Origin of the sequence: Catellatospora coxensis, from assembly GCF_016862635.1 — a bacterium.
Lineage (GTDB): Bacteria > Actinomycetota > Actinomycetes > Mycobacteriales > Micromonosporaceae > Catellatospora > Catellatospora coxensis.
In genome coordinates, this window is the sequence record NZ_BONI01000057.1 from 1 (window position 1) to 57,671 (window position 57,671).

The following is a 57,671-nucleotide window of genomic DNA, read 5'->3' on the forward strand; positions in this document are numbered from 1 at the left end:
CCCGCCCCGCGGCGGGTCGGCTTCGCCGACCGGCTGTACAGCGACCCAGGTCAGCGCTTGCGGGCCATGCCCGCCCAGTAGAAGGCCGCGTTCGGGTCGGCGGGCTCCGTCTCGGGGTGCCAGGCCATCACCGGCACGACACCCGGCTCGACCAGGTCCCAGCCCTCGAAGAACCGGGCCACGTCCACCTTCGTACGCGGGATGACCGTCATGCCGCCGCGCTCGGCCGAGGAGCGGATGACCTCCATGGCCTGCTCGTCGAACTCCCGGCCGGGGTGGGTGATGACGAGGTAGCTGCCCGAGGGCAGCGCGTCCATCAGCTCGCGGGTGTGACCCCACGGGTCCTCGGCGTCCTTGAGCAGCATCAGCACCGCGACCATCATCAGCGCCACCGGCTTGCTCAGGTCCAGGGTCTGCAGCAGCGCCGGATCCGACAGGATCTCCTGCGGCTTGCGCAGGTCGGCGTGGATGTACTCGCTGCGGCCCTCTTCCGAGCTGACCAGCAGCGCCCGCGCGTGGGCCAGCACGATCGGGTCGTTGTCCACGTAGACCACCCGGGTCTCCGGTGCGATGGCCTGCGCGTCCTCGTGCAGGTTGGGCCGGGTCGGGATGCCGGTGCCGATGTCGAGGAACTGCCGGATGCCCGCGTCGGCGACCAGGTACTTCACCGCACGGCCGAGGAACTTCCGGTTCTCCTTGGCCATCGTCTTGATGGTGGGGATCGCCTGGATGAACGCGTCACCCATCGCCCGGTCGGCGGCGAAGTTGTCCTTGCCGCCCAGCCACCAGTCGTACATCCGCGCCGAGTGCGGTGTGCTCGTGTCGACGCCCGGAGGCGCGACCTCCTCGCCACCCGCACCCGGACCGCCGCCCTGCGACACTGACGCCTCCATTGACCGTCGTGGTGATGCAGCGGAAAGCATAGACCCGCGCTGTCCGGTCAGGCCACACCCAGCGCCACGGAAGTGCTACGCACAGATCATCACACTGCTCCACCCAGCACGGCCGGTTGCGCCGCGGCCACCCTCGGGCGGGTGATCAGGGCCGGCACCTCGGCGGTCAGCGTCGCGGCCGGGCCGTCCCGGTGGTCGAGAACGGACTGCAGGATCTCCCCCGCCCGTACCGCGGTCGCCGACAGCAGCGAGGACGTGAGGCCGTGCGAGTGCTCAGTGCCGCCCTGCAGGTAGACGCCGCAGGCCAGATCGGACCCGGTGGACAGCCGGTAGTCGCGCCCGGCGACCAGCCGGCCGTCGCCGTCGCGGCGCAGGTGCCCGGCGAGGTCGCCGAGCAGGCCCGACGGATCGGCCTGGCGGTAGCCGGTGGCGCACACCAGGATGTCCGCGTCCAGCTCCGTCCGCTCCCCGGTCAGCAGCGAGGACACCTCGACCTGGACCCGGTCGCCGCCGTCGCGCACGCCGGTCAGCCGGCTCGCGTTGAGGATGCGCAGCCGCTCCTGGCCGAGCACCTTCTCCTGGTAGACGCGACGGTACAGGTCGTTGATGAGGTCGAGGTCGACGACCGAGTAGTTGGTGCTGCGGTGGTAGTCCAGCAGCAGCCGCTTGGTCTGCGGCGGGGCGGTGAAGAAGTCGTCGACCGCGCCCGGGTCGAAGATGCGGTTGGCGAACGGGCTGTCGTCGGCGGGGCTGTAGCCGTACCGGGAGAAGACCGCGCAGACCTCGGCCCCGGGGAATCGCTCGTGCAGGAACGCGGTCGCCTCGGCCGCGCTCTGCCCCGCGCCGACCACCACGAACCGCTTCGCGCCGGACCAGTGCCCGACCTGGTGCAGCAGGTCCTGGGTGTGCCAGACCCGCGCCGACGGGGTGACCCCGTCGGGCAGCTGCGGGGACAGGCCGGTCGCGAAGACCACGTTGCGGGCGCGCAGCGCCGTCGCGGTACGCGGTCCCTGGGCCACCACCATGAGGTGGTCGGCGCGGCCGCGCTCGTACACCGGGTGCACGTCGACGACCTCGTGGCCGTAGCGGACCATGCCGCTGACCTGCGCCGCCGCCCATTCCAGGTAGTCGTGGAACTCCACGCGCAGCGGGTACAGGCTCTTGTGGTTGATGAAGTCGATGAGCCGGCCCCGGCTGTGCAGGTAGCACAGGAAGCTGAACCGGCTCGCCGGGTTGCGCAGGGTGACCAGGTCCTTCATGAACGAGACCTGCATCGTGGCGTCGTCGAGCAGCATGCCGCGGTGCCAACCGAAGGCGGCCTGCCGCTCCAGGAAGACCGCGCTGACCGGAGCCGGGCTCTCCGCGGCGGCGACGGCCAGGGCCAGGTTGGACGGACCGAATCCCACGCCCACGATGTCATGGACGACGTCCCCGCCAAACGATTGTTCTGTCATTGCGGTCCCGTTCCTAAGCATCGCCGGCGAGCTTCCTCGCCAGCACTTAGGTTAGGCTAACCTACGCCATTCGGCTTGCCAATACGGGGCCGCTTTCAGCGTAGGTCGTGAATGGAATTCTCATCCATGCCGATGAATTAGGCAAGGCATACCTCACGGAGTCAGGCGTAGAGGTGCTCCGGGACCAGGCCCAGCAGGCGGCCCGACAGGGACAGGTCGAACGGCACGGCGCGGCCCGGGAACTCCGCCCGCCGCGGCACCCCCGGGTGGAACCGGTCGAGCAGTTCCTCGGTCGGCAGCGCGGCCAGGGTGATCGGGGCGGCCACGTAGATCTCGTGCGCGCCGGACAGCGGCCTGGTCAGCGCCAGCCAGTTCGCCGTCGCCGCGTCGCGGTCCTCCAGGTAGGCCCACAGCGAGCGGGCGCCCTGCACCGGGTCGGCGCGGTAATGCGAGGCGAACGTGGGCAGGCGCTCGGTCAGGCCGCCGAGCAGCGGGAAGCGCAGCGTCACCACGGTCATGCCGTAGCGGCGGGCCATCATCTGGCCGATCTGCTCGTCGACCTGCTTGCTCAGCGCGTACGGGTCCGCCGCCAGCAGCGGGTGCGCCTCGTCGACGGGCAGGTACAGCGGCGCGATCGGCTCCGGCGACCAGGCGAAACCCAGCGCGGACTGGCTGCCCGCCAGCACCGCCCGGGTCACTCCCGCCTGCGCGGCCTGCTCCAGCACGACGAACGTGCTGCGGGTGTTCCCGCAGAACACCTCCTCGGCCGTGCCGAGCGTCGGCGCGGGGATCGCGGCGCAGTGCACCACCGCGTCCACCCCCGACAGCGCCTCGCGCACCACCGCCGCCTCGCCCGTGTCGCCCACCACGACCCGCGCTGCCGGGAGGTCACCGGCGTCGTGCAGGTCAAGCGCCGTCGCGGCGACGCCTTCCCGGGCGAGCAGGTCGAGCGTGGCCCGCCCGAGCCGTCCCGCGGCCCCGGTCACCAACACGCGCTTCACCGGCCGACCCCACAACGAATCATCACCACACCGTTCTACCTCGCCCCCGCCCCCACCTCGCCCCCACCTCCCGTAAATGGATCTAGAAGAGTTGTGGTCGCCCTGACGACCACAACTCTTCTAGATCGGAAGGCCTGCGCGTCGACGCGGGGCGGGGTTGGTGGGGGCGTGGCATGCTTGGCAGTCCGACCTTTGAAGGAGTACGCGTGTCGACTGGCGAGGCCGTCCAGGCCGCCCCGGCACGGCGGTCCCTGCGACCGCTGCTGTTCGGCCTGACCGTGACCACCGTGCTGGGGCTGCTGTTCGGCGTGCCCTGGTGGACGCTGCTGCTGGCCGGCGCCCACTGGCCGACCCCGGTGGTCGCCGCGGGCACCGCCCTGTTCGCCGTCGCCGCGCTGGCGTTCCCGGTGCTGATGTTCCAGGGCCACGCCCGGGGCAACGACTGGGCGTCGCGGATCGCCGACACGACGCTCGGCGTGATCTGGGTGCTGTTCGTGTGGTCCGTGCTCGGCAACGTGCTGCGCGGCGCGCTGGCGCTCGGCGGCGTCGCCGACCCGCTGCGCTCCCGGATCACGGCCGCCGCGGTCGCGGTGATCGCGCTGGTCCTGGTCGTCTGGGGGTACGCCGAGGCGATGCGGGTGCCCCGCGTCCGCCGGGTCGAGGTGGTCCTGCCCCGGCTCGGCAAGGGGCTCGACGGCCTGAAGGTCGTCCTGCTGACCGACACGCACTACGGCCCGATCGAGCGCTCCCGCTGGTCAGCCGGGGTGACCAGGGCGGTCAACGCGCTGGACCCGGACATCGTCTGCCACACCGGCGACATCGCCGACGGCACCGTCGCGCAGCGCACCGCGCAGGCCGCGCCGCTCGGCGACATCCGCGCCAAGCTGGCCCGCACCTACGTGACCGGCAACCACGAGTACTACGGCGAGGCCGAGGGCTGGCTCGCGCACATGCAGCACCTGGGCTGGGAGTGCCTGCACAACCGGCACCTGGTCGTCGAGCGGGGCGGTGACCGGCTCGTCGTGGCGGGCGTCGACGACATCACCGCGTCGCACTCGCGCACCGGCCACTCGATGGACCACGCGGCCGCGCTGGCCGGGGCCGACCCGGACCTGCCGGTGCTGCTGCTGGCCCACCAGCCCAAGCAGATCACCGCGGCCGTCGCGCACGGCGTCGACCTGCAGATCTCCGGCCACACCCACGGCGGCCAGATCTGGCCCTTCCACTACCTGGTGCGCCTGGACCAGCCCGCGGTGCAGGGCCTGTCCCGCCACGGCGAGCGCACCCAGCTCTACACCAGCCGCGGCACCGGCTTCTGGGGCCCGCCCCTGCGCGTCTTCGCCCCGAGCGAGATCACCGAACTCACCCTCCGCACCGCCTGACCGTCACTCCTGCCCTTCGGCTTCGCGGCGGGCTTTGGCGCGGCGTTTGCCCTCGTGCATGGCCTGGACGCGGGCGATGGGGATGGTGTGGCCCTCTGCGATGAGGTCGGCGGGCAGGGCCTGCGGGGCGGGCATCGCGTCGGCCCAGGGGTCGGACTTGGCGACCAGGTCGGGCACTGTGCGGATGGTGAAGTCGGCGGGGGTGACGTTCTCCAGGTCCGTCCAGGCCACTGGGCAGGACACCGGCAGGCCGGGGCGGATGCGGGGGCTGTATACGGCGACGACGGTCGCGCCGCCGGAGCGGGTGGCGTCGAGGAAGACCTTGCCGTGGCGGTCCTCGCGGATGAACGCGGTGGTGGCGAGTTTCGGGTCGAGCCGTTCGGCACGCGCGGCCACGGCCCGGGTCGCGGCGGCGACCTCCTCCGGGTCGGCCTTGCCGTCGAGGGGCACGAACACGTGCACGCCCTTGCTGCCGCTGGTCTTGACCGCGCCGTCGAGCCCGCAGTCGGCCAGCGCCTGGCGCACCAGCAGCGCGCCCTGCACCGCCTTGCCGAAGGTGTCGTCGCCCTCCGGCGGGTCGAGGTCGAGGATCAGGTGCGTCGGCGACAGCGGCGACCCCACCAGCGCCAGGGCCGCGTGATACTCCACGGCCCGCTGGTTGGCGAACCAGATCAGCGTGCGCCGGTCGTTGCCCAGGGCGTACGTCACCTCGCGGTGCGAGGCCTCGGCCCAGACCGCGGCTCGGGGCACCCAGTCCGGCGTGTACTTGGGCAGGTTCTTCTGCATGAACGCCGGCTGCCCGGGGCGGATCCGGATCACCGACAGCGCCCGGTCCCGCAACGCGGGGATGATCCGCTCGTGTACCGCGTCCAGGTAGTCCACCAGGTCGCGTTTGGTCGCGCCGGCCTCGTCGAACAGGGGCTGGTCGAGGTTGGTCAGCGCCACCCCGTCGCGGGTCTCACCGTCTTTGGGCATGTGATCACCATTACCCGGCGGCGAGCGCCCGTCAACGCGAGTACGGAAAACGGGGTGGGCGAATGTCGCCCACCCCGTCTCGGTCACGGTGTCACTGCGCGCGCTTGACCTCGGTCGCCGGGTCGCCGTCGACGGCCGCGGCCAGCTGCGGCACCAGGCCGTCGAGCAGGTACGGCAGGCTGAGCGGGGTGATGAACGAGGTGGCGCCGCCGAGCAGCTCGCCGTTCTCCAGGAACACCTCGCGGGCCTGGGCCTTCACGTCGAGCTTGGCGTACAGCGGGTCGGCGTGGAGCTTGGCCTTGTCGGCGTCGTGCTTGTCGACGAGCCAGATCAGCACGTCGGTGTCGAGCAGGTCGGTGCGCTCGCGGCTGATGCTCTTGCCGAACTCCTTGCCGGTGATCGCGTCGAGGCCCGCGGGCATCGTGAAGCCGAGGTCCTGCAGCAGGCGGCCGCGCGGGTCCTGCGCGCCGTACACGTAGTAGCCCTGCCACTCGGTGGCGACGAGCGCGGTGGCCCCGGCGAACTTCGGGTTGGCGGCCTTGGCGGCGGCGAACTTGGCCTCGACGTCGGCGACGACCTTCTCGGCCTGCTCCTTGCGGCCGACGGCGGCGCCGACGATGCGGGTCGCCTGCTGCCAGGAGACGCCGTAGTCGATGGTGTCCTTGGGCTGGGCCAGCGTCGGCGCGATCTTCGACAGGGTGGCGTAGTCCTCGGCGGTGAGGTTCGAGTACAGGCCCACGATCAGGTCGGGGCGCAGCGCGGCGACCTTCTCGAACTTGATGCCGTCGGTGTTGGTGAGCACCTCCGGCTTGGCCGCCGAGCCCAGCTCGTCGGTCGCCCACGGCCAGACCGCGCCCGGGTGCCCGCCGAACCACTCGGTGGTGGCGACGGGCACGACACCCAGCGACAGCAGCGCGTCCTGCTCGACGAGGCCGACCACGACGACCCGCTTGGGCTCTGCCTTGATCTCGGTGGTGCCGTACTTGTGCTCGATCGACACGGGGAACGCGGCGGAGGTCGCGCCCTGGCTGCCGGAGGTGCCGGACGGCTCCTGATCGGTGCCGCACGCGGCGAGGCCGAGGCCGAGGAGCACCGCGGTGGCGGTGGCCGTCAGCGCGCGGGCGGATGAGAGAAGCCGCACGGTTGTTCCTTTCTTTGCTGGTGGGACCGCCCCCTGGCGGTTCCCGCCGAGGAGCATAGGTTAGCCTCCCCTAATCTCCAACTCGGGGTTGAGCAGAAGGAGCGGTGATGACCCAGACGACCGGCGTGCTGCCCGCGCCGCCCGCGGCGGTCCGTACGCCGCGCGCGGGCCACGCCTGGCGGCGCGGCGGGCTGGTGCTCGGCGTGCTCGCGCTGGCCGGCGTGTTCGCGCTGAGCATCGCGGTCGGCAGCCGCACCATTGCGCTCGGCACCGTGTGGCAGGTGCTCTGGCACGACGACGGCTCTGCGCAGTCGGACATCGTGCACCAGCTGCGGATCCCCCGTACGCTGCTCGGCCTCGGGGTCGGAGCGGCGCTCGGGCTGGCCGGGGCGCTGATGCAGGCGCTGACCCGCAACCCGCTGGCCGAACCCGGCCTGCTCGGGGTGAACCTGGGCGCGTCCTCGGGCGTCGTCGTCGCCATCGCGTTCCTCGGCCTGACCTCGCCCAGCGCGTACGTGTGGTTCGCCTTCGGCGGGGCCGCGCTGACCGCGACGGCCGTGTTCGCCCTCGGCGGGTCCGGGCGCTTCCCCACCCCGGAACGGCAGGTGCTGGCCGGAGTGTCCATCACCGCCGTGCTCGGCGCGCTGGTCTGGGCGGTGCTGGTCACCAACCGCGGCACGTTCGACCGCTACCGGCACTGGGACGTCGGCTCGCTGGCCGATCGCGACGGTGACACCCTGCTCCGCGTCGCGCCGTTCCTGATCGCCGGGATCCTGCTCACGCTGAGCCTGGGCGGCCGGCTCAACGCCCTGAGCATGGGCGACGAGGCCGCCACCGCGCTGGGCGCGCACCCGGGCCGCATCCGCCTGCTCGGCGTCGCCGCGATCACGCTGCTGTGCGGCGCGGCGACCGCCGCCTGCGGCCCGATCTGGTTCCTCGGCCTGGCCGTGCCGTACATCGCGCGCCTGGTCACCGGCCCCGACCACCGCTGGATCCTCGCCTACGCCGTGGTGCTGGGCCCGATCCTGCTGCTCGGCGCGGACGTGCTCGGCCGGGTGCTGACCGCCCCGTCGGAGCTGCAGGTCGGCATCGTCACCGCGTTCCTGGGCGCGCCGGTCTTCATCGCCCTGTGCCGCCGCCGGAAGCTGGGGAGCCTGTGAACATGATCACCGAGCCGGACGCCGCAGCGCCGGGCCGCGCCCGCGCTCGGCAGATCGTATTGCGCAGCCCTGGTGGCGCGCTCTCGCTGCGGCTGCCCGCGCGGGCGCTGCTCGTCGGTGCTGTGCTGCTGCTGGCAGCCGCCGCGATCGCCGTCGTCAACCTGTCCAGTGGGGACTTCCCGATCCCGGTCGGGGATGTGCTGCGCAGCCTGGTCGGGCAGGGCGATCCGGGCACCGACTTCATCGTGCACGAGCTGCGGCTGCCCCGGGCGCTGGTGGCACTGCTGGTCGGCGCGGCGCTGGGCGCGAGCGGCGCGGTGTTCCAAGGCCTGACCCGCAACCCGCTGGGCAGCCCCGACTTCGTCGGCCTGACCGTCGGCGCGGCCACCGGCGCGCTCGTGGTGATCCTGCTGCTCGACGGCAGCGGCGGGCAGGTCGCCGCCGGCGCGATCGCCGGGTGCGTGCTCACCTCGATCGCGATCTACCTGCTCGCCTTCCGCGGCGGCACCCAGCCGTTCCGCCTGATCCTGATGGGCGTCGGCGTGTCCGCCCTGCTGGAGGCGGTCAACTCGTACCTGATCGTGAAGGGCCGGCTGGACGAGGCGCTGGCCGCGCAGGTGTGGCTCATCGGCAGCCTCAGCGGCCGCGGCTGGACCGAGGTCACCATCGTCGCGCTGACGCTCGCCGCGCTGCTGCCCGTGGTCCTCCACTACGGACGGCACCTGAACATGCTCGCGCTGGGCGACGACACCGCGACCCTGCACGGCGTACGCGTCGAGCGCAGCCGGGCCGTGCTCGCCCTGGCCAGTGTGGGGCTGGCCGCGGGCGCGACGGCCGCCGCGGGCCCGATCGCGTTCGTGGCGCTGGCCGCCCCGCAGCTCGCCGCGCGGCTGACCCGCTCCCCCGGGCCCGGCATCCTGCCCGCCGCGGCGATGGGCGCGGCGCTGTTGTCGGGCAGCGACTGGGCGGCGCAGCGCGTGCTGCCCGACAACGACATCCCCGCCGGCGTGGTCACCGCCGCGATCGGCGGGCTCTACCTGACCTGGCTGCTGGCCCGTGAGTGGCGGCGCGGCCGATGAGCACGAAGGAGCGAGCGATGCGGGCACGGCTGCGGGCCGAGAACCTGACTCTGGCGTACGACCGGCGCGTCGTGGCCCGGAATCTCGGCGTCGAGATCGCCGACGGGTCGTTCACGGTCATCGTCGGGCCGAACGCCTGCGGCAAGTCCACGCTGCTCAAGTCCCTGGCACGGGTGCTCAAGCCGCAGGCCGGCACGGTCTACCTCGACGGCGCGGCGATCGCCTCGCTGCCCTCGCGCCAGGTCGCCAAGCAGCTGGGCATGCTGCCGCAGTCACCGGTCGTGCCGGCCGGGATCGCGGTGGAGGACCTGGTCGCCCGGGGCCGCTTCGCCCACCAGCGGCTGCTGCGGCAGTGGTCGGCCGACGACGCGGCGGCGGTACGCGAGGCGATGGCCGTGACCGAGGTGTCCGAGCTGGCCGACCGGTTCGTCGACGAGCTGTCCGGCGGGCAGCGCCAGCGGGTGTGGCTGGCCGTCGCGCTGGCCCAGCAGACCCCGATCCTGCTGCTCGACGAGCCCACGACGTTCCTGGACCTGGCGCACCAGTTCGAGGTCCTCGACCTGTGCGCGGAGCTGCACGAGCAGGGCCGCACCGTGGTCGCCGTGCTGCACGACCTCAACCAGGCCTGCCGCTACGCCACCGACCTGGTCGTCATGCGCTGCGGCGAGATCGTCGCCCAGGGCGCGCCTGCGGCGGTGATGACGGCCGAGCTGGTCGAGCACGTCTTCGGCGTCGCCAGCCAGGTGATGACCGACCCGCAGACCGGCACGCCGATGGTCGTACCAGCGGATCGTCACCGGCGCCGCACCGCTCGCACCGCGCCCGTCCCCGCGCAGCCGGCCGCCCGCTGATCCGTCACGTTCGGTGACGGCCGAACAGCGGGCATCCCTGCGTGCGGCTACATCTTTTTTGATGTGGCCACATCAAAAAAGATGTAGCCGCACGCGGAGACACCTCTTATCCGGCGAGGGCGGGAACCGCGGTGCGGGTCAGCGAGCGCACGATCTCACCGGCCCGAACGGCCGTGTTGGACAGCAGCGTCGAGCTGATGCCGTGGGTGTGCTCGGTCGGGCCCTGCACGTAGATGGCGCAGCGCACGTCACCGCCGGTCGCGACGCGGTGGTCGCGCTCGGCCTGAAGCTGCCCGTCCGCGCGGCGCAGGCAGTGCTCGCCCAGCTCGCCGAGCAGCTGCAACGGGTCGTTGCTGCGGTAGCCGGTCGCCCAGACCACGGCGTCGGCCTCCAGCACGATGCGCTCGCCGGTCGGCAGGAACTCGACGGTCACCCGGACCCGGTCCGCCTCCTCGACGAGGTCCACCACCCGGGAGGCGTGCATGAAGCGCAGCCGCTCCCGGCCGAGCACCTTCTCCTGGTACATGCGGCGGTAGAGGCCCTGGATGACGTCCAGGTCGACGACCGAGTAGTTGGTGGAGCCGTGGTAGTCCATCAGCATCCGCTTGACCGGCTCGGGCGCGTCGTAGAAGTGGTCGACGGCGGCGGGATCGAAGATGCGGTTGGCGAACGGGCTGTCGTCGGCGGGGGTGTAGCCGTACTTGGCGAACACCGCGCACACCTCGGCCTGCGGGTACGTCCGGTGCAGGCGGCGCAGCAGGTCGCGGCTGTGCCAGACGCGTGGGCCGGGGCGGATGCCGTCGGGCATCCGGGCCTCCAGTCCGGTGGCCACGACCAGCCGAACCGCGGCTGCTTCTCCAGGAACACCGCGTCCACCGGCTGCGCCAGCTCGCGTAACGCGATGGCCAGGGCCAGGTTGGAAGGGCCGAATCCGATCCCTGCGAGATCGTGGAGATGTGCGTCCGAGGTGGACATATACCCCTTCCGTGTGCGGCTCCCGCTGATTACATTAGGGTTACCTTAGCAAGGTAAGCCTTGCCTTTCGCTTCGATCCAGAGGAGGGCACCCATGCGGGTCGCGATGTTCGGTTACCAGACCTGGGGGCACCGCACGCTCCAGGCGCTGCTGGAGGCACCCGACCTCGAGGTGGTCCTCGTCGTCACGCACCCGAAGAGCGAGCACGCGTACGAGCGCATCTGGAGCGACTCCGTCGCCGACCTCGCCACCGAGAACGGCGTGCCCGTCCTGATCCGCGAGCGCCCCGACGACGAGGAGCTGATGGCCGCGCTCAAGGAGGCCGACCTCGACGTCATCGTGGCCACCAACTGGCGCACCTGGATCCCGCCGCAGGTCTTCACCCTGCCCCGGCACGGCACCCTGAACATCCACGACTCGCTGCTGCCGAAGTACGCCGGCTTCTCACCGCTGATCTGGGCGCTGCTCAACGACGAGCCCGAGGTCGGCGTCACCGCGCACATGATGGACGACACCCTCGACGCGGGCGACATCGTGCTGCAGCGCGCCGTGCCGGTCGGTCCGCGCGACACCACCGCCGACCTGTTCCACAAGACGCTCGCCCTGTTCGGGCCGATCACCGTCGACGGGCTGCGCCTGATCGCCTCGGGCCGCACCGACTGGACCCCGCAGGACCGCGCGCAGGCCAGCTTCTTCCACAAGCGCGCCGACGAGGACCTGCGCATCGACTGGACCTGGACGGCCGAGGAACTCGACCGCCTGGTCCGCGCCCAGTGCGACCCGTACCCGAACGCCTACACCTACTACCGCGGGCAGCGGATCCGCGTGCTCAAGGCGTCCGTGTCACAGGCCGTCTACGGCGGCACCCCGGGCCGGGTCTTCTACCGCGAGGGCGACGGCGTCGCCGTCGTCGCGGGCGCGGACGCCCGCCGCGGCAGGAGCAAGGGCCTGGTCATCGAGCGGGTACGCCTCGACGACGGCACCGAGCTGCCCGCCACCGACCTGTTCCGCACCATGGGCGGCTACCTGGGACACTCCCCAGCATGACCGCACTGATGCCACAGCTCACCGGCGGGCGCGTGCTGCGCGAGGCCCTGCGCGGGCAGGCGGGCCGGATCACCGGCAGCGCGCTGCTCAGCACCGGCCACCAGGCCGGTGAGGCCATGGTGCCGGTGGTGATCGGCCTGGTCGTGGACCGCGCCGTCGGCACCGGCTCCTCGTCCGAGCTGCTGGTCTGGCTCGGCGTGCTCGGAGCGGTGTTCGTGACCCTGTCGTTCAGCTTCCGCTTCGGCGCGCGGCTGGGCGAACGCGCCGCCGAGCAGGCCGGGCACGTGCTGCGGGTACGCCTGACCGACCGGGTCCTCGACGCGCGCGGCGGCGCCGACACCGGCCGGCTGCCGGGCGCGCTGGCCAGCGTCGCCACCAGCGACGCCGGGCGGGTCGGCATGGTCGCGCTCGCGCTCCCCCTCGGCATCGCGGGCGTCCTCGGCCTCGTCGTCGGCGCGGTCGCGCTGCTGCGGGTGTCGCTGCCGCTCGGCCTGCTGGTGCTGCTCGGCACCCCGCTCATGATGGGCCTCGCCCACCTGCTGGGCCGTCCCCTGCAGCAGCGCAGCGAGGTCGAGCAGGACCGGATCGCGCACACCGCCGGGCTCGCCGCGGACATGGTCGGCGGCCTGCGCGTGCTCAAGGGCATCGGCGCGGAACGGGCCGCGGCCGAGCGCTACCGGCTCAGCAGCCGCGCCGCGCTCACCGCGACCGTGCACGCCGCCCGCGCCAAGAGCTGGCACGACGGCACGCTGCTCGCCGTCAACGGGCTGTTCCTCGCCGTCGTCGCGCTGGTCGGCGGGCGGCTGGCCGCCGACGGCACGATCAGCGTCGGCGCGCTGATCGCCGCGGTCGGCATGGCGCAGTACCTGATCGGGCCGCTGTCGATGCTGGTCTGGGTCAACGGGGAGCTGGCCCAGGGCCGGGGCAGCGCGGCCCGCATCGCCGAGGTCCTGTCCTCTCCCCCGGCCGTCGGCGGGGACGCCCCGCTGCCCGGCCCGGTGACCGGTCGGCTGGCCGTACGCGGGCTGACCCATGCCGGGCTGCGCGATCTCAACCTCGACGTCGACGCCGGGCAGCTCGTCGGCGTCGTCACCGCCGACCCCGCCCACGCCGAGGCCCTGGTCGACCTGCTCGGCCGCGAACGCGAACCCGACTCCGGCACCATCACCCTCGACGGCCACGACCTGTCCGCCCTCGACCCCGAGGCGGTACGCGCCGCGCTGCTCGTCGTCGCCCACGACGCCGACCTGTTCGAGGGCACCCTGCGCGACAACGTCGTCACCTCGGCCGCGCCCGGTGGCACCCCGGCGGACCGGCCGGACGGAGCCGTCGCCGCGGCCCTGCCACAGCAACGGGCCCACCGGGCCGCCGACACCGTCGCACCGCCCGGCACCGGCACAGCCGAACTGCTCACCGCCGCGCTGGCCGCGTCCGGCGCGGACGAGGTCGCCGCGACCCTGGCCGCCGGTGTCGACGGGGCACTCGCCGAGCGGGGCCGGTCCCTGTCCGGCGGGCAGCGCCAGCGCGTCGCCCTGGCCCGCGCGCTGGCCGCCGACGCCCCCGTGCTGGTCCTGCACGAGCCCACCACGGCCGTCGACGCGGTCACCGAGCTGCGCATCGTGCACGGCGTACGCCGCCTGCGCGCGGGCCGTACCACCGTCGTCATCACCACCAGCCCTGCGCTGCTGGCCGCCGCCGACACCGTCCACTTCGTCGCCGACGGCGCGCTCACCGCGTCCGGCACCCACGAGCAGCTCGTGCGCGAGCACACCGGCTACCGCGCGACGGTGCTCGCATGACCGGCCAGGAGGGGACCCCGATGACCGAGCAGCGCGAACTGCTGCCCACCGCCACCGGCCGGCAGACCGTCGCCGCGCTGCGTACGCTGCTGCGCCCCCGCCGGTGGCTGGCCGGGGCCGGGCTGCTCGTGCTGACCTCCGCGACCGCCGTCGGGCTGTTCGTCGCGCCGCTGCTCGGCCACGTCGTCGACCTCGTCACCACCGGCGCGCCCGCGTCCGCGATCACCACCCCGGTCGTCGCCCTGGCCGTGGTCGCCGTCGCGTCCGGCGCGGCCACCGCCTGGGGCCTGACCCTCATCGCCCGGCTCGGCGAGGGCGCCCTGGCCGAGCTGCGGGAACGTTTCCTCGACCGGGCGCTGCGGCTGCCGCTGGGCCAGGTCGAGCGGGCCGGGTCCGGCGACCTGACCTCCCGCGCCGGCAACGACCTCAACGCGGTCGCGTCCGTGGTCCGCTCCGGGCTGCCCGAGCTGGCCCGGTCCCTGCTGGCGATCTTCCTCACCCTGGCCGGGCTGGCCGTGCTCGACTGGCGCTTCATGGCCGCCGCGCTGCTGGCCGCGCCCGTGCAGCTCTACACCGTCTGGTGGTACGGCGGCCGCGCCCTGCCCCTGTACGCCCGCCAGCGCGTCGCCGTCGGCGCCCAGCAGCAGCAGCTCCTGGAGACCATCGGCGGCGCGCCGACGGTACGCGCGCTGCGCCGCCGCGAGCAGCACCTCGGCCTGGTCACCGGCCGCTCGCAGGAGGCCGTGGACCTGACCATGCGCGGCGTCAACCTGGTCACCCGCTTCTACGCCCGGCTCAACCTGGCCGAGTTCATCGGCCTGTCCGCGGTGCTGGCCACCGGTTTCCTGCTGGTGCGCTCCGGCGAGGTCAGCATCGGCGCAGCCACCGCGGCGGCGCTGTACTTCCACAACCTGTTCACGCCGGTCAACATCGCCCTCGGGCTGATCGACGACGTGCAGTCGGCGACCGCCGCGCTGGTCCGCATCGTCGGCGTCGCCGACCTGCCCGAGCCTGCCGCGCCGCCGGCTCCGCGTACGCCCGCCGACGCGTCGCTGCACGCCGACGCGGTCAGCCACGCCTACACCGCCGACCGTCCCGTGCTGCACGAGGTCACCATCGCGGTGCCCGCCGGGCAGCGGGTCGCGCTGGTCGGCGCGAGCGGCGCCGGCAAGAGCACCCTCGCCGGGCTGGTCGCGGGCGTGCACGAGCCGACGTCGGGCAGCATCCGGGTCGGCGGCGTCGGCATCGGCGACCTCGACCCGGCCGGCCGCCGCGCCGTCGCCCTGATCACGCAGGAGGTGTACGTCTTCGCGGGCACGCTCGCCGAGGACCTGCGCCTGGCCCGCCCCGACGCCACCGATGACGAGCTGACGGCCGCGCTGGAGCAGGTCGGGGCCGCCGAGTGGGCCGCCGCGCTGCCGGAGGGCCTGGCCACCGTGGTCGGCGAGGGCGGCCACCGGCTCACCGCCGCGCAGGCGCAGCAGCTCGCCCTGGCCCGCCTGGTGCTCGCCGACCCGGCCGTCGCCGTGCTGGACGAGGCCACCGCCGAGGCGGGCAGCGCCGGAGCCCGGGTCCTGGAGGCGTCGGTGGTCGCCGCGCTGCAGGGGCGTACCGGACTCCTGGTCGCGCACCGGCTCACCCAGGCGGCACTCGCCGACCGCGTCGTCGTGCTCGACGAAGGCCGCATCGTGGAGAGCGGCTCCCACGACGAACTACGCGAAACCCCCGACGGCCGCTACGCCGAACTCTGGCGCGCCTGGTCCGGCCGCCGCGACGCGGACCACGCCGCGTGAGCGCCGACACCATCCGGATCCACTTCGAACTCCGCCCGCTGGCTGAGGTGAAGCCGTGGGGCAGCCACGTGGCCAACCTGCACTGGTTCGGCCTGACCGACGGCTGGTACTGGATCGAGGCCGGTGGGCATCAGCTGCTCCGGTACCGGGACGAGGCCGTCGCCCGCTGGGAACTGGAGCGCCCGTACCCGGACTACTACGTCGTCCGGCTGTGGGAGGACCTGCTGATACTCCGCTGGGCACTGCACGAGCCGGTGCCCGACGACCTCATCGAACTCGTCGCCGGTTCGTGGCCGTCCCGGGAGTGGCCGGACGAGTGGAGCGACGCCGCCGACGCGGCGATCGATCTGGCGGGCGACCACAGCCTCTACCTCAGTTATCTGGTCGGCGCGCCGATCCTGACGTTCTGGCGGCACATCACCGACGGGCAGGACCTGGTCAGCGTCGACCAGCACATCCGGCCGGCCGGCGAGTGCCACTTCGACGGCCCGGAACGGCTGGTCGTCACCGTGCCGACAGCGGAGTTCTTCGCCGCGGTCGCGGACTTCGACCGCCGGCTGATCGCGGCGATGGATGAGCGCGTCACCGAACTGGAGAAGACCGGACCTCCCCCGGGCGTCGAACTCGACCTCGAACAGCTGCGCCTCGAACACGGGCGGCGTTCCGGGTGGCTCGCCCAGCGCCTGGCGGCACCCCGGTCCGTGGACTGGGCGAGAGTGCGCGCCGGCGTCGCCGAGATGACGACCTGGCCGTTGCGCACAGACGCCGAGACGGAACCGGGCGATTGACCCGGCCTCGGATCACGACGTCCACGGGTGGTCACCACCGTCGTCCGGCTCGGCAGCCGGCCCGGACCGGGCGGTGATCGCAGCCTGGATGCGGCGCTGGGTGCGCAGGGCCTTCTTCGCCGCGACGCTGACCCAGCCGTCGAAGACCGTCTGGCCCTTGTCCTGCGCCATCAGCCGTTCCAGCGTCGGCACGACGCTCTCGTCGCCGGTCGAGCCAAGCGCGACGGCCGCCCAGTACCGCAGGTCCGGGTCGTCGTCCTCGGCCGCGGCGAGCAGCCGGGGAAGGACGTTCGGCGTGAACTTCGACAGCGCGCTCGCGAGGTAGCCGATCCGGGTGTAGCCGCGGTGCTCGAACGCGTCCCACAGGACCGCGAGCGCCTCGTCGCCGCCGATCGCGGCCAGCGCGTCGGCGGCGCGCTCGCGCAGCCAATCGGGTTCGGACCACAGCGCCTCGGCCAGCGCGGGCACCGCGGACTCGTCGCCGATCCGGCCGAGCGCGCGTACCGCCTGCTCCTGGCCCATCCAGTCGCCGCGTTCCAGCAGCGCCAGCAGGCCCGGCACCGCCGCCGGCAGGCGCAGTTCCGCACAGCCCATCGCGGACCAGGCCTGGCAGTTGTAACGGGTATCGGCCAGCGCGGCGAGCAACGGCTCCGCCAGGGAGTCGTCGACGAACACGGCGGCGTGGTTCAGCGCACGGCAGTAGAGCGAGCGGTGGTAGTGCGGGTAGTCGCCGACGAGCGCGCGCAGCGCCTCCAGCGCGGATTCGTCGCCGCCTTCCTTCGCACGGTCGAGCAGCCGGGACAGGTGCTCCTCGCGCTGGTCGAGGTCGCCGTCCATGAGTGCGCGCTGATCAGGGTTCACCCGGCAACGGTAGTCCCCGCCGCCACGGCCGGCGCAGCCCGGTGCTGCCCCGGCGCGACGGGGTCCCCTGCCTCACCGGCCGGCAACCGCCACGTCGCGCCGAGCGGCAGGATGACCGCATGACCTTTCACATCTCGGTGCACCGCATCGCCGACCGCGAGCGCTTGAAGGAGCCGGCGCCAACGGATATCGGGGCGCTGCGCGCGTGGATGGCCGACCGCGCGGACCTGACGGTCTTCGACGAGTTCCTGGGCGCGAACTGGGCGATCGGCGACCACTGGTCCGATCATGCCGAGCGTCTCGGGCTGCCGATCCTGGCGTCGCTGTACGAGGTCGGGTGCACCCACGGGGTGCAGATCGAGGGGGCGGGCCTGGACACGCTGGAGCGCGAACTCGACCAGCTCGTCGCGGAGTGGCGACGCCTCGCTCCGCCTCCGGACGAGGACGGCGGGCAGGAGCCGCAGCCGCTGACCCAGCTGTTGGAACGCGCCGATCACATGCGTACGGCGATCCGGATCGCCAGGCAGGTCGACGGCTTCATCGACATCGGCTGAGCCGACCGTTCCCGGCCCACCCGGCCCTCGTTGCGCAGGATGTGGGCACAGCGTGGACGGCCGGTCGCCGGGTCCTGATCTCGGGCGCGAGCATCGCGGGTCCCTCCCTCGCCCATTGGCTGCACGAATACGGCATGACGGCGGTGGTGGTCGAGCGCCACGAGGGCATACGCCCCGGTGGCCAGACCGTCGATCTGCGCGGGGCGGGCCGCGCCGTCGCCCAGCGGATGGGCATCGAGGACGCGGCCCGGGCCGCCTGCACCGGGGAGGACGGGGTCGCCTTCGTCGATGCGCGCAACCGCGTCCGGGCCGCGTTCGCCGCCGACGTGTTCGGCGGGGAGGGCTTCGTAGCCGAGCTGGAGATCCTGCGCGGCGAGCTGGCCCGGCTGCTGCACGAGCGCACCCGCGAGCACACCGAGTACGTCTTCGGCGACCACGTCACCTCCCTCGACGACCGCGACGACGAGGTCCGGGTCTCCTTCGCGCACCGTCCCGATCAGTCCTTCGACCTGGTCATCGCGGCTGACGGCATCGGCTCCACGACGCGCGGGCTGGTGTTCGGCGATGAGGTGCGGGTGACCCCGCTCGGGCTCTACACGGCCTACCTCACCATCTCACGCGCCGGGTGGGACGGCTCGTGGGCGCGCTGGCACAACGCACCTGGCGGTCGGGTCGTCGCGCTGCGCCCCGACAACCTCGGCACGACGCGCGCACTGATGTCGTTCCTGTGCCCGCCGCGCGGCTTCGAGCGGCTCCCGGTCGCCGCGCAGAAGGAGCTGCTGCGCCACGTCTTCGCTGGCGTCGGCTGGGAGGCGCCGCGGGTGCTGGGCGAGCTGGACGCCGCCGAGGAGTTCTACTTCGAACTCGTGGGCCAGGTGCACGCTCCGCGCTGGAGCAGCGGCCGGGTCGCATTGCTGGGTGACGCCGGCTACTGCGCCTCGCCCATCAGCGGCATGGGCACCAGTCTGGCCCTGGTGGGGGCATACGTGCTGGCGGGTGAGCTGGCGACGCACGCTGGGCATCGCGCCGCGTTCCGATCCTACGAGCGGATCATGCGGCCGTATGTCACGCAGGCCCAGCACCTGCCGCCGTTCGTGCCGCACATCGCCCATCCGCGCAGCCGGGCCGGGATCGGTGTGTTCAACGCGCTGCTGGCCACGGCCGCGAAGCCCGCCGTGCAGCGCGTCGCCCGGCACGCGCTGTCCCCGCCGGCCGAAAAGATCGCCCTGCCGGACTACCCCCGATTCCGCGGTTCACCGCGTTGACAAGGCTCGGTGCCGGTCGAGAACGACCATGGACAGTGATACATGGCGATGACACCATGTGTCGATGCGTCGCATACCCCTCCTGTGCGTGCTCGCCATGCTCGGCACCACCGCGCTGGCCGCACCCGCCTCGGCGGCACCTGTCGCCCCGCTCAGCGACCCGGTCTACGACTACACCACCGCCATCCGCGAGACGGTGTACGTCGAGACGACCCTCGACAACGACGGCAACGGCACCCCCGACAAGGTCGTCGCGGACATCATCCGGCCCCGCGAAGCCGCCACCGCCGGGGTGAAGGTGCCGGTCATCATGGACGCCTCGCCCTACTACCAGTGCTGCGGGCGCGGCAACGAGTCCGAGAAGAAGGTGTACGCCGCCGACGGCACCGTGTCGAAGTTCCCGCTGTACTACGACAACTTCTTCGTGCCGCGCGGCTTCGCGTTCATCGCCGCCGACCTGGCCGGCACCAGCCGCTCCACCGGCTGCGAGGACGTCGGCGGCACCGAGGAGGTGCAGGGCGCCAAAGCGGTGATCGACTGGCTCAACGGCCGGGCCGTCGGGCGTACCGCCAGCGGAACCGTGGTCAACGCGACCACCTGGACCACCGGCAAGGTCGGCATGATCGGCAAGTCGTGGGACGGCACCGTCGCCAACGCGGTCGCCGCCACGGGCGTGCAGGGCCTGGAGACCATCGTGCCGATCGGCGCGATCTCCAGCTGGTACGACTACAACCGGGCCAACGGCATGGTCAACCCGAAGGTCAGCTCGGTGCCGAGCCTGCACAACACGGTCAACGGCCGCCCGTCGGGCACCTGCACCGCCGTGTCCAGCGCCCTGAGCAGCGGTGCTGTCAGCAACGGCAACTACAACTCGTTCTGGGCCGCCCGCAACTACGTCACCTCCGCGGCCTCGGTGCACGCCAGCGTCTTCGTCGTACACGGCATGAACGACCTCAACGTGCAGGGCGTGCACTTCGGACAGTGGTGGGACGCCCTCGCCGCCAACAACGTGCCCCGCAAGATCTGGCTGTCCCAGGAGGGCCACGTCGACCCGTTCGACTTCCGCCGCGCGGCCTGGGTGGACACCCTGCACCGCTGGTTCGACTACTGGCTCAAGGGCATCGACAACGGCATCATGAGCGAGCCGATGGCCGACGTGGAACGGGCCGCCGACGTGTGGCAGACCAGCACCGTGTGGCCGCCCGCGGGCACCGCCACGGCCAACTACGTGCTGCAGGGCACCGGCAACCCGGGCGTGCTGGCCTCCTCCGGCGCGGGCTCGGGCAGCCTGTCGCTGACCGACGCGCCGTCGCTCAGCGAAGCCAACGCGGTCAGCTCGCCGACGACCGCCCGGACCGGCCGCAAGGTGTACCAGACGCCGGTGCTGACCTCCGACCTGCGCATCTCCGGCACGCCGACGATCACGCTGCGGGTCCGCTCCAGCAAGGCGACCACCACCCTGACCGCGAAGCTCGTCACGTACGGCACCGCCACGCGGGTCAACTACCGCGCCTCCGGCGAGGGCATCAGCACGCTGACCACCGAATCCTGCTGGGGTTCCTCGTCGAGCACCGACGACGCCTGCTACCGGAACACGGCCAAGGTCGTGTCCAGCGCGGCATACCAGGTGCTGTCCCGGGGCTGGATGGACGGCCAGCACCGTGACTCGCTGACCAGCACCACGGCCATGAACACCAGCACCTACTACACGATCACCTGGAAGCTGCGCCCCATCGACCAGGTCATCCCCGCCGGCCACCGCCTCGGCCTGGTCCTGACCCTCACCGACCCCGAGTTCGTCATGGCCCACTCCACCGGCGCCACCGCCACCATCGACCTGACCGGCACCGTCCTCAAACTCCCCATCGCCCCCGCCGGCGCGTTCACCGCCCAGCCCCTCTCGCCCCAGCCCGCCGCCCCCGTCATCGTCGACGGCGCCTGGAGCCCCACCACCGGCACCCGCTTCCAGTAAGAACAAAGGAAGGGCACCTTCACAACGCTCCGCGTTGTAGAAGGTGCCCTTCCTAACCCGCAGACCGGGCCGTCCAGCGCAGGCCCAGCTCGCCGGTCAGGTCGACCTGGAGGTTGCCGCAGACCACGAAACCGTCGTGCGTGCCGTCCGACACCGACAGGTACACGTACCGGTGCCGATGGCGTTCGGGCACCTCCGGGAAGCCGTCGACCTCGGTGAGATCGCCCGTCGCGGTGACGAGCAGCGGCCGGTAGCGGGCACGCGTGCTCATGGCGATCACGTTCACGAACATGACGTCGACCGACTCGGCGAATTCGGACGCGCCATGACCCGGATCGGTACGGCCGTGGCTGCGCAGCACGAGCGTGCGGTGGGAAGCCGTGTACAGCACCGGCTGGAACGGGCGCTCGAACCGCAGCGGCAGCTCCGCGTTCAGCTTTCGCATGACATCTCTCCTCAGCCGGTGTCTCGTCGTCGTCGCAACGCGTCGTCGGGCTGAGACCGCCTAGAGAACCAGGTGCGATCGCAGATCCTGGGCGAGCCGGTCGAGCTGTTCCCCCGCCTCCACCACCAACACGATCCGCGCCTGCCAGCCCTCGTCACGCTTCGGTCGCAGCGTCACTCCCAGGGTGACGCGGCCTCTGCCGTCGTGGACGGCGTCGAGACGCAGGTCGTCGTCCAGCGAGCGCCAGGTGCGCGGGCCGCTCCAGCCCTGCCAGCCGTCGGCCAGCCCCTGCACGTACGCGACCAGGTCCCACTCTCCGCCGTCCGGCGGCACGGACAGCGCGGCCTCGGTCTCGGCACGCAGCCCGCTGTCGTGGATCTCGACGTGCACCCGCGCCACGTACCCGTCTCCCCACGGATCGACCGGGGCTCGCAGGGTCCATTGCGCGGGGCTCGGCGGAAAGTGCACGTCGATCGGCTCGGACACGGGCACAGGCTAACCGACCCGGCCGCGGCGGCCGAGCGGGCGATCGGGCGGTCAGGGGCCGCCGCAGACCGTGACTCCGGTGACGTTGACCGCCTTCCAGGCCGCCTGCACCGCCTTGTGCTCGATCGAGCAGCTGCCGTAGAGGTCGGCCGCCGCCCCGAGGGTGTACGCCCGCATGTTCGTGTAGGTCGTCGTGGACGTGGCGTACACGTTGAGCGCCCGGTACCAGATCTTCTCGGCCTTGGCCCGGCCGATGCCGACGACGTCGGCGACGTCCCCGCAGAGCGGGCTGTAGCCGTACGCGGTCGCGCCGGTGCCTTCGGCGAGGTTGAAGAAGAAGTGCTTGCCGACGCCGGCCGACACGTGCGGCGGGGCGCCGGGGGTGCCCGGTCCGAAGCAGCTGTGCGACGAGCCGTCCAGCGACGGGTCGAACAGGTTGCCGAACGGCTCGCCGGTGCCGAGGATGTCGGCCTCCTCGCCGATCAGGTAGTCGCCGGGGTCGCCGGGCGCGGCGGCGTAGAACTCCACCATGGCACCCCAGATGTCGCTGCTGGCCTCGTCGATGCCGCCGGACTCGCCGCTGTAGACGAGGCCGACCAGGGCGTCGGTGTACCCGTGGCCGAGTTCGTGGGCGAGGATGTCGATCGAGGTCAGCGGGTGGATGTTGCCGGCGCCGTCGCCGAAGGTGAGCTGCGTGCCGTCGTAGAAGGCGTTGGTGTAGTTGTTGCCGTAGTGCACCCGCGACGTGATGCCCGCCCCGGTCCCGGTGCGCCCGGAGCGGTTGTGCACGTACCTGAAGTAGTCGTAGGTCTTTGCCGAGGCGAAGTGGGCATCGGCGGCGGCGCTGGCCCGGTCGCTGGTGGTGTAGTTGCCCCACAGGTTGTCCGCGTCGACGAAGAGCACGCACGGCCCGGTCATGAGGTTGCGCATGTCGCAGGTCCGGTTGCCGCCGTGCGACGGGTCGATCATCTGGTACGCGGTGCCCGACAGCGTGGTGTCGATGCGCACCGGTCCGGCGTAGATCGCCCGGCCGGTGCCGAGCACGGTCTTGACCTCATCGTCGGCGGCGTAGACGGCGCCGGTCGCGGCGTCGGCGAGCACGTGCAGCCGCGACGGTGTCTGCCCGTCGGGCGCCCAGCCGCGTACCACGGTCTCCCAGGCCAGGCGGCCGCCTTCGGCGGCGTCGACGACGAGCTGCGGCGCGCCGACGGCGGTGACGGTCCCGTCGAAGGCGGCCTTGGCGGTCCGGGCCGCGGCGTCGGCGCTCACCCGCGGGGTGAGTGTCTGCGGCGCGACGGCGGCAAGCCCGTCGGTGCCGGTGGCGCGCCTGGCCCGGTCGAGGTGCACGACGACGTCGCCGCCACGCACGGGCAGCCCGTGCAGGGTGCGCCGCAGGCGCAGGTGTGTGCGCCCGTCGGAGTCGGTGACGGTGCGCGAGACGGTGTACGCCTCGCCGGCCGGTGACGTGCCGTCAGGCCGTGCGCCGAGCGCGGCCAGCGCGGCCGTGGTGGCGTCGGCGGCGCGGACGGGGTCGCCGGCCGCGCCCGCCGGGCTCGTGATCGCCGCGGCCGTGGCGACCGCCAGGGTCGCGGCGAGGGCCGTGGTGAGGGTGCGTCTCATGGAAATTCCTCCCCAGCAGACAGGACAGTGCCGGTGATGCACTGATGCCCTTGTATATCCGAGGTGTTCCGATGAGGACAGATAGATGTAAGACAATTGATTGTACGGACGGCCCCTAGCGCCGCACCCGTTCCCGGATGGCCAGCAGGCCCAGCGCGAGCAGCAGCGGCGCGATCAGTCGCAGCACCAGCTCGATCCAGTCGCCGGCCGGGGTGAGGGCCACGTCTGAGCCCCGGAGCAGCGTGGACGCGGCGCGCAGCGTGTACCGCAGCGAGTCGGCGTACCCGGTGGGGGTCTGGAAGCCCCAGCGGGACAGGGCGGCGCTCGCCGCGGCGACGACCACGCCGAGGGTCACGAAGGCCCGCCAGGCCCGCTGGCCGTAGCCGGACAGCAGCCAGTACAGGCACAGCAGCAGCCACTCGCCGAGGGTGCTGAACGCCGCCCGCCAGTCCCGGGTGATCAGCCCGGCGCGCACTGCCCGGCGCAGGCCGATGCGGCGCATCTCCATCTCGCCGTAGTAGAAGTCGGACGCGGCCCGCTGGTCCTTGCGGTCCTGCATCATGCTGCGCAATGCGTGGTAGTCGGCCTGCACGCTGTCGATCGAGGGAGCCTCGCTGATCGCGTCGCCGGGCAGCGCCCAGCGGGCGTGGCCGCGCACGCGGTGCTCGTCGGCGAGGGTGACGCGGTGGGTGACCCACAGGTCGCGGGGCGAGGTGCGCCAGCTGTGCCAGTCGTCGACGGTCAGCTTGTCCAGGTGGTGCGCGCCCGCGAAGGAGCATTCGGACAGGTCCACGTACGACAACCGGAGCTGGCTCAGGTCGGTGCCGAGCGTGCGCCCGAGCACGGGCCGGTCCTGCATCCGCCAGGCTTCGACGGTCGAGGCGGCGGCGGCGATCGCGGACGGTCCGCCGAGGTCGACTTCGAGCAGGTCGAGGCGGGTCGGGGCGGCGCAGGTGAGGCGTACGCCCCGGTGGAAGCCCGCCCGGTGCAGGTTGGCCCGGTCCACGTCGCCGAGTTCGATCAGCGCCCGGTGCTGGAACGTGGTGCGGCGCAGGTCGAGGTGCGGAGTGCGCAGGCCGCTGACCTCGACCGAGCCGGCGAGCGTGGCGCGGGCCAGCGACACCGTGCCGGCGCAGGTGACGCCGGTGATCTCGACGTCGCGGTCGAGGGTCGCGTCGCGCAGGCGCAGCATGCCCCCGACGGTGAGCCCGGTGATCGCGACGTAGCCCTGCATACCCGCGTCGTCGAGGATCACGTTCCCGCCGACGTCGACGTTCCTGATCCGCAGCGGCCCGCGGAAGGCGGCGCCGACGCACCGCAGGTCTCCGGTGATCGCCAGGTCGGCGAGCTGCACGTCGTCGAGCCGCAGGCCGCTGAGGTCGAGGTCGGCGAGCACCCGGCGGCCGCGCTCGTCGGCCGGGCGGCTTTCGAGGTGGTGCGCCAGGCACCGGTCGTCGACGACGGCTTCGTTCGAGCACTGCACGCAGTTCGCCACGGGCGCGACCCTAGCCCATGACCGCGAACCCGCCGACGGCCGTCTGTCCATTGCGGATGCTCCGCGGCGGCCGTTCAGCGGTTTTCGCCCTAGATCGTGGTTCATCCCTTTTGCCCGCTGTCACATACGCATGGAAAGCAAGTTGCGTCGTTTGCTGCGTCGTTATGCGGGTACTGTCGAACCGTGGCCATCATGTACGACGCGGCCCGCTCCGCCACCCGGCGACACCGCCAGGCACCGCCGGCCGTCGTGCCGCGTCCGCACGACGTGATCGTGCTCGGATACCTGGCCGTGGTGGCGGTGCTGGCCACGGCAGGGCACGACCGGCTCGCGCACTGGTGGGCGTACCTGCTCGCCTACGCGGCGATGGCGGCGGCCGTGCTCGCCCTGATCGCCGCCCACTCGCGCCGGCCGGACGTCCCGGCGCTGGCCGTGCTGCGGACGGTGTACCCGCTGGTCCTCGCGCCGCTGGCGTACACGCTGGTGGGGCCGACCGTGCTGGTCGTGCGCGGCGGCTACCGCGATGCCGGGATGAACGCCTTCGACGCCGCCGTATGGGGCGGCCACCCCTCGCTGTGGCTGGACGGCCTCGTCTCGCGGCCGCTCACCGAGCTGATGTACGCCGCCTACATGAGCTACTACCTGTACATCGTCGTACCACCGCTGCTGCTGATCCTCCGGCAGCGGCCGGCCGCGCTGGAGCGGCTGGTCACCACGGTCGGCGCCGCGGTGTACACCTGCTACCTCGGCTTCCTGATACTGCCGGTGCTGGGACCGCGTCACTCGCCGGCCGTGCAGTTCGATCCGCCCGAGCTGACCGGCTACGTCCTGGCACCGGCACAGCAATGGCTGATGGCGCACGCCGACCCGGTCGGCACCTGCTTCCCGTCGGCGCACGTCGCCGGGGCCTGGGCGGTCGTGCTGGCGGCCCGCCGGATCTGGGGACGGCCCGCGTTCCGCCGCCTGCTGCTGCCGACGGTCCTGCTCACCGTGTCCGTGGTGTACACGCGCTACCACTACGTTGCCGACGTCGCCGCCGGGCTGGTGGTGGCGCTGGCCGCGGACGCCCTGATGAGCAGGACCGGGCGGCGGGTCAGCGGCGGCTGGGCAGGCGCACCACGCTGACGAAGAAGTCGTCGATCTGCTTGACGACCGAGATGAAGCGCTCGAAGTCGACGGGCTTGGCGACGTACGCGTTGGCGTGCAGCTGGTAGCTGCGCAGCACGTCCTCCTCGGCCTGCGAGGTGGTCAGCACCACGACCGGGATCCGGCACAGCTCGGCGTCGTTCTTGATCTCGCGGAGCACCTCGCGGCCGTCGCGGCGCGGCAGGTTGAGGTCCAGCAGGATCAGGTCGGGGGTGTTGGCCTCGGCGAACTCACCCTCTTTGCGCAGGTAGGCCAGCGCCTCCACGCCGTCGCTGACGACGTGCAGGGTGTTGCGCATCTTGTACTCCTCGAACGCCTCGCGCGTCATGAGCACGTCGCCCGGGTCGTCCTCGACGAGCAGCACCTCGATGGGCCGGTCACCCTTGTCGTCGATCATGCGGTCAGCTCCTTGTGCTGGGTCGGCACGGCGGGCAGGGTCGCCGCGCCGGAGTTATCGCTGATCGGCAGCGAGAACGTGATGGCCGCACCGGCGGTCCGGGAGTCGTCCACCCAGATGCGGCCGTCGTGATACTCCACGATCTTTTTGGCGATGGCCAGTCCCATGCCGGTGCCCGGGTAGGCGTCCTTGGCGTGCAGCCGCTGGAAGATGATGAAGATCTTCTCGGCGAACTCGGCCTCGATGCCGATGCCGTTGTCGCTGACGGTGATGTCCCAGGAGTCGTCCGTGTGCACGGCGCTGACCTCGATGCGCACCGGCACGTCGGTCCGGCGGAACTTGAGGGAGTTGCCGACGAGGTTGGCCAGCAGCGTCTCCAGCAGCGCCTCCTCGCCCGCCACGGTCGGCAGGTCGTGCCAGGTGACCGCGTCCGCGCCGTACTTCTCCTCGACGTTGAGCTGCTCGGCGACGTCGCGCATCACGGCGTCGAGCGAGACCTGCTGGAAGCCGCTGGTGTTGCGGCCGATCCGGGAGAAGGCCAGCAGGTCGTTGATGAGCCGCTGCATGCGCTGCGCGCCGTCGACCGCGAACAGGATGTACTGGTCGGCGCGCTCGTCGAGCTGCCCGGCGTAGCGGCGCTGCAGCAGCTGGCAGAAGCTGGCCACCTTGCGCAGCGGCTCCTGCAGGTCGTGCGAGGCGACGTAGGCGAACTGCTCCAGGTCCCGGTTCGAGCGGGTCAGCTCGGACGCCTGCGCCTGCAGCTGCTGGTTGATCTCCTCGACGGCCTGCCTGGCCTCGCGGACCTCGCTCAGGTCGGCAGCGATCTGGCGGCGCATCGCGTCGACGTCGCGGCCCAGCCGCTCCAGCTCGGGCGAACCCGTCGCGACGATCTCCGTGTCGTACGCGCCGCCGGCCACGTGGCGCACCTGCTCGGCGAGGTCCGTCACGGGCACGGTGACCATCCGGTTGATCAGCACCACCAGGGCGGTGCCCATCACCACCACCACCAGGCCCGCCACGACGAGCAGCACGACCAGGCTCTCACTGGTGGACTGGACGTCGGCCACGGCGGCGTTGCGCAGGGTGACGATGTCCTCCTGCAGCCGTGCGACCTGCTCGCGCGCCTGGTCGAACTTCTCCCGCCCGCCGGCCTGGTTGAGCACCTGCTGCCCGGCTCCAGGGCCCTGGTCGCGGGTCGCCGTGATGCCCGGTTCCGCGACCGTGCTGCGCCAGGTGGCGGCCGTGGCACGGGCCCGCTCCAGCTGCGCCCGGGTCTCCGGCTGGTCGGCGAGCAGCGGGATCATCGTCTCGTAGAGGCGCTCCTCGGCCTCCCGCCCGGTCCGGTACGGGCCGAGGTCGGCGGCGTCGCCGCTGAGCGCGTAGCCGCGTACACCGGTCTCCTGGTCGACCAGCGCCATGCCCAGCTGCTCGCCCGACAGGCGCAGCACGCCGGTCTTGTTGAGCACCACGTCGAGCTGGTCCAGGTTTGCCGTGGCCAGCAGCGCGGCGCTGACGGCGAGCATGGCCAGCAGCGCGGCGGTGGTCGTGGCCAGCGCCGTCACCCGGGCGCGCAGCGACCAGGTCCGCGGGTGGGTGAACTGCACGCGCTTGATCACGGGTTCGGTTCCTTACTCAGCAGGACGATCGCGACGTCGTCGGCCAGCGGACCGCCGTTGAGCGTCTCGGCCGACTCGACCAGGCTCGCCGGCAGCCGTTCCATGGTGTCACCGCGGCCGATCCGGGTGGCGCACAGCCCGACCAGGCCCTCGTCACCGAGCCGGTCGGTGCTGTCGCCCAGCCGCCCCTCGACCAGCCCGTCGGTGTAGAGCAGCAGCGACCAGTCGTCGGGCAGCTCGACGTCGGCCCGCTGCCGGGGCGCGTCGCCCACGCCGAGCAGCAGCCCGTACGGCACGTCGACGGGCACGGCCCGGCCGCCCGACAGCAGCAGCGGCGGCGGGTGCCCGGCCAGCCAGCACGACATCCGGGCGGCGGCCAGGTCGATGCGCAGCACGGCCATCGTCGCGAAGGTGCTCGGATGGCTGCGCTCACTGCAGAGCACCTGCTCCATCGCGCTGAGCGTCTGCTCGGGGGCGACTCCGGCCAGGGTCAGCGCCCGCCAGGCGACCCGCAGCTCGACGCCCAGCGCCGCACCGTCGACGTCGTGGCCGCTCACGTCGCCGATCATCACGTGCACCAGCTCCGGGCTGGTCTGCACCACGTCGAAGAAGTCCCCGCCGAGCAGCGCCTCGTACCGGCCCGGCCGGTAGAACGTGTGCACGGCCAGCTGGTCCGTGGTCATCAGCGGCTGGGGCAGCAGGCCGCGTTCCAGCCGGGCCGACTCGGCCTGGCGCAATTCGACCTCACGCAGCCGGCGCGCGTTCTCCTCGGCGTACTTGCGCTCGACGGCGTACTGCACCGAGCGTTCCAGCAGCGCCCCGTCGACCTGGCCCTTGACCAGGTAGTCCTGCGCGCCCTCGGCGACCGCGCTGATGCCGATGTGGGTGTCCTGCTGGCCGGTGAGCACGCAGACCGCGGTGCCGGGCGCGGCGGCGAGCACCCGGCGCAGGCCGTCGATGCCCTGCGCGTCCGGCAGGCCCAGGTCCAGCAGGATGCAGTCGACCTCGCCCATCAGGTCCCGCGCGTCGCGCAGGGTGCGCGCGACGGTGAGCTGGATCGCCGCGTCCTGCTCGCGCAGCAGCTCCTCGACCAGGAACGCGTCGCCCTCGTCGTCCTCGATCAGCAGCACCCGCAACCGGGTCAGCCGGGCCGGTCCCCGCGGCTGGGTCGGCAGGGAGGCAGCGGCGAACATGGATTCCCTCAGGTCTCGGGCGGCAGGTCGGCGATGAATACGGTTTCCCCTATCGCACTGCAGATCATGCCTGCGCCGGGCGGCTCCGCACAACTCAGGGCAGCGGGGCCCGCGCCCCGGCGTCATGCCGTCCCAAGTGGGCGATCATCCTTGCGGCCGCCGGTCGGCGACGACCCGCCGAAAGGGCTTGTGCGGCTTGCGCGGCGGGCCCATCCTCAAGGTGATCGCGGGTGGCGCGCGAACCCCTTGACGGCATGGCTGCATTGCCCGATGATCGCCCGATCTTATGTGTTTTGCGGGGGCTCGGGCCTGCGCACCTGACCTGAGGCGGTGACCTGATGAGCTCGCGCTACCGCAACCCACTGGTCAACATTGCGTCCATGCTGATCTGCGGCCTGCTGGCCGGAGTCGTCGTCGCCGCCGGGGTCTTCCCGGCGGTGGCGCTGTCCGGCATGGCCGCCGTCGTGGGGGGCGACGCCTTCGGCAAGCTGCCCGACGAGCTGATCGTCAAACGCTCGCCCCAGCTCAGTTACCTCTACGCGGCCGACGGAAAGACCCTGCTGGCCACGATGTACGACGAGAACCGGCGCGACCTGCCGCTGGCCGACGTGCCGCTGATCGTGCGCCAGGCCGTGCTCGCCGCCGAGGACCAGAAGTTCTACGAGCACAACGGCGTAGACATCAAGGGCATCGCCCGCGCGTACATCGCCAACAAGAAGGCCGGCGACGTGCAGCAGGGCGCCTCGACGCTGACCATGCAGTTCGTCCGGCTGTCCATCTCGTACTCGGCCGACACCGCGCAGGAGGTCGTCGACGCGACCGAGGACACCGCCAAACGCAAGATCCGCGAGATGCGCTACGCCATGGCCATCGAGCAGCGCATGAGCAAGGACGACATCCTCGAGGGCTACCTCAACACCGCATACTTCGGCAACCGGGCGTACGGCATCTTCGCCGCCGCGCAGGTGTACTTCGGCAAGGAGCCGAAGACGCTGACCGCCGCCGAGTCCGCCTTCCTCGCCGCGCTGGTCAAGTTCCCCGGCGACTTCGACGTGATCAGCCTCAAGGGCCAGGCGCTCGCCGTCGCCCGGCGCGACTACGTGCTCGACGAGATGGTGGGGACCGGCGCGCTCACCGCGCAGCAGGGCGCGGTGGCCAAGGCCGAGCCACTGAAGGTCACCGGCAAGTTCACCCCGAACGGCTGCGTGCAGAGCACCAACATCAAGTGGGGCTTCTTCTGCGACTTCTTCCAGCGCTGGTGGAACCAGCAGCCGGTGTTCGGGGTCACCCCGTACGACCGCGAGCGCTCGCTGAAGTCGGGCGGCTTCCGCATCATCACCTCGCTGGACGTCACCGCGCAGTCCGCGATGGACCGCAGCATCGACCGCTCGGTGAACAAGAACCCGGACCTGCCCGGCGGCAAGTGGAAGTACAAGTCCGACGCGGTCCTGCTGGCCGCCGTCGAACCGGGCAGCGGCAAGGTGCGCGGGCTGGCCGCCAACCGCAACTTCCGGATCGACAGCAAGACCAAGCCGCAGAACGGCAAGGCGTCCAACCCGGCGCTGGCCCGCCGCGGCGTCCGGGGCAGCTACCCGAACACCACCAACCCGCTGCTGACCGGCGGCCCCGACATCGGCGGCTACCAGCCCGGCTCCGTCATGAAGATCTTCACCATGGTGGCGGCGCTGGAGAAGGGCTACCCGCTGTCCACGGTCATCAACACCCGCGCGCCGTACGTCTCCCGGACCCGGATCACCGGCAGCCCGAACTGCGGCGGCTACTGGTGCCCGACCAACTCGGGCGGGCGCAACTTCGGCCCGCAGAACATGTGGAACGGCTTCGGCAGCTCCATCAACACGTTCTTCGTGCCGCTGTTCGAGATGACCGGCGGCTCGCACGTCATCGACACCGCCAAGCGCATGGGCCTGACCTTCTACGACAACCCGCGCTCGACCCTCGACGACTTCTACTACTCCACGCAGGCCGCCGACGGCTGGGGGCCGTTCACGCTCGGCGCGTCCGACCACACGCCGCTGCAGATCGCCAACGCGTTCGCCACCCTGGCCGCCGACGGCGTCTACTGCGAGCCGATCCCCGTCGAGTCGATCACGACCAGCAAGGGCGAGAAGCTGGCCGTCGGCGACCGGCGCTGCAAGCAGAACATCCCGGTGGACGTGGCCCGCGCCGCGATCGACGCGGCCCGGTGCCCGGTCGGCGACCGGTCGCTGTACGGCAAGTGCCAGGGCGCCACCGCCCGCGACTCCCGCGAGATCATCGGCAAGCACATCGCCGGCAAGACGGGCACCACCGACAACTCCAAGTCGGTGACGCTCACCATCACCACCAAGCAGCTGGCGATCTCCGGCTTCCAGACCGACCCCGACTGGGCGCAGGTCAACCATGCCATGTCGCACCGCGTCATCAACCCGGCGGTGCAGTTCGCGCTGCGCGACGCGATGAAGGGCAAGGAGTCGATCCAGTTCCAACGGCCCAGCAACCTGCGGCTGGTCACCGGATCGCAGGTGGCCATCCCGGCGGTCAAGTGCCGCACGGTGCCGCAGGCCCGGTCGATCCTCAACGGCAAGGGCTTCAAGGTCGAGGTCGCGTCCAAGCAGGTCGACTCGGACTGCCCGAAGGGCACCGCGTCCGGCACGAACCCGTCGGGCCGGACCATCAAGAACGGCATCGTGGTGATCGAGGTCAGCAACGGCAGCAAGGCCAAGCCGAGCGCACCGCCCCAGGCGCCGACCAGTCCGCAGCCGAGCCCGCCACCCGGACCCGGACCGAATCCCCCTCCGCCCGCCGTGGTAGCCGCCCGCTACGGCTGACCTGCCGCGAAGGCCGGGCCGTCCGCCGGCAACGGATGGCCCGGCTGCCGTCAGCCGCGGATCGCCGCCAGCAGGTCGGCCGGCATCGCCGTGACCTCGTCCGCAGGCGGCGCGCTCACCGTGACCGGGGTGACGTAGCTGTACGTCGCCGCCATCACCATACCCGGCACGAGCTGCGACAGGTCGACCTCGAAGCTGGTCAGCCGGCCCTCACCGTCGGTGCTCGCGACGAAGGGCACTGCCCGCAGGTTCTCAGCGAGCGCACCGACCTTGCTCGGGTCATACGTCGGCGAGGTGGTCATGTCCACCGTGCCCTGGAACAGTCCAGGCCCGGCGAGCTGCACCTTGTTGACGGCGTTGACCAGGCCCAGCACCCCACCCGGGTTCTTCGGGTTCGCCATGTCGAACGTGGTGCCCGCGACGTCGGCAGCCGTCGTGTGCATCCACTTCGCCAGCCGCGGGTTGCCCTTCACCTTCAGCCAGACGTCGTCACCGATCATCAGCGCGTTCATCTCGGTGGTCTTGCCGCCGAACGGCAGCGAGGCCACGACGGTGGCCTGGCGACCGGTCATGTCCAGCCACCCGTTCGCCGCGACCTGGCCGCCCACCTCCATCGAGAACTGGACCGGCTGGGTCGTCAAGGCGAGTGACGCCTTCGCGAACTGCTCCTCGGCCGACGCCGGTGGCGCCGACGTCGCCGGGGCGGCGTCGCCGTCCGAGCCGCAGCCCGACAACCCGATCGCCACAGCCGCCAGCACGGCCATGGCACCAACTGCACGCCTTCTCACCTATACAGCTCCTCGCCCAAGATAGATCATCGCGGCGGGACTATACGTGGTCGCGGCGATCGCCGTCCGTCATCTATTCCGGACACCAGATCAAACGGACTCCGATGCGGGGAAGACCGCGCCGACCGCCGGGGTCGGGGTGAACGTCGACGGCATGCCGATGTAGCCGTTGATCGCGCCGATCGACGGATAACGCTCCGCCGCCTGCTCGTCGATGACGTAGTCGGGGATGCGGCGCAGGATCTCGTCCAGCATCACCACCGCCTCCACCTTCGCCAGGTGCGCGCCGACGCAGCGGTGCACCCCCGAACCGAACGCGACATGCCGGTTCGGCGTACGGTCCAGGCGCATCTCGGCCGGGCAGTCGAAGGCCGCCGGGTCGCGGTTGGCGGCGGCGAACGCAAGCATCACCCGCTCACCGGCCGCGATGCGCTGACCGCCGAGCACCGTGTCCCGGGTCGCCGTACGCGACATGAACTGCACCGGGGCCAGCACCCGCAGGAACTCGTCCACGGCCGTGGGCAGCAGCCCCGGGTCGGCGATCAGCCGGTCGCGGTCGGCGGGGTTGCGGTGCAGCCAGTGCAGGGCGTGCGAGACCAGGGCCGTGGTGGTGTCCACTCCCCCGGCGACGACCAGCCCCGCGGTGGCGATGACGTGGTCCAGCGGGAGCAGCTCGCCGTCGTCGCCGGTCGCGGTGGCCAGCACGCTGATCAGATCGCCGGTCGGCTCGGCCCGGCGGGCCACCACCAGCGCGCCGAGCACCGCCATCATCTCGCCGACGGCGGTCATCGCCTCCGTCCAGGACGCGCTGCCGGGCGGCGAGTACGTCAGCAGGTGGATCGGCCCGGCATACCGTTCCCAGTCCGTCAGCGGCACCCCGAGGATGCCGAGCGTGACGATCGCCGGCACGGGGTTGGTCAGCTCGGCGACCAGGTCGGCCTGCCCCTTCGCGGAGAACCGGTCCAGGCAGGCGGCGGTGACCTGGCGGATGAACGGCTCGCGGCGGCGGGACTGCTCCGGCGACAGCGGGCCGTTGAGCAGCCGGCGGTAGACGGTGTGCAGCGGCGGGTCCAGCTCCTGCGGCACGTTCAGGGCCGGGATCGGCGGGTTGCTCGTGCCGCGCATCGGCCCGCCCGGGTCGGTGTGGTCCTGGTACGAGGAGAACACCGCGTGGTCACGCAGGGCCTCCACCACGTGCTCGTACCCGGAGACGACCCAGGTCCCGCCGTGGGCGGCGGTGTGCGCGACCGGGCACGACGCGACGTTGCCGTCGGAGATCTCCTGCCAGCGGTCGCGGTAGTCCGCGCCGTGGTGGTCGAGCTCGATCGTCGGCCGTGCCGCCTGGTCGCGTACGGCGTCCGGGTGTGCCTGCATGGGCGTCCTCCTCAGTCAGCGTCCATCATGGACCGTGACCTCCGCCTCGCCCAGCGTGAAGTTTCAACCGCCCGGGTGGTGGTGCGCCGACCGGCCCGGCCCGATGATGACCGGGTGGTGGAACTTACCGTGCTGAGCACCGTGTTGGTGCTGTTCAAGGCTGCTTTCGCGGGCGAGGATCTGGACCGCAAGCTCGGCGCCGACGTCATCTCCACCGTGCTCGGCGGACTGCTGCGCACCGCCTCGCCCACCGACCCGGTGCTGCTCAAGGTGCTGGAACTGGCCGAGAAACTCGACGTCAGGGACTACAAGAAGGCCATGGCCGGCGGCCACCGCTACCTCACCGAGGCGCACCTGGGCCCCACCCTGCGCATCGATCGGCTCCACCTCGCCCGGACGCAGTTCGTCGACGCGGCCTCCGCGGCCGAGGCGATGGAGGTGCCGATCCTGGTCGCCAACGCGGAGTACGCCGTCGCCAAGTGCGACGCGCTGCTCGCCGCGCCCGTGGACGCCGCGTTGGCGCTCGACCGGGCGGCGGCGGCGCTGGAGGGGGCCATCGAATCCATCGACACCCCCGGGGCCGCCTACCGCTGGCTGAGGCTGAACGAGGCGAAGTTCGCCCAGGACAGCTCGGTGACCAACTGGCTGACCCGCGCCGCCGACCGGGACCTGATCCGGCAGCGCGACCTCGACGCGGCGGGCAAGACCGCCGACGACCTGCAACGGGACCTGCGGGAGCTGACCGACCTGTACAGCGAGGTGCAGACCGCGGCCCTGGCCGGCACGGACGGGGCCCGGCCGGTGCTGTGGGCGCAGCCGCCGGGCGGGAACGTCCGGGCCGGTCTCGACGCCAAGGCCGTCGCGACGCTCGGCGACGACGCGCCGGTCCGCGGCTTCGGCCTGACCCTGCGGGTCGAGCAGCGCCGGATCGGCCAGGCCCTCTCCGGCGGGCGCATCGTCGAGCTGGCGCTGAATCTCACCGTGCACGACGACCGGATCCTGCACTGCACCGGCGCGTACCTGCCCGCGGTGGGACCGCCCACCGAGCCGGCGGGTTCGCCGCTGCGGCTGCGGGGCCTGACCGCGCTGCTCGCCCCGCTCACCCCACCCGGGTCCGGCACGGTCGCCGTGCCCCGGGGCAGCCACCGGCGGGTGCTCACGGTGCCGCTCGGCGACATCGAGGACACTGTGAAGATCAGGATCTCGCGGCCGTCGTCCGGGGGACGGCAGGCGTCCACCGGGGCCTGCCTGTACATCCCGTTGCCGCGGTGACGGCGGCAGCCCCGTAGCGTCGCTCGATCGGGCGAATGGCGCGTTCCGTACCGCGGTGCCATCATCGCTTGATGGTCGTCGCTCGCCGTACGCTGCTGGGGGCCGGTCTGGCCGCGGTGGGCGCGGCCGTCACCGGATGCGGTGAGTCCGCGGCGAACCGCAGCCCCGCCTGGGTGGCGCCCGACGCCACGCCCGCCACCAGCGCACCGCCGACGCCGAGTCCCACCCCGTCGCCTTCGCCTAGTCCGCCCGGCCAGGCCGCGTACGCGGCCGACGTCACCAAGGCCCTGCGCCGCCACCTGCCGGACGGCGCGCAGACCCTGCGGCACGACGGCTTCCCGGGCGCGGTCGCGCTCGTGCTGGTCGACGGCAAGGCCACCGTGCACACCGCGGTCGGCGAGGCGCTGCGCTACGACGCCGGGCCCACGCTGCTGCCCGCCGCGCGCCGGGTGCCGATGCGCCCCGACTCGATCTTCGACCTGGCCTCGGTCACCAAGGTCTACACCGCGATCCTGCTGCTGCAGCAGGTCGACAAGGGCAGGGTCGCGCTGGACGCGCCGGTCGCCGAGTACCTGCCCGGGTTCACCGGCGCGGGCAAGGGCGCGGTCACCGTCGCCATGCTGCTCACGCACACCAGCGGCCTGCCCGTCGGCGCGAAGGTCACCGGCCTGCCCGACAACGCGGCCCGCTGGCAGGCGGTCCTGGCCGCGCCCCTGGTGTCCGGCGCGGTGCCCGGCCGGACGTTCCGCTACTCCAGCGTCGGCCTCATGGTCGCCGGGAAGATCGTCGAGAAGGTCACCGGGCAGCGCCTCGACCAGGCGCTCAAGTCCGGCCTCACCGGGCCGCTCGGGCTGCGCGACACCGGCTTCCTGCCGAACACCTGGCTGTCCGCCGGGGCGCGGCGCACCCGGCTGGTCGCGACCGACGCCCGGTCCTCGCGGGGCCTGCTGCGCGGCACCGTGCACGACGACGTCGCCAACCACCTGGGCGGGATCGCCGGGCACGCGGGCGTGTTCGCCAGCGCCGCCGACGTCGCCGCGATCGGGCAGCTGCTGCTCGACGGCGGCGTGTACCGGGGGAGGCGCGTCCTCGCCGAGGCGACCGTCCGGAAGATGCTGGCCGACGCCAACGCCGGCAAACCCGCCGTGGACCCCGAACGCCCCACCCGGACCTCAGCGCACGGCCTCGGCGTCGTGCTCGACCAGCGCTGGTTCATGGGCCGGCTGAGCAGCGCCCGCACGTTCGGCCACACCGGCTTCGCCGGGCCGTCGCTGCTGGTCGACCCCGGCCGCCGGCTCGTGCTGGCCCTGCTCACCAACCGGGCCCACCCGAACTGGAGCTGGGCCGACCCCGATCCGGCCCGCGTCGCCGTGGCCGACGTCCTCGCCCGGTCCCTCGCCTGACCAAGATCGCTCGACTTGCCCGGCACCTGTGCGAATGCGCACTCAAGATACGCACAGGTGCCGGGCAAGTCGGTGGATCAGGTACGCAGGTACGACGCGCCGTTCAGGTCGATGATCGTGCCCGAGGCCCACTCGGCCTGCGGCGAGGCCAGCCAGTGCACGGCCGCGGCGACCTCCTCCGGCTGCGCGACCCGGCCGAACGGGCTCTGCTGCCGGATCGCGTCGGCCCGGTCGGAGTTGAGGTGCTCGCTGACCATGTCCGTCTCGACGAATCCCGGCGCGACCGCGGCGACCGCGATGCCGTACGGGGCCAGCGCCACCGCCAGCGACTGCGTCAGCGAGTTCAGCCCGGCCTTGCTCGCGCCGTACGCGACCTGGCCGGGTTCGCCGCGGAACGCCCCGCGCGAGGAGACGTTGACGATGCGCCCGCCGCGTTCGCGCATGTGCCGGGCGGCGCACCAGATCGCGTTGGCCGCGCCGACCAGGTTCGTGTCGAGGGTGGCCCGCCACTGCTGCTGCCAGTCCGCATAGGAGGTTTCGAAGATCGGGTGCGGGGTGAACCCCCCGCGTTGTTGACGAGCACGTCCAGCCCGCCGAGCGCCGCCGCCGCCTCGTCGACCATGGTCTGGACCGCGGCGGGGTCGGCCAGGTCGGCCCGCACCACCACGTGTCCGCTGCCGGGCAGCGCGTCCCGCAGCCGCTCAGCGGCGGACACCGATTCGCGGCAGTGGATCGCGACCCGGTCGCCGCTGTCGGCGAACGCCTGCGCCACAGCCTTTCCGATGCCCCGAGAAGCTCCTGTCACCAGTACCGCGCGCCCAGTCATGGAGATCATCCTGCCAGGCCGCGCCGCGGTGTGCTGAAGTGGACCGGTGGACGCCAAGGAGATCTCCGCCCGGTTCGGCCTCGGTGCGGGCGCGAAGCTGTCGGACGGTCCGGTCGCGAACGGCCGCCAGGGAGCGATCTGGCGGCTGGAGACCTCGACTGGACGCTGGGCGGTGAAGACGCTGTTCCACCCGGCCGACGAGGACGAGGCGCACGCCGCGACGGTGTTCCACGAGGCGGCGTACGCGGCCGGGGTGCCGACCCCGCAGGTGCGCCGGACCGTGGCCGGCACCGTGTTCGCCCTCATCGGACAGACCCCGGTCCGGGTGTACGAGTGGGTGGACCTCAAGGGCACCGACACCGGCCTCGATCCGGAGCTGGTGGGCACGGTGGTGGCCGCCGTACACCGGGTTCCGGCGGCCGGGGCGGGGCCGGTCGATCCGTGGTATCGCGAACCGCTCGGCCCCGAACGGTGGGACGAGCTGGTGCGGGAGCTGGCCGCCGCCGGGGCCCCGTTCGCCGGGCGGCTGGCCGGGCTGCGCGACGAGCTGGTGGCGCTGGAGTCGTGGCTCGAACCTGCGGACGCGGTGCAGACGTGCCACCGCGACCTGTGGGCCGCCAACCTGCTGGGCACCGCCGACGGCGGCGTGTGTGTGATCGACTGGGAGAACAGCGGCCCGGCCGACCCGAGCCACGAGCTGGCCTGCGTCGTGTTCGAGTTCGGGCGCACCGACCCGGGCCGGGCCCGCGCGCTGGTCGACGCGTACCGGCAGGCGGGCGGCCCGGGGACGCTCGACCGGCGCGGGCACTTCTCGATGCTGATCGCGCAGCTCGGCCACATCACCGAGATCGCGGCCACGGACTGGCTGCACCCCGAGGCCCGGAACCGGCACCGCGCCGACTCGGCCGCCTGGATCAGCGAGGTCCTGGACGAGCCACACACCCGCGAGCTGCTCGCTGGGCTGCTCGCAGCAGTAGGATCAGGCAAGAGCACGGGAGTTTGGTTCTAACGTCTGCCCTGCTCACGGTGATTTGCTGGGGACGTCGATATCCCAGGGGTGCGAGAGTGCTCCGTGAAGAATCAGGCGGAACCATGCAGATCGCCATCGTCACCGGCGCCAGCTCCGGCATCGGGCAGAGCACGGCAGTCCAGCTCGCCAAGCGCGGCACGGGCGTCATCCTGACCTACCACGGCAACCCGTCCGGGGCGCGGAACACGGTCACGGCCGTCGAGAAGGAGGGCGGCACGGCCGTCGCGCTGCCGCTGGATGTGGGCGACAGCTCAGCCTTCCCCGCCTTCCACGCCTCGGTCGTCGCCGCACTGCGCGACACGTGGGGCCGGGACACGTTCGACTACCTGGTCAACAACGCGGGCTTCGGCCGGTTGGCGCTGTTCGAGGACACCAGCGAGGAGCTGTTCGACTGGTTCATGCGGGTGCTGCTCAAGGGACCGTACTTCCTCACCCAGACGCTGCTGCCCCGGCTGGCCGACGGCGGCGCGATCGTCAACGTGGCCAGCAACTCGGCGCTGCTGTCCGGAATGGAGCCCGGCTACTCGGCGTACGCGTCGATGAAGGGCGGCCTGCTCGTGCTGACCCGCTACCTGGCCAAGGAGCTGAGCGTACGCGGCATCCGGGTCAACGCCGTCTCGCCCGGCCCCACCCGCACCGCCATCGCCGACTGGGACCAGCACGCCGAGGCCGTCGCCGCGATCACCGCGCGGACCGCGCTGGGCCGGCTGGGCGAACCCGACGACATCGGCACGCTGATCGCCGCGCTGCTCGGCGACGAGGGCCGCTGGGTGACCGCGCAGAACATCGAGGTCGCCGGCGGCTACAACCTCTGACCGGCCCCGGTCGTGTCGCGCAGCCGGGCCGCGTCCTGGCTGGGCGGCGCGCCGAACTGGCGCCGGTACTCCCGGCTGAACTGCGACGCGCTGTCGTAGCCGACCCGGCTGCCGACACCGGTGACGTCGTTGGGGTGGGTGGCCAGCAGCAACCGGGCCTCCTGCAGCCGGATCTGCTTCTGGAACTGGATCGGGCTCATCGCGGTCACCGCCTGGAAATTGCGGTAGAACGCCGACACGCTCATCCCGGCCCGCTGCGCCACGTCCTCGACCCGGAACGCCTGCGCGTAGTGCTCGCGGATCCACCGGACCGCGCGGGCGATGTGGGTCAGGCTGCTGTCGGCCAGGCCGAGCTGGCGTACGACGCCGCCCTGCTCGCCGGTGATGAGCCGCCACAGGATCTCCCGCTTGATCAGCGGCGCGAGCACGGCGGCGTCGCGGGGCCGGTCGAGCAGGCGCACCAGCCGGACCACCGCGTCCACCAGCTCGTCCGGGGCGTCGCTGACGGCCAGCGCCGACGGAGCGCCCGTGCCGCCGGGCGGGACGTCGCCGGGGGCGGCCTGCAGCAGCAGCTCGGCCACCGTCGCCGGGTGCAGGACGAGGCCGAAGCCCAGCGCCGGCTGCTGCGGGCTGGCCTTGGTGAAGTGGCCGGTGACCGGCAGGTCCACCGAGGCGACGAGGTACTGCCCCGCGCGGTACTCGTACACCCGGTCGCCGAGCGCGATGCGTTTCGCGCCCTGCGCGATCAGGGCCAGGACGCTGCCGGTCATCGACGGCGACGGCTGTTCCCGCCGGTCGACCTTCGAGATCAGGACGCCGTCGATGGCGGTGCTCATGTCGGGCCGGGCGTGGCGGTCGAGCAGCCCGCGCAGCTCAGCGAGGTCCATCACCCGATTCAAGCACGCGGGTGGCCGCCCCGGCGGCGGCCACCCGGCACTCCGGTCAGGCCGCGGCTGCCTGCATGCGCTCGCGCAGGCTGCGCGGGCGCAGGTCGGTCCAGTTGGCCTCGACGTAGGCGAGGCACGCCTCGCGGGTGTCCTCGCCGAACACGGTGCGCCAGCCCGCCGGGACGGCCGCGAAGGCGGGCCACAGCGAGTGCTGGTCCTCGTCGTTGACGAGCACGAGGTAGCGGCCGTCGGCGTCTTCGAACGGGTTGGTCATGACTTCTCCTGAACATCGGTGCCGGCCGGGGCCGGCGGGACAGCGGTCGCCGGGACGAGCCCGGACAGGGTCAGCTCGGGGCGTGCCACCGCGGCGGTGAGCACTTCCACCAGGTCGGCGGCGATCCGCTGGGCGGTGGGCCGGTCGAAGCGGGCCGTGGCGTACTCCAGCTCCACGTGCACCGGGGCGTCCCCGGCGGGCTCGTAGAAGCTGACGGTCAGCTCGGCCCGTACCGTGCCGGTCGGGATCTGGTCGAAGCGCAGCACGCCGTCGCCGAGGCGGGCCTCCTCGTGGTGCACCACCATGACCCGCGGCCCGTCCAGCCCCGGCGTGACGGCGTCGAGCACCACGGCGAACGGCACGTCCTGGTGGTCGAGGGCGGCCAGGTCGGCGGCCCGGACCCGGTCGAGCAGCGTGCTGAACGCCGGGTCGCCGGAGGTGTCGGTGCGCATGACGACGGTGTTGTAGAAGCAGCCGGCCAGGTCGGTCAGCGCCTCCTCGGTGCGGCCCGCGACGAGGCTGCCGATCGGCAGGTCGGTGCCGCAGCCGTACCCGGTGAGCAGGGTCGCGAACGCGGCCTGCACCACCATGAACATGCTGGTGCCGGTGCGCCGGGCCAGCTCGTCGACGCCGCGGTGCAGGCCGGCGTCGAGCAGGAACTCGACCGTCTCGCCCCGCCGCGAGACGGCCCCGTCGCGGGCGCGGTCGGCGGGCAGGTCCAGGTCGGGCAGGTCCGCCAGGGTCCGGCTCCAGTACGCGAGCTGCCGCGCGTGCCGGCTCGCCGGGTCTTCCGGGTCGCCGAGCAGGGTGTACGCCCACCGCGTGTAGTCGGCGTAGCCGACCGGGAGCGGCTCCCACACGGGCGCGAGCCCGTTGCCCCGTGCCGCGTAGGCGGTGGCCAGGTCGCGCAGCAGCGGGACCACCGACCACTCGTCCACGCCCAGGTGGTGCGTGGTGAGCAGCAGCGTTCGCTGCGGCGTGCCGTGCTCGTCGGCGCCGATGACCAGGCGCGCCCGCAGCGGCGGCTGCTCGGCCAGGTCGATCGTCTCCCGGGCCAGCGCGTCGAGGCGCCGCGCCAGCGGCGTGCCGTCGTCGGCGACCGGTTCGAGCACCCGCTCCCCCAGCACGCTGCGCGGCGTGCCGTCGGTCCCGGCGACCGTGTGCAGCGGCTGATGCCGGGTGATCACGTCGCGCAGGGCCTCGTCCAGGGCGACGACGTCCAGGTCGGACGCGGGCACCGCGAACGCGATGTCCCAGCCGGGCCGGTCCACGGCCCGGTGCAGCCGCCACGGGTGCAGTTGCACCGGCGCGAGCCGGTCGGCCGGTTCACCGGTCGGACTCTGCCCGTCGTCATGCTGCGCCGCGACCCGAGCTGCCCGGTCAGCCGAGGCGGTGCGGACGAGCTGCGGGCGGTCGCCCGCGGCGGCACGGTCGAGGCGGTCGGCGAGTTCCGCGACGGTCGGGGCGTCGAAGACGTCGCGGATCGCGAGGTCCGCGCCGAGCGCGGTGCGGACCCGGCCGATCAGGCGCATCGAGGCCATGGAGTGGCCGCCCAGGTGGAAGAAGTTGTCGTGCACGCCGACCTCGGGCAGGCCGAGGACCTCCGCGAACAGCTCCGCGAGCTGGCGCTGCCGGGCGGTGGCGGGCTTGGCGTCGCCGGCCAGCGAGCCCCAGTCCGGCGCGGGCAGCGCCTTGCGGTCCACCTTGCCGTTCGGGTTGACCGGCAGCGGCCCGTCGAGCACGACGACCAGCGACGGCACCATGTACTCGGGCAGTACCGCGCCGATGTGCGCGCGCAGTGCCGCCGGGTCGGCGGGGCCGTCCGGGGACACGTACGCCACGAGCCTGGTCGTGTCGCCGGTGCGGTCGGCGACCACGGCGGCCTGGCGTACGGTCTCGTGCCCGGCGAGCACCGCCTCGATCTCGCCCGGTTCGATCCGGAAGCCGCGGATCTTCACCTGGTTGTCGGAGCGGCCCAGGAAGTCGATGTCGCCGTCGGCCTTCCAGCGGGCCCGGTCGCCGGTGCGGTACATGCGTGTCCCCGGCCCGGCGAACGGGTCGGCGACGAAGCGCTGCGCCGACAGGCCCGGCTTGCCGAGGTAGCCGCGGGCCAGGCCACGGCCGCCGACGTACAGCTCACCGACGACACCGACGGGCACCGGCCGCAGCCGCTCGTCGAGGATGTACGTCACCGTGTTCGGGTCGGGGCGGCCGATCGGCACGGGCGCGTCCCAGCCGGGCGTGGCCCGCCACAGGGTCGAGTTGACCGTGGCCTCGGTGAGGCCGTACGCGGCGAACAGCTTCAGGTGGCCGGCCCAGCGGTTGATCAGGCCGGCGGGCACGGTCTCGGTGCCGACGAGCACGCACAGGCCCTCGGGCAGGTCGGCGTCGGGCGGCAGGATGGACACCAGCGACGGCGGCAGGATCGCGTGGGTGACCCCGTGCGCGTACAGCAGCTCGGACAGCGCCGCGCCCGGCGTACGGGCCTCGTCGGGGGTGATGACCAGCGCGGCCCCCGTGCACAGCGCCATCGACACCTCGAACGCGAACACGTCGAAGCCGATCGAGGCGAACTGCAGCACCCGGCTGTCCGCGGTGACGCCCATGGGGTCGACGGCGGTCTCGACCAGGCTGCCGATGCCCTCGTGCGACACCGTCACGCCCTTGGGGCGGCCGGTCGAGCCGGAGGTGTAGATGACGTACGCCGCGTGGTCCAGGCCCGTCGGCGCGGGCAGCACCGGGCGCACCGGCGTCGCGTCGGTGACGTCGTCGAGCACCAGCACCGGCGCGGCCGTCTCCGGCAGCAGGCCCTTGGCCTTGCCCGTGGTCACCACGAGCACCGCCCCCGAGTCCTCGATCATGTACGCGAGGCGGTCGGCCGGGTGGTTGAGGTCCAGGGGCAGGAACGCGGCGCCCAGCCGGTTGACGGCGAGCACGGTCACGATGGTCTCCAGCGAGCGGGGCACGGCGACCCCGACCACGCTCTCGGGGCGTACGCCCTGATGGGCCAGGACCCGCGCGAGCCGCCCGGCGCACGCGGCGAGCTCCACGTAGGACACCTCGCGCTCCCCGTCGATGACGGCGACGGCCTCGGGAGCCCGCGCCACCCGCAGCGCGAACGCCTCGGGCAGGGTCAGCTCCGCCACCGGCCGCGCGGTCGCGTTGAACCCGCGCAGCACCTGGTCCAGCTCGCCCTCGACGAGCAGGTCCAGGTCGGCCAGCGGCCGGTCGGGCTCGGCGCAGACCGCGTCGGCCAGCCGCGCCAGCCGCCGCCCGAGCAGCTCGACCGTGGCCCGGTCGAACAGCGCGCTGCGGTACGTCAGCAGGCACTCCAGCTCGTCACCAGCGCTCTCGAGCACCTCGACGACCAGGTCGAACCGGGCCGTGGTGGTCTCCAGCGGCTCGTCGGAGCAGTCCAGGCCGGACAGTCCCGCCCAGTCCTCCGCGTGGTTGCGGTGCACGACCATGACCTGGAACAGCGGGTTGCGGCCAGGCGAGCGGGCCGGGTTGACCGCCTCCACGACCGCGTCGAACGGCACGTCGGCGTTCGCGAACGCGGCCAGGTCGGTCTCCCGCACCCGGGCCAGCAGCTCGGTGAAGGACGGCGACCCGGACAGGTCGGTGCGCAGCACCAGCGTGTTGACGAAGAACCCGACCAGGTCGTCCAGGCCCTCCTCGCCACGGCCCGCGATCGGCGCGCCGAGCGGGATGTCGTCGCCCGCGCCGAGCCGGTGCAGCAGCGTCGCGGCCAGCGCGTGCGCGGTCATGAACATGCTCGCCCCGGACGCCGACGCCAGCTCGCGCAGGCGGGCGCCGGTCGCGGCGGGCAGGGTCAGCGTGACCGAGCCGCCACGGGCATCCGGGGTCGCCGGGCGGGCCCGGTCGGTCGGCAGCGCCAGCTCCTCCGGTACGCCGGCCAGGGCCTTCGTCCAGTACGCGAGCTGCCGCGCGGCGAGACCGTCCGGGTCGGCCGGGTCGCCGAGCAGGTCGCGTTGCCAGAGCGTGTAGTCGGCGTACTGCACCGCCAGCGGCTGCCACGACGGGGCGTGCCCGGCCAGGCGTGCCTCGTAGGCCGCGGCCAGGTCGCGCAGGAACGGCCCGTCGGACCACTCGTCGGTCGCGACGTGGTGCAGCAGCAGCGCCAGCACGTGCTCGTCCGGCCCGGCCTCGATCAGCGTGCCACGCACAGGAAGCTCGCTCGCCAGGTCGAACGGACGCGCCAGCGCCTCATCGATCGCCTGCGCCACGGTCGGCGCGGCCTGCGCCCGATCACGCTCGGCGCTGCTCTTCAGCACCGCAGGCTGAGCGCCACCGGGCACCGCTGACCGCGCCGGGACGGTCCCGCCGTTGTCCGCGTCGGTGGCGGGCAGGCCTGGCCGCCACGCGAGGTCGGCCGCCGTGACGAGGTCGAGCACCGGGCGGGCCTGGTCGGCGGGCAGGATGTGCTGCGACGGGCGGCCTTCGACCGCTGTGAACACGGTGCGCAGGGACTCGTGTCGGGTCACCACGTCGTGCAGGGCGTCGTGCAGGGCGGCCCGGTCCAGTGGGCCGCGCAGGCGGACGACCAGCGGGAAGTTGTATGCCGCCGACGGTCCCGCGAGCTGCTCCAGCAGCCACAGCCGCTGCTGGGCCGCCGACAGCGGCAGCTCTCCCTCGCGGGGGCGGGCGACCAGCTCGGCCCGCTCGGTGGACGCCGCCGGGTCGATCCGGGCGGCGAGCTGCGCCACAGTCGGGGCCTCGAACAGGTCCCGGATGGACAGTTGCGCCCCGAGCGCGGTGCGGGCCCGGCTGACCAGGCGGATCGCCAGCAGCGAGTGGCCGCCCAGTTCGAAGAAGCTGTCGTCCACGCCGACCGCAGGCACGCCCAGCAGCTGCGCGAACAGGTCGCACAGCGTCTCCTCCGCCGGGGTCGCCGGGGGACGGCTCGCCGCGCCGGTGAGCACGGTCGCCTTGGGCAGGGCGCGTACGTCGAGCTTGCCGTTGACGGTCAGCGGCAGCCGGTCCACGGCCGTCAGCGCCGCGGGCACCATGTAGTCGGGCAGGGTGCGCTTGAGGTGCTCGCGCAGCGCGGGCAGGACCGCCTCGTCGGGGCCGGCCCAGCCGGGGCCGCGTACGACGTAGCCGGCCAGCCGCTTCGCCCCGTCGCCGGAACTGTCCACGATCACCGCCGCGTGCGCGACGGCCGGGTGGGTGCCCAGGGCCGACTCGATCTCGCCCAGCTCGACCCGGTACCCGCGGATCTTCACCTGGTCGTCGGTGCGGCCGAGGAAGTCGATGTTCCCGTCGGCCCGGCGGCGCACCAGGTCACCGGTGCGGTACATGCGCTCGCCGGGCGCGCCGAACGGGTCGGCGACGAACCGTTCCGCGGTCAGGTCCGGGCGCAGGTGGTAGCCCCGGGCCAGGCCGATGCCCGCGACGTAGAGCTCGCCCGGCGAGCCGGGCGGCACCTCGCGCAGCATCGCGTCGAGCACGTACGCGCGGGTGTTCCAGATCGGCGCGCCGACGGTCGGGGTGTCGCTGTCCAGGGTGCCGCCGCCGAGGGTGTTGATGGTGTACTCGGTCGGCCCGTACAGGTTGTAGCCCAGGGTGCCGGGGGTGTCGCGCAGCGCGGCCCAGACCGCGTCGGAGACGGCCTCCCCGCCGAGCAGCACCAGCGGCGGCCGATGCCGGCCCGGCCCCTCGGCCAGCAGCCCCTCCTCGATGAGGTGCTGGGCGTACGTCGGGGTCACGTTGACGACGTCGACGCCGTGCCGGTCGCAGTACGCGACCAGCGCGGGCGCGTCGCGGCGCAGCTGCTCGTCGCAGACGTGCACCTCGTGGCCCTCGACGAGCCAGAGCAGCTCCTCCCAGGACATGTCGAACGCGAACGACACGGTGTGCGCGACCTTGAGGCGGCGTCCACCGGCGGCCTCGATCACCGGGTTGAAGATGGCCTCCCGGTGGTTGAGCTGCATGTTCGTCAAGCCGCGGTATGCCGTGACGACGCCCTTCGGGCGGCCCGTCGAGCCCGACGTGAAGATCAGGTACGCGGGGTGGTCCAGCCGCCCCGCCACTCCCGGCGCGAACAGCGGCCGCTCCGCGTCGGCCAGGTCCCCGCCGCCGTACTCGGCCAGCTCGGCGCGGACGTCCGCGTCGTCCAGCAGCACCAGGTTCGTCAGGCCACCGGGCAGCCGGCCGGCCACCGCCGCCGTGCTGAGCACGCACATCGGCGCGGTGTCCTCGATCATGAAGCCGAGGCGCTCGGCGGGCAGGTCCAGCTCCAGCGGGAGGTACGCCGCACCCGTGCGCAGCACCGCGAACAGCGCCACCACCATGTCCACGGTGCGCGGCAGGGCCAGGCCCACCACCGTCTCCGGGCCCGCGCCCCGGGCCAGCAGCAGCCGCGCCATCCGGTTGATCCGCGCGTCGAACTCGGCGTACGTCAGCGTCAGCGCCCCGTCGACCAGCGCGGTCACGTCCGGCGTCCGGGCCGCCTGCTCGGCGAGCAGGTCGGCGACGGTCAGCTCGCCGATGTCGTGCCCGGTCCGGGCCCACTCGGCGGTCCGCGCGGCGCGCTCGCCGGGCAGCAGCAGATCCAGCTCCCGCACCGGCGCGTCCACGTCGGACACCAGCCGGTCCAGCACGGCCAGCAGCCGGTCCAGCACCGCCTGCGCGGTCGGCCCGTCCACGATGTCGGGCCGGTGGTCCAGCGCGACCCGGATCGCCCGCTGCGGCGTCACCACCAGCGTCAGCGGGTAGTGCGTGGCGTCGACGCCGTCCACGGCCTCGATGCCGTGCCGGGCCCGCAGGTCGGCGCTGCCGTCCTCGTCCACGAAGTTCTGCAGCACGTACAGGGTGTCGAACAGGGTCGCGTGCCCGCTGTCGCGCTGCACCTGCCCCAGCCCGACATGGTCGTACGGCATCAGCGCCAGGCGCTGCTCCTGCACCCGGCGCAGCAGGTCGCCGACCCGCTCGCCCGCCCGCGGCGCGATCCGCATCGCGACCGTGTTCAGGAACAGGCCGATCACGTCCTCGACCCCGTCGACCTCGCTGTGCCGTCCGGCGACCGTCATGCCGAACACCGCGTCCGGGCGGCCGGTCAGCGCGCCCAGGGTCAGACCCCAGGCCGTGGTCAGCACCGTGTTCAGGGTCAGTCCGTACTCGCGTGCCGCCCGGCGCACCCGGTCGCTGACATCCTCGGGCATGCGGGCCTCGACCCGCTGCGGCACGGCCGGGGCCGGGGTCCGGTCCGCCGGACCGATCAGCGTCGGCTCGGCCAGCCCCGCCAGCGCCCCGCGCCACGCGGCGGCGGCCTCCTGCTCGTCCTGCACGCCGAGCCAGGCCAGGTGATCGCGGTAGGAGCCCGGCACGGGCAGCCCGGTCGCGTCGCCGTCCCGCTCGTACAGGGTGAACAGCTGCTCGACGAACAGCTCCTCGGACCAGCCGTCCCACAGGATCAGGTGGTGCGTGACGACGAGGCGGTCGCGACCGCTCGGCATCCGGATCAGCAGCATCCGGCACAGCGGCGGCCGGGCCAGGTCGAACCGGGCGACCCGGTCGGCGGCCATCAGTTCCGCGGTACGCGCCGCGGCCTGCGCCTCGTCCAGCTCCGACAGGTCGGCCTCGGTCAGCGGCAGGTCCAGCCCGTCGGCGACGAACTGCGCCGGCCGGGACAGGCCCTCGCTGGTGAACCCGGCCCGCATCGCCGTGTTCCGCGCCAGCAGCACCCGCCCGGCCCGCCGCAACCGCGCCACGTCGACGCGGTAGCCGAGGTCGAACGCGTCCTGTCCGGTGTAGACGTCCAGCGTCGCGGTGTCGTAGCTGGCGTGGAAGAACAGCCCCTCCTGCAGCGGCGACAGCGGCCACACGTCCGACACCGGCCCGGGGCTCACCTCCGCCAGCCGCGCCAGCTCGTCCTCGGTCAACACCAGCAGCGGCCCGCATGCAATTTCGGGGAAACCGGCCCTTCGCGCCTCGGCAGTGCTGCTGTTTCCGGGAAACTGCAGATCGTCAGCGACCGGGGTTGCGGTGACGGCGTTGGCGAGGGTGGTCAGGGCTTCGTGCCAGAGGTCGGCGAGGTCGTCGAGGTCGGTGGTGGTGAGCTGGCCGGACGGCCAGGTCCAGGTGGTGGTCAGGGTGGTGCCGTGCGGGCCCTCGGCCGCGACGATGTCGAGTTGCAGCAGGTGGGTCGCGGGCAGGCCGCCGTTGACCGGGGTGATCGCGGCGGACTCCGGTGCGGGCGTCCACGCCGCCCCGGTCGCGGCGGGGAAGCGGCCGAAGTAGTTGAACAGCACCTGCGGCGTCGCGAGGCGGGCCAGCAGCGGCGCGGTCTGCGCGTTGAGGTGGCGCAGCATGCCATGGCCGATGCCGCCGTCGGGCACCGCCCGCACCCGCTCGCCGACGGCCGCGATCAGCGCGACCAGGTCGGTGTCCGCGACCGGCAGCCGGACGGGCTGCACGCTGGTGAACCAGCCGACGGTACGCGACAGGTCCAGCTCCGGTTCCAGCTGCTCACGGCCGTGGCGCTCCACATCCACGAGCAGTTCCCCGGCGGCCCGGCCGTGGCGCTCGTGCCAGCCGCGGACCGCGGTCGCCAGCGCGGCCAGCAGCCCGTCGGTGATCTCCCCGCCCAGCGCGGGCACCGCCGCCAGCACCGCCGCGGTCACGTCGACCGGCAGCGTGGTGATCCGGCTGGCGACCCCGGTGCCGGACTTCGCGGACCCGCCGACGGTGACACCGCCGGTGGGCGAGGCGGCGCCGGTCGCCGCGTGGGTGGGCAGGATCGCTCCCTGCAGCAGATCAGCGCCAGCGGCCGCGGTCTTCGCCCAGTGCTCCAGCTCGGACAGGCGTGGTGGCAGCTGCGACTGGGCCGTGACGGCCTGCGCGAACCTGCGCAGTGACGTGTCGACAGGCGGCAGCACCGGGACGGCACCGACGGTGGCCGCCTGCCAGGCGGCGGCGAGGTCCTCGAACAGGATGCGCCAGGACACGCCGTCGACGGCCAGGTGGTGCACGGCCAGCAGCAGGCGGCCCGGCCGGTCGCCGGCGTCGAACCAGACGGCACGCAGCACGCTGCCCGTGTCGGGGTCGAGCAGCGCGGTCGCCTCGCTGGCATGTTCGGCCAGCAGCCCCGGCATCGCGGCGTCGTCCACACCCGACACGTCCACCCGCACCAGCAGGTCGGCGGCGGCGAGTCCGCCGGTCGGCTCGGTGCGCAGGGTCCACAGCACCGACGCGATGCGCTGCAGGCGCAGGCGCAGGCCGTCGTGATGGTCGAGCACCGTCTGCAGCGTCGCGGCGATGGACCGCTCATCGGCCCCGGCGGGGGTGACCAGCAGCATCGGCATCGTGAAGCGGTCGATCGCCGCGCCGGTGTCGCGCAGCCAGTGCACGATCGGCAGCAGCGGCACGTCCCCGACCCCGTCGCCCGCGTTCCCCGCTGCCCCGGCCGCGACGACGGCCGACGCCGCGCCGGTCGATCCGGCACCGACCGGACCGGCCCCCGCCGCAGCCCCCGCGGGCATGGCTCCGTCCGGCACCGCCCCACCCGGCGCGTCGCCGACGGTCCATGTCCCCGCAGCAGCAGCGGACATCTCGGTGGGCGTCGACATCTTTTCTGATGTGGCCACATCGTTTTCGATGTGGCGCGACGGCGAAGCACCTTCGGCTGCGGCGAGGTCGGCCAGGCGGCGCGGGGTGCGGGCGGCGAGCACGTCACGCGGGCTGATCGGCAGCCCCGCGCGCCGGGCGCGGCTGGACACGCCGATGGACAGGATGCTGTCCCCGCCGAGGGCGAAGAAGTCGTCATCCGGCCCGACCGCCGCGACCCCGAGCACCACCCCGACGATCTCGCGCAGCACCGCCACCGGCCCGGTCACGGCCTCGCCCGTGATCGTCCGATTTGCCTGGCACTCGTGCGTATCTTGGCCGTGCTTTCGCCCACATGCCTGGCACGTCGGACGATCATCGCGGGGGGCGGGCAGGGCGGCGCGGTCGAGTTTGCCGCTGGAGGTGCGCGGGAGGGCGTCGAGGGCGACGAACACGGCCGGGACCAGGGCCGGGGGCAGCGCGGCCGTGGCCGCCTCGCGGAGCGCGGCCGGGTCGAGCACGTGGCCGGCGGCGGGGACCGCGTAGGCGACGAGCTGGACCGCGCCGGGGCCGTCGGTGCGGGCGATCACCGCCGCCTGTACGACGTCGGGGCGGCCGAGCAGCCACGACTCGACGTCGGCCGGGTCGATGCGGACACCCCGGATCTTGATCTCGTGGTCGGTGCGGGCCAGGTAGGTGAGCGTGCCGTCGGCGGCGCGGACGACGAGGTCGCCGGTGCGGTACATGCGCTCGCCGGGCGCGCCGGCCGGGTCGGCGACGAAGCGCGACGCGGTCAGCGCGGCGCGGCCGAGGTAGCCGCGGGCCAGCTGCGCGCCGGAGACGTACAGCTCACCGGGCACGCCGGCGGGCACCGGACGCAGGCAGTCGTCGAGCACGTGCAGGCCGGTGTCCGCGACGGGGCCGCCGATCGGCACGGCCGGGCCGTGCTGCCCGTCGTTGGGCCACCAGGTGACCTGCACGGCGGTCTCGGTCGGGCCGTAGAAGTTGTCCAGTCGGGTGCCGGTCGCCGACTCCCAGCGCCGGGCCAGGTCACCGGTCAGCGCCTCGCCGCCGCAGGAGACCCAGCGCAGGTCGCGGGCCCACGAGCGGTCCGCGAGCACGCCGTCGGCGAGCAGGAACGCCTCCACCATGGACGGCACGAACGTGGCGGCGCTGACCCGGTGCGCCCGCATGAGCGCGGCCAGTTCGGCCGGGTCGTGCTGCGCGCCGGGCTCCGGCAGCACCACGGCGGCGCCGGCGATCAGCGGCCAGAACAGTTCCCATACGGAGGTGTCGAACGTGGCCGGGGCGAGCTGCAGCATCCGGTCGGCTGCGCGCAGCCCGAAGGTGCGCTGCGACCAGTCCAGCTGGTTGCCGATCGCCCGGTGCGTGACCAGCACGCCCTTGGGCCGCCCGGTCGAGCCGGAGGTGTAGATGACGTACGCGGGGTGCTCGGGGTCCACGGCCGCGGGCGCGCCGACGGCCTCGTCGGTCCCGGCGAGCACGTAGGACAGCCCGGCCCGGCGGGGCAGGCGGGCGAGCAGGTCCGGGGTCGTGACGACGGTGGCGACCCCGGCGTCGGCGAGCACCGCGTCGAGGTTCGGCGACGCGGGGTCGACGGGCAGGTACGCGGCCCCGCTGTACAGCACGCCGAGCATGGCGGTGACCTGGCGGGCCGAGCGCGGCAGCGCGACCGCGACGACGTGTTCCGGCCCGGCGCCCCGGGCGGCCAGCCGCACCGCCAGCGCGGCGGCGCGGGCGGTCAGGGAGGCGTAGCTGAGCTGCTCGTCGGCCGCGATGACGGCGGTCGCGTCCGGGGTGCGGGCGGCCTGCGCGGCGACGAGCCAGGCCAGACCGTTTCCGCCCACGCCAGGCTCGCCGTGCACCGGGTCAGGACCGCGCTCGCCGTGCAGCGACGCAGAAACGCGAACGCCCTGCTGCGTCGCGGAGGCGGGAACGCCGTGCTGCGGATCGGCGGTGGATTCGCCGCGTAGCGGCGCGGGGGCGTCGCCGAGGTCGACCGCGCCCGCGGGCAGGTCCGGCGTGTCGAGCACGGCGTCGAGCAGCGCGGGCAGCCCGGCGCGCAGCCGGGCCAGGATCGCCGCGTCCAGCCGGGCCGGGTCGTGCTCGATGACCAGGGACAGCTCGTCGCCGGGGGTGGCGAGCAGGCTGACCGGGTAGTGGGTGGCCTCGCGGTAGGACACGCCCGCGACGCGGACCGTGCCGGAGCCGTCGCGCAGGTCGCCGCCGGCGGGCAGGTTCTCGACGCTGACGAGGCTGTCGAACAGCTCGCCGCCGCCCGCGAGCCGGGTGATCGCGGTCAGGCCGAGGTGCTGGTGGTCCAGCAGCCCGGTCTGCGCCCGCGCGAGCCGGGCCAGGATCTCCCGCACCGGCTCGTACGGCGCCCAGCTGACCCGGACCGGGACGGTGTTGATGAACAGGCCGATCATCGACTCGACCCCGGGGGTGTCACCGTCGCGGCCGGACACGGTGCTGCCGAACAGCACGTCCCGGCGGCCGGTCAGCCGGCCCAGGAGCAGGCCCCAGACGCCGTACAGCAGGGTGCTCGCGGTCATGCCGTAGGCCCGCGCGGCGGCGGACAGCCGTGCCCCGGTGCCGTCCGGCACGGCCACCGTCACCTGCTCGACGTCATCGGAGGCGTCGGCGGCCGGCGTCCCGAGCAGCGTCGGACCGTCCACGCCGGACAGCGCCGCACGCCACGCGTGCTCGGCCGCCGCGTGATCACGGGTCGCCAGGCGGCGCAGGTGCTCGCGGTACGGCGTCACGGCGGGCAGCCGGACCGCGACGTCGCCGGTGGCGTACAGCGCCGTCAGCTCGCGCAGCGCGACGGTGGCCGACCAGCCGTCGGTGACGATGTGGTGGTGCGTGAACACCAGCGTGTGCCGGTCGTCGCCGTGGTCGACGAGCAGGTGGCGCACCAGCGGCGCGACGGCCGGGTCGAACACGGCCGCCTTCTCGTCGGCGAGGATCTGCGCGTACAGCTCCGCCGACGATCCGGCGTCCATCCGGGACAGGTCCACCTGCCGCCACGGCGCGGTCGCCGTCGCGGAGACCGCCTGCACGAGCCGCCCGTCGGCCAGTTCGTGGAACGACGCGCGCAGCGGCGCGTGCCGGGCCACGATCGTGTCCACGGCCCGGCGGACCGCATCCGGGTCGACCGGCCCGTGCAGCTCCACGACCTGCTGCACCTGGTAGCTGCCGTCCCCGGTGTACGCGTGGAACAGCAGCCCCTCCTGCAGCGGCGACTGCGGCAGCACGTCGTCGAGCCCCGGCACCAGGGCCGCGAGCGCGTCCACGTCGGCCTGGCACAGCTCGACCAGCGGGAAGTCCGACGGGGTGTGCCCGCCCGCGCCCGGCGCGGCGGCGGCCTCGGCCAGCTCGCCGAGCGCGGCGAACCAGCCCTCGGCCAGCTCGCGCACCGCGTCCTCGCCGAGCAGGTCCGCCGGGAACGCCCAGGTCACCCCGAGCGCAGGCCCGTCCGGGCCCTCCTGCGCGAACGCGTTGACCTCCAGCGTGTACGGCGCGACCGGCATCGCCGCGTCGTAGCCGCCGGCCAGCATGCCGACGCCGGGCAGCGCGGTGAAGTCGCCCTGCTCGTCGACGCCGAAGCGGCCCAGGTAGTTGAAGCTGATCTGCGGCTGCGGCAGCGCGGCCAGCAGCGGCGCGGTCTCCGGGTTGACGTGGCGCAGCAGGCCGTACCCGACGCCGTGGTCGGGCAGGGCGCGCAGCCGCTCCTTGACGTGCTTGAGCGCCGCACCGAGGTCGTCCGGGTCGGGGCCGAGGTCGAGGCGCACCGGGAAGACGCTGGTGAACCAGCCGAGGGTGCGGGACAGGTCCGCACCGGGCACGATCTCCTCCTCACGCCCGTGACCTTCCAGCGCGACCAGCACGGGCGGGGTCGCCATGCCGCGGCTTTCCCGCCACCGGTTGACGGCCGTCGCGAGCGCGGTGAGCAGCACGTCGTTGACGCCGGCGTGCCAGGCGGCGGGCACCGTGGTCAGCAGCGGCGCGGTCGCCGCGGCGGGCAGGTGCAGCGTGAGGTGGCGCACCGAGGCCAGGTCGGCGACGGGGTCGAGGGCGCGGTGCGACAGGGCCGGGTCGTCGCCGGTGAGCAGGCCGGTCCACAGGTCCAGTTCGGCGAGCCGGTCGGGGTGCTCGGCGGCGGCCGCGAGCTGCTGCGCCCAGGAACTCAGCGGGGTGCCGACCGGTGCGAGACGGGGCAGCCGGCCCGCGGCGGCGTCGGCGTACGCGGCAGCGAGGTCGGGCAGCAGGATGCGCCAGGTCACCCCGTCCACGATCAGGTGGTGCAGCATGACGAGCAGGTACCCGGGACGGTCGGGTCCCGCGTCGAGCCACACGGCCTGGAACATGACGCCGCCGGTCGGATCGAGCCGCTGCCCGGCTTCGGCGGCGGCCTGGTCGATGCGTTCCGAAACGCCGGACTGCTCGCCGGGCGCAGTGGTCAGGTCGACGCGGTGGAGGTGTTCCGCTGCCGCGACGGCACCGGGCGCGGCGACGGTGAGCCGACCGGCACGGCCCGGGGCAGCGCGGTGCAGGCGGGAGCGCAGCACGTCGTGGCGGTCGGTGACGGCCTGCAGCGCGGCGGCCAGGGTGTCGCGGGTCGCGCCCGCCGGGACGCGTACGGCGAGCCACTGGCTGAACGCGTCGATGTCGCCGCCGCAGCCGTCCAGCCACGACATGATCGGGGTCAGCGGCAGGTCGCCGACCCCGGCCAGGGGGTCGTCCGCGCGGGCCGGGTCGGCGGCGACCGCGACCAGGGCCAGCCGGGCGACGGTGCGCTGCTCGAACACCTGCCGGGGCGTGACGGTCAGCCCGGCGCGGCGGGCCGCGATGACCAGCTGGATGGAGACGATGCTGTCGCCGCCGAGGGCGAAGAAGTCGTCGTCGACCCCGACCCCGGTCAGGCCGAGCACCTGGCCGTACAGGTCGCACAGCAGCTGCTCGCGGGCGTCGCGGGCGGCCTGCCCGCCGGTCAGCGCGGTGAAGTCGGGCGCGGGCAGCGCGGCCCGGTCCAGCTTGCCGCTCGTCGTCACGGGCAGCCGGTCCAGCACCACCACGGCCGCCGGCACCATGTGCTCGGGCAGGAAGGCCTGGGTGTGCGCCCGCACCTCGGCCGGCACGGCGACCTGCCCGTCGCGGGCGACCACGTACGCCACGAGCCTGGTGTCGCCGGGCCGGTCCTGCCGGACCACGGCCACGGCCTGCCCGACGCTCTCGTGCTGCAGCAGCACGGACTCGACCTCGCCCAGCTCGACCCGGTACCCGCGGATCTTCACCTGGTCGTCGGTGCGGCCGGTGAAGTCCAGCCGCCCGTCGGGCAGCCAGCGCACCAGGTCCCCGGTGCGGTAGAGGCGCTCGCCGGGCGCGCCGAACGGGTCGGCGACGAACCGGGTCGCGGTCAGGCCGGGCCGGTTGAGGTAGCCGCGGGCCAGGCCGGGGCCGCCGAGGTACAGCTCGCCGAGTTCGCCGACGGGCACCGGGCGCAGTTCCGCGTCGAGCACGTAGCAGCGGGTGCCCGGATCGGGCCCGCCGATCGGCACGCTGGCCAGCGGGTCCATGTCCGGATCGCAGAGGCCCAGCGTCGAGTTCACGGTCGCCTCGGTGGGGCCGTACGCGTTGAACATCTGCCGGCCGCGGGCGAAGCGCGCGACCAGCGCGGTCGAGATCCGTTCGGTGCCCGCCAGCAGCGTCGCGCCCTCGGGCAGGTCGCAGTCCTCGGGCAGGGCCGCCAGCAGCGCCGGGGGAAGGATCATGAAGGTGATGCCGTGGGCGCGGGCGTACTCGGTCAGCTCCGGCCCCGGCACCCGCCGCTCGGCGGGCACCACGACCAGCCGCGCCCCGGTGAGCAGCCCCAGGCACAGGTCGAAGAACGCCACGTCGAAGCTCGGCGACGCGAACTGCAGCACCCGGCCGTCCGGCCCGACGCCGAGCCGCTCGGTGGCCGTGGCCAGCAGCTTCACCACTCCGGCGTGCGACACGACGACACCCTTGGGCCGCCCCGTCGAGCCGGAGGTGTAGATCACGTATGCCGCGCCGAGCGGGCTCAACGGCCCGCCACGGTCGGCATCGGACGGCCCTGTCTCCGGCGACGTCGCCAGTTCGGCGCGGGTCTCGGCGGCGTCGAGCACCAGCACCGACACGGCCACCGGGTTGTCCGCGCGCGTGGCAGGCGCGCAGGTGGCCTCGGCCGGGTCGGTCCCCGTCAGCGAGGCGTCCGCCGGACCGGCCTGCCCAGGCAGCACATCGGCGAGGTCGGTCGTCGTGACGAGGCACACCGGGCGAGCATCGTCCACCATGTACGCGATGCGCTCGGCCGGGTAGTCGGGGTCGAGCGGCAGGTACGCCGCGCCGGTCTTGAGCACGGCCACCTGCGCGACGATCATCTCCGCGGAGCGGGGCAGGCACAGGCCGACCACCCGCTCCGGGCCCGCGCCACGGGTGATCAGCGCGTGCGCGAGCCGGTTCGCGGCCGCGTCGAGCTGGCCGTAGGTGAGGCTGGTCTGCTCGTACACCAGCGCGATCGCGTCACGCCGCGCCGCGACCTGGCCGGCGAACAGCTCCGGCCAGGTCGCGGGCGGTTGCCCGCAGGCGGTGTCGTTCCACGCCACGAGGATGCGGTGCAGCTCGGAGTCCGATACGGGCTGGGACACGGTCTCGGTCACGAGGAGACACCTTTCGGGGGGCGGTACGGGTGGCGCGGTGGTGGTGGCGGTGGGGCAGGCTCAGCCGAGCAGCGGGACGAGCTGGTCCAGGGCGTACGGGATGCTCAGCACGGTGCCGAAGGACAGGGCGGCGCCCAGCGGCGGCGTCTCGTAGGGCAGGAACACCGCCCGGTTCTCCTTGGCGACCTTGAGCGTGGTGTAGACCTTGTCGGCCTTCACGGTCGTCTCGGTGGACTTGTCCGCGGTGAGGAAGACGAGCTTGTCCACATCGATCAGGTCGAGCCGCTCGGAGCCGATCTCGGCGGCGTACTCACTGCCCGCGGCCTTGACGATGGCCTCCGGCACGGTGAAGCCGAGCTGGGTCAGCAGCACGACCTTCGGGTCGCTGGGGGCGAACACGGCGTACTTTCCCGGCTCGTACGGCTCGACGACCGCGACGGTCTTGCCCGCGAACTGCGGGTTCTTGGCCTTCAGCTCGGCCAGCCGCTGGTCGATGGCGGCGATGAGCTGTGCGG

38 protein-coding genes and 2 pseudogenes (1 of these 40 running past the window's edge) are annotated in these 57,671 nt (G+C 73.1%); 17 read left to right on the forward strand and 23 right to left on the reverse strand.

The features are described from left to right. Positions 1 to 50: 50 nt before the first annotated feature. The 3 genes from Cco03nite_RS28460 to Cco03nite_RS28470 form a co-directional block, all read right to left on the reverse strand. Complete coding sequence (locus Cco03nite_RS28460) at positions 51 to 893, reverse strand: SAM-dependent methyltransferase (protein ID WP_203695530.1); 843 nt, start codon at positions 891 to 893, stop codon at positions 51 to 53. Between the two features lie 89 nt (positions 894 to 982). Then, positions 983 to 2,347 carry a lysine N(6)-hydroxylase/L-ornithine N(5)-oxygenase family protein gene (locus tag Cco03nite_RS28465; RefSeq protein ID WP_203695532.1) on the reverse strand — a complete coding sequence of 455 codons (1,365 nt, stop codon included), beginning with the start codon at positions 2,345 to 2,347 and terminating at the stop codon, positions 983 to 985. A gap of 161 nt (positions 2,348 to 2,508) precedes the next feature. Next, positions 2,509 to 3,348 (reverse strand): NAD-dependent epimerase/dehydratase family protein, encoded by an 840-nt coding sequence (locus Cco03nite_RS28470; RefSeq protein WP_203695534.1) that lies wholly within the window; start codon positions 3,346 to 3,348, stop codon positions 2,509 to 2,511. Between the two features lie 206 nt (positions 3,349 to 3,554). Here Cco03nite_RS28470 and Cco03nite_RS28475 point away from each other — a divergent pair, with 206 nt between their 5' ends. Then, a complete protein-coding gene (locus Cco03nite_RS28475) occupies positions 3,555 to 4,730 on the forward strand; it encodes a metallophosphoesterase (protein ID WP_239167729.1) in 1,176 nt (391 codons plus the stop codon). A gap of 3 nt (positions 4,731 to 4,733) precedes the next feature. Here Cco03nite_RS28475 and Cco03nite_RS28480 read toward each other — a convergent pair whose 3' ends face one another. Together Cco03nite_RS28480 and Cco03nite_RS28485 are read right to left on the reverse strand one after the other, a co-directional pair. Then, positions 4,734 to 5,705, reverse strand: a complete 972-nt coding sequence (locus tag Cco03nite_RS28480) for a DNA polymerase domain-containing protein (RefSeq protein WP_203695538.1) — start codon at positions 5,703 to 5,705, stop codon at positions 4,734 to 4,736. Positions 5,706 to 5,796: 91 nt separating this feature from the next. Further along, a complete protein-coding gene (locus tag Cco03nite_RS28485; RefSeq protein ID WP_239167730.1) occupies positions 5,797 to 6,846 on the reverse strand; it encodes an ABC transporter substrate-binding protein in 1,050 nt (349 codons plus the stop codon). A 107-nt stretch (positions 6,847 to 6,953) separates the two neighbouring features. Between Cco03nite_RS28485 and Cco03nite_RS28490 the strand changes: the two genes are divergently transcribed. The 3 genes from Cco03nite_RS28490 to Cco03nite_RS28500 are packed head-to-tail and all read left to right on the forward strand — an operon-like array spanning position 6,954 to position 9,936. Then, a complete protein-coding gene (locus Cco03nite_RS28490) occupies positions 6,954 to 8,006 on the forward strand; it encodes a FecCD family ABC transporter permease (protein ID WP_203695542.1) in 1,053 nt (350 codons plus the stop codon). A 2-nt stretch (positions 8,007 to 8,008) separates the two neighbouring features. After that, positions 8,009 to 9,085 (forward strand): FecCD family ABC transporter permease, encoded by a 1,077-nt coding sequence (locus Cco03nite_RS28495; protein ID WP_203695544.1) that lies wholly within the window; start codon positions 8,009 to 8,011, stop codon positions 9,083 to 9,085. Between the two features lie 17 nt (positions 9,086 to 9,102). Continuing rightward, positions 9,103 to 9,936, forward strand: coding sequence for an ABC transporter ATP-binding protein (locus Cco03nite_RS28500; protein ID WP_203695546.1), 834 nt, complete (start codon positions 9,103 to 9,105; stop codon positions 9,934 to 9,936). A 106-nt stretch (positions 9,937 to 10,042) separates the two neighbouring features. Here the strand turns inward: Cco03nite_RS28500 and Cco03nite_RS28505 are convergent, their stop codons facing one another. Both Cco03nite_RS28505 and Cco03nite_RS42580 read right to left on the reverse strand, forming a co-directional pair. After that, positions 10,043 to 10,768: a SidA/IucD/PvdA family monooxygenase gene (locus tag Cco03nite_RS28505; RefSeq protein WP_239167731.1), complete on the reverse strand. Its 726-nt coding sequence runs from the start codon at positions 10,766 to 10,768 to the stop codon at positions 10,043 to 10,045. A 56-nt stretch (positions 10,769 to 10,824) separates the two neighbouring features. Then, a pseudogene (locus tag Cco03nite_RS42580) lies at positions 10,825 to 10,911 on the reverse strand (SidA/IucD/PvdA family monooxygenase); the annotation flags it as partial. A 93-nt stretch (positions 10,912 to 11,004) separates the two neighbouring features. Here Cco03nite_RS42580 and Cco03nite_RS28510 point away from each other — a divergent pair. Genes Cco03nite_RS28510 through Cco03nite_RS28525 form a run of 4 tightly spaced genes read left to right on the forward strand, consistent with a single transcriptional unit; the run spans position 11,005 to position 16,338 of the window. Then, positions 11,005 to 11,958, forward strand: coding sequence for a methionyl-tRNA formyltransferase (locus Cco03nite_RS28510; protein ID WP_203695548.1), 954 nt, complete (start codon positions 11,005 to 11,007; stop codon positions 11,956 to 11,958). Next, a complete protein-coding gene (locus Cco03nite_RS28515) occupies positions 11,955 to 13,757 on the forward strand; it encodes an ABC transporter ATP-binding protein (protein WP_239167732.1) in 1,803 nt (600 codons plus the stop codon). Before Cco03nite_RS28510 ends, Cco03nite_RS28515 begins: the two co-directional genes overlap by 4 nt. Next, positions 13,754 to 15,550: an ABC transporter ATP-binding protein gene (locus Cco03nite_RS28520; protein ID WP_239167733.1), complete on the forward strand. Its 1,797-nt coding sequence runs from the start codon at positions 13,754 to 13,756 to the stop codon at positions 15,548 to 15,550. The genes Cco03nite_RS28515 and Cco03nite_RS28520 overlap by 4 nt, the downstream gene beginning before the upstream one ends. Beyond that, entirely contained in the window at positions 15,547 to 16,338 is a 792-nt protein-coding gene (locus tag Cco03nite_RS28525) for a DUF5984 family protein (protein WP_203695550.1), read from the forward strand. The genes Cco03nite_RS28520 and Cco03nite_RS28525 overlap by 4 nt, the downstream gene beginning before the upstream one ends. Positions 16,339 to 16,350: 12 nt before the next feature. On the opposite strand, the gene Cco03nite_RS28530 is transcribed toward Cco03nite_RS28525, so the two are convergent. Further along, the gene (locus Cco03nite_RS28530) at positions 16,351 to 17,199 is read right to left on the reverse strand and encodes a HEAT repeat domain-containing protein (protein ID WP_203695552.1); all 849 of its coding nucleotides are present in this window, start codon (positions 17,197 to 17,199) and stop codon (positions 16,351 to 16,353) included. Positions 17,200 to 17,318: 119 nt separating this feature from the next. Between Cco03nite_RS28530 and Cco03nite_RS28535 the strand changes: the two genes are divergently transcribed. The 3 genes from Cco03nite_RS28535 (at position 17,319) to Cco03nite_RS28545 (ending at position 20,990) form a co-directional block, all read left to right on the forward strand. Next, positions 17,319 to 17,753: a hypothetical protein gene (locus Cco03nite_RS28535; protein ID WP_203695554.1), complete on the forward strand. Its 435-nt coding sequence runs from the start codon at positions 17,319 to 17,321 to the stop codon at positions 17,751 to 17,753. 41 nt (positions 17,754 to 17,794) lie between these two features. Continuing rightward, positions 17,795 to 19,018 carry an FAD-dependent monooxygenase gene (locus Cco03nite_RS28540; RefSeq protein ID WP_203695556.1) on the forward strand — a complete coding sequence of 408 codons (1,224 nt, stop codon included), beginning with the start codon at positions 17,795 to 17,797 and terminating at the stop codon, positions 19,016 to 19,018. A 64-nt stretch (positions 19,019 to 19,082) separates the two neighbouring features. Next, positions 19,083 to 20,990, forward strand: a complete 1,908-nt coding sequence (locus Cco03nite_RS28545) for a Xaa-Pro dipeptidyl-peptidase (RefSeq protein WP_203695557.1) — start codon at positions 19,083 to 19,085, stop codon at positions 20,988 to 20,990. Between the two features lie 52 nt (positions 20,991 to 21,042). On the opposite strand, the gene Cco03nite_RS28550 is transcribed toward Cco03nite_RS28545, so the two are convergent. The 4 genes from Cco03nite_RS28550 to Cco03nite_RS28565 all read right to left on the reverse strand — a co-directional run bounded on the left by Cco03nite_RS28550 (position 21,043) and on the right by Cco03nite_RS28565 (position 25,036). Continuing rightward, positions 21,043 to 21,435, reverse strand: coding sequence for a hypothetical protein (locus Cco03nite_RS28550; protein ID WP_203695559.1), 393 nt, complete (start codon positions 21,433 to 21,435; stop codon positions 21,043 to 21,045). A 60-nt stretch (positions 21,436 to 21,495) separates the two neighbouring features. Continuing rightward, positions 21,496 to 21,921 carry a DUF6228 family protein gene (locus tag Cco03nite_RS28555; RefSeq protein WP_203695561.1) on the reverse strand — a complete coding sequence of 142 codons (426 nt, stop codon included), beginning with the start codon at positions 21,919 to 21,921 and terminating at the stop codon, positions 21,496 to 21,498. Between the two features lie 51 nt (positions 21,922 to 21,972). Then, complete coding sequence (locus Cco03nite_RS28560; protein ID WP_203695563.1) at positions 21,973 to 23,541, reverse strand: M4 family metallopeptidase; 1,569 nt, start codon at positions 23,539 to 23,541, stop codon at positions 21,973 to 21,975. Between the two features lie 115 nt (positions 23,542 to 23,656). Beyond that, on the reverse strand, positions 23,657 to 25,036 hold the full coding sequence (locus Cco03nite_RS28565) for a hypothetical protein (protein ID WP_203695565.1): 1,380 nt from the start codon (positions 25,034 to 25,036) through the stop codon (positions 23,657 to 23,659). A 192-nt stretch (positions 25,037 to 25,228) separates the two neighbouring features. On the opposite strand from Cco03nite_RS28565, the gene Cco03nite_RS28570 reads away from it, so the two are divergent. Then, entirely contained in the window at positions 25,229 to 26,161 is a 933-nt protein-coding gene (locus Cco03nite_RS28570; protein WP_239167739.1) for a phosphatase PAP2 family protein, read from the forward strand. On the opposite strand, the gene Cco03nite_RS28575 is transcribed toward Cco03nite_RS28570, so the two are convergent. Genes Cco03nite_RS28575 through Cco03nite_RS28585 form a run of 3 tightly spaced genes read right to left on the reverse strand, consistent with a single transcriptional unit; the run spans position 26,130 to position 29,388 of the window. Beyond that, a complete protein-coding gene (locus Cco03nite_RS28575; RefSeq protein ID WP_203695568.1) occupies positions 26,130 to 26,579 on the reverse strand; it encodes a response regulator in 450 nt (149 codons plus the stop codon). The genes Cco03nite_RS28570 and Cco03nite_RS28575 overlap by 32 nt on opposite strands. Beyond that, the gene (locus Cco03nite_RS28580) at positions 26,576 to 28,195 is read right to left on the reverse strand and encodes a sensor histidine kinase (RefSeq protein ID WP_239167734.1); all 1,620 of its coding nucleotides are present in this window, start codon (positions 28,193 to 28,195) and stop codon (positions 26,576 to 26,578) included. Before Cco03nite_RS28580 ends, Cco03nite_RS28575 begins: the two co-directional genes overlap by 4 nt. Next, positions 28,192 to 29,388, reverse strand: a complete 1,197-nt coding sequence (locus Cco03nite_RS28585) for a PP2C family protein-serine/threonine phosphatase (RefSeq protein WP_203695570.1) — start codon at positions 29,386 to 29,388, stop codon at positions 28,192 to 28,194. The genes Cco03nite_RS28580 and Cco03nite_RS28585 overlap by 4 nt, the downstream gene beginning before the upstream one ends. A gap of 338 nt (positions 29,389 to 29,726) precedes the next feature. On the opposite strand from Cco03nite_RS28585, the gene Cco03nite_RS28590 reads away from it, so the two are divergent. Then, positions 29,727 to 32,216 carry a transglycosylase domain-containing protein gene (locus tag Cco03nite_RS28590; RefSeq protein ID WP_203695578.1) on the forward strand — a complete coding sequence of 830 codons (2,490 nt, stop codon included), beginning with the start codon at positions 29,727 to 29,729 and terminating at the stop codon, positions 32,214 to 32,216. Between the two features lie 50 nt (positions 32,217 to 32,266). Here Cco03nite_RS28590 and Cco03nite_RS28595 read toward each other — a convergent pair whose 3' ends face one another. Both Cco03nite_RS28595 and Cco03nite_RS28600 read right to left on the reverse strand, forming a co-directional pair. After that, a complete protein-coding gene (locus Cco03nite_RS28595) occupies positions 32,267 to 32,980 on the reverse strand; it encodes a hypothetical protein (RefSeq protein ID WP_203695580.1) in 714 nt (237 codons plus the stop codon). Between the two features lie 114 nt (positions 32,981 to 33,094). Further along, positions 33,095 to 34,378, reverse strand: coding sequence for a cytochrome P450 (locus Cco03nite_RS28600; RefSeq protein ID WP_203695582.1), 1,284 nt, complete (start codon positions 34,376 to 34,378; stop codon positions 33,095 to 33,097). Positions 34,379 to 34,492: 114 nt separating this feature from the next. Between Cco03nite_RS28600 and Cco03nite_RS28605 the strand changes: the two genes are divergently transcribed. Both Cco03nite_RS28605 and Cco03nite_RS28610 read left to right on the forward strand, forming a co-directional pair. Beyond that, on the forward strand, positions 34,493 to 35,650 hold the full coding sequence (locus Cco03nite_RS28605; RefSeq protein WP_203695584.1) for a hypothetical protein: 1,158 nt from the start codon (positions 34,493 to 34,495) through the stop codon (positions 35,648 to 35,650). A gap of 71 nt (positions 35,651 to 35,721) precedes the next feature. Further along, a complete protein-coding gene (locus Cco03nite_RS28610) occupies positions 35,722 to 37,053 on the forward strand; it encodes a serine hydrolase domain-containing protein (protein WP_203695585.1) in 1,332 nt (443 codons plus the stop codon). A gap of 77 nt (positions 37,054 to 37,130) precedes the next feature. On the opposite strand, the gene Cco03nite_RS42945 is transcribed toward Cco03nite_RS28610, so the two are convergent. Both Cco03nite_RS42945 and Cco03nite_RS42950 read right to left on the reverse strand, forming a co-directional pair. Next, complete coding sequence (locus Cco03nite_RS42945; RefSeq protein WP_308440667.1) at positions 37,131 to 37,598, reverse strand: SDR family NAD(P)-dependent oxidoreductase; 468 nt, start codon at positions 37,596 to 37,598, stop codon at positions 37,131 to 37,133. 62 nt (positions 37,599 to 37,660) lie between these two features. After that, positions 37,661 to 37,888 (reverse strand): annotated as a pseudogene (locus tag Cco03nite_RS42950) (SDR family NAD(P)-dependent oxidoreductase); the annotation flags it as partial. Between the two features lie 37 nt (positions 37,889 to 37,925). Here Cco03nite_RS42950 and Cco03nite_RS28620 point away from each other — a divergent pair. Together Cco03nite_RS28620 and Cco03nite_RS28625 are read left to right on the forward strand one after the other, a co-directional pair. Further along, positions 37,926 to 38,888 (forward strand): phosphotransferase enzyme family protein, encoded by a 963-nt coding sequence (locus Cco03nite_RS28620; RefSeq protein WP_203695587.1) that lies wholly within the window; start codon positions 37,926 to 37,928, stop codon positions 38,886 to 38,888. Between the two features lie 83 nt (positions 38,889 to 38,971). Next, positions 38,972 to 39,724: an SDR family NAD(P)-dependent oxidoreductase gene (locus tag Cco03nite_RS28625; protein ID WP_203695589.1), complete on the forward strand. Its 753-nt coding sequence runs from the start codon at positions 38,972 to 38,974 to the stop codon at positions 39,722 to 39,724. Here the strand turns inward: Cco03nite_RS28625 and Cco03nite_RS28630 are convergent. The 4 genes in view from Cco03nite_RS28630 to Cco03nite_RS28645 are tightly spaced (at most 60 nt apart) and all read right to left on the reverse strand, a layout consistent with a single transcriptional unit that may run on beyond the window. Further along, positions 39,712 to 40,611, reverse strand: coding sequence for an AraC family transcriptional regulator (locus Cco03nite_RS28630; RefSeq protein ID WP_203695591.1), 900 nt, complete (start codon positions 40,609 to 40,611; stop codon positions 39,712 to 39,714). The two genes, Cco03nite_RS28625 and Cco03nite_RS28630, sit on opposite strands and share 13 nt — an antisense overlap. 55 nt (positions 40,612 to 40,666) lie before the next feature. Beyond that, the gene (locus Cco03nite_RS28635) at positions 40,667 to 40,885 is read right to left on the reverse strand and encodes an MbtH family protein (RefSeq protein WP_203695593.1); all 219 of its coding nucleotides are present in this window, start codon (positions 40,883 to 40,885) and stop codon (positions 40,667 to 40,669) included. Continuing rightward, complete coding sequence (locus tag Cco03nite_RS28640) at positions 40,882 to 57,156, reverse strand: non-ribosomal peptide synthetase (protein ID WP_203695595.1); 16,275 nt, start codon at positions 57,154 to 57,156, stop codon at positions 40,882 to 40,884. Before Cco03nite_RS28640 ends, Cco03nite_RS28635 begins: the two co-directional genes overlap by 4 nt. A 60-nt stretch (positions 57,157 to 57,216) precedes the next feature. Then, positions 57,217 to 57,671, reverse strand: partial view of an iron-siderophore ABC transporter substrate-binding protein gene (locus tag Cco03nite_RS28645; protein ID WP_239167735.1) — the 3' portion only. It continues 580 nt past the right edge of the window; only the last 455 of its 1,035 coding nucleotides appear in the window; the start codon falls outside the window, past its right edge; its stop codon occupies positions 57,217 to 57,219.

Excerpts from the sequence above, each read along its gene's own strand:
- Cco03nite_RS28585 (WP_203695570.1), bottom strand. The coding sequence starts at position 29,388 with ATGTTCGCCGCTGCCTCCCTGCCGACCCAGCCGCGGGGACCGGCCCGG.
- Cco03nite_RS28490 (WP_203695542.1), top strand. The coding sequence starts at position 6,954 with ATGACCCAGACGACCGGCGTGCTGCCCGCGCCGCCCGCGGCGGTCCGT.
- Cco03nite_RS28590 (WP_203695578.1), top strand. The coding sequence starts at position 29,727 with ATGAGCTCGCGCTACCGCAACCCACTGGTCAACATTGCGTCCATGCTG.
- Cco03nite_RS28480 (WP_203695538.1), bottom strand. The coding sequence starts at position 5,705 with ATGCCCAAAGACGGTGAGACCCGCGACGGGGTGGCGCTGACCAACCTC.
- Cco03nite_RS28520 (WP_239167733.1), top strand. The coding sequence starts at position 13,754 with ATGACCGGCCAGGAGGGGACCCCGATGACCGAGCAGCGCGAACTGCTG.
- Cco03nite_RS28625 (WP_203695589.1), top strand. The coding sequence starts at position 38,972 with ATGCAGATCGCCATCGTCACCGGCGCCAGCTCCGGCATCGGGCAGAGC.
- Cco03nite_RS28570 (WP_239167739.1), top strand. The coding sequence starts at position 25,229 with ATGTACGACGCGGCCCGCTCCGCCACCCGGCGACACCGCCAGGCACCG.
- Cco03nite_RS28575 (WP_203695568.1), bottom strand. The coding sequence starts at position 26,579 with ATGATCGACGACAAGGGTGACCGGCCCATCGAGGTGCTGCTCGTCGAG.
- Cco03nite_RS28595 (WP_203695580.1), bottom strand. The coding sequence starts at position 32,980 with ATGGCCGTGCTGGCGGCTGTGGCGATCGGGTTGTCGGGCTGCGGCTCG.
- Cco03nite_RS28460 (WP_203695530.1), bottom strand. The coding sequence starts at position 893 with ATGGAGGCGTCAGTGTCGCAGGGCGGCGGTCCGGGTGCGGGTGGCGAG.
- Cco03nite_RS28600 (WP_203695582.1), bottom strand. The coding sequence starts at position 34,378 with ATGCAGGCACACCCGGACGCCGTACGCGACCAGGCGGCACGGCCGACG.
- Cco03nite_RS28610 (WP_203695585.1), top strand. The coding sequence starts at position 35,722 with ATGGTCGTCGCTCGCCGTACGCTGCTGGGGGCCGGTCTGGCCGCGGTG.
- Cco03nite_RS28545 (WP_203695557.1), top strand. The coding sequence starts at position 19,083 with ATGCGTCGCATACCCCTCCTGTGCGTGCTCGCCATGCTCGGCACCACC.
- Cco03nite_RS28630 (WP_203695591.1), bottom strand. The coding sequence starts at position 40,611 with ATGGACCTCGCTGAGCTGCGCGGGCTGCTCGACCGCCACGCCCGGCCC.
- Cco03nite_RS28550 (WP_203695559.1), bottom strand. The coding sequence starts at position 21,435 with ATGCGAAAGCTGAACGCGGAGCTGCCGCTGCGGTTCGAGCGCCCGTTC.
- Cco03nite_RS28500 (WP_203695546.1), top strand. The coding sequence starts at position 9,103 with ATGCGGGCACGGCTGCGGGCCGAGAACCTGACTCTGGCGTACGACCGG.
- Cco03nite_RS28510 (WP_203695548.1), top strand. The coding sequence starts at position 11,005 with ATGCGGGTCGCGATGTTCGGTTACCAGACCTGGGGGCACCGCACGCTC.
- Cco03nite_RS28515 (WP_239167732.1), top strand. The coding sequence starts at position 11,955 with ATGACCGCACTGATGCCACAGCTCACCGGCGGGCGCGTGCTGCGCGAG.
- Cco03nite_RS28635 (WP_203695593.1), bottom strand. The coding sequence starts at position 40,885 with ATGACCAACCCGTTCGAAGACGCCGACGGCCGCTACCTCGTGCTCGTC.
- Cco03nite_RS28465 (WP_203695532.1), bottom strand. The coding sequence starts at position 2,347 with ATGACAGAACAATCGTTTGGCGGGGACGTCGTCCATGACATCGTGGGC.
- Cco03nite_RS28495 (WP_203695544.1), top strand. The coding sequence starts at position 8,009 with ATGATCACCGAGCCGGACGCCGCAGCGCCGGGCCGCGCCCGCGCTCGG.
- Cco03nite_RS28560 (WP_203695563.1), bottom strand. The coding sequence starts at position 23,541 with ATGAGACGCACCCTCACCACGGCCCTCGCCGCGACCCTGGCGGTCGCC.
- Cco03nite_RS28535 (WP_203695554.1), top strand. The coding sequence starts at position 17,319 with ATGACCTTTCACATCTCGGTGCACCGCATCGCCGACCGCGAGCGCTTG.